This is a genomic window from Dietzia psychralcaliphila (assembly GCF_003096095.1).
GTDB lineage: Bacteria > Actinomycetota > Actinomycetes > Mycobacteriales > Mycobacteriaceae > Dietzia > Dietzia psychralcaliphila.
Genome location: NZ_CP015453.1, coordinates 1 through 57,671 on the forward strand (window position 1 = coordinate 1; position 57,671 = coordinate 57,671).

Annotated in this window: 45 protein-coding genes and 3 tRNA genes; 23 read left to right on the forward strand and 25 right to left on the reverse strand. The window is 67.4% G+C overall.

The features are described 5' to 3' along the window. Positions 1-10 precede the first annotated feature (10 nt). From dnaA to gyrB, 5 genes are all read left to right on the forward strand, one after another. The gene (dnaA, locus tag A6048_RS00005) at positions 11-1,513 is read left to right on the forward strand and encodes a chromosomal replication initiator protein DnaA (protein WP_107747173.1); all 1,503 of its coding nucleotides are present in this window, start codon (positions 11-13) and stop codon (positions 1,511-1,513) included. A gap of 635 nt (positions 1,514-2,148) precedes the next feature. Further along, positions 2,149-3,324, forward strand: a complete 1,176-nt coding sequence (gene dnaN, locus A6048_RS00010) for a DNA polymerase III subunit beta (protein ID WP_107747174.1) — start codon at positions 2,149-2,151, stop codon at positions 3,322-3,324. Positions 3,325-3,349: 25 nt separating this feature from the next. Next, complete coding sequence (gene recF / locus A6048_RS00015; protein WP_235027424.1) at positions 3,350-4,639, forward strand: DNA replication/repair protein RecF; 1,290 nt, start codon at positions 3,350-3,352, stop codon at positions 4,637-4,639. After that, positions 4,636-5,190, forward strand: coding sequence for a DciA family protein (locus tag A6048_RS00020; RefSeq protein WP_200837338.1), 555 nt, complete (start codon positions 4,636-4,638; stop codon positions 5,188-5,190). The genes recF and A6048_RS00020 overlap by 4 nt, the downstream gene beginning before the upstream one ends. Positions 5,191-5,306: 116 nt before the next feature. Further along, complete coding sequence (gene gyrB / locus A6048_RS00025; RefSeq protein WP_107747175.1) at positions 5,307-7,424, forward strand: DNA topoisomerase (ATP-hydrolyzing) subunit B; 2,118 nt, start codon at positions 5,307-5,309, stop codon at positions 7,422-7,424. Between the two features lie 84 nt (positions 7,425-7,508). On the opposite strand, the gene A6048_RS00030 is transcribed toward gyrB, so the two are convergent. Further along, complete coding sequence (locus A6048_RS00030) at positions 7,509-8,861, reverse strand: lipase family protein (protein WP_107747176.1); 1,353 nt, start codon at positions 8,859-8,861, stop codon at positions 7,509-7,511. A 348-nt stretch (positions 8,862-9,209) separates the two neighbouring features. Here A6048_RS00030 and gyrA point away from each other — a divergent pair, with 348 nt between their 5' ends. From gyrA to A6048_RS00055, 5 genes are all read left to right on the forward strand, one after another. Continuing rightward, complete coding sequence (gene gyrA / locus A6048_RS00035) at positions 9,210-11,732, forward strand: DNA gyrase subunit A (protein ID WP_107747177.1); 2,523 nt, start codon at positions 9,210-9,212, stop codon at positions 11,730-11,732. Between the two features lie 6 nt (positions 11,733-11,738). Further along, positions 11,739-12,362 carry a DUF3566 domain-containing protein gene (locus A6048_RS00040; RefSeq protein ID WP_107747178.1) on the forward strand — a complete coding sequence of 208 codons (624 nt, stop codon included), beginning with the start codon at positions 11,739-11,741 and terminating at the stop codon, positions 12,360-12,362. Positions 12,363-12,453: 91 nt separating this feature from the next. Beyond that, positions 12,454-12,527, forward strand: a tRNA-Ile gene (locus tag A6048_RS00045). A 59-nt stretch (positions 12,528-12,586) separates the two neighbouring features. Beyond that, positions 12,587-12,659 (forward strand) — tRNA-Ala (locus A6048_RS00050). Between the two features lie 83 nt (positions 12,660-12,742). After that, the gene (locus tag A6048_RS00055) at positions 12,743-13,948 is read left to right on the forward strand and encodes an MFS transporter (protein WP_107747179.1); all 1,206 of its coding nucleotides are present in this window, start codon (positions 12,743-12,745) and stop codon (positions 13,946-13,948) included. Positions 13,949-13,995: 47 nt separating this feature from the next. Here the strand turns inward: A6048_RS00055 and A6048_RS00060 are convergent, their stop codons facing one another. Then, positions 13,996-14,475, reverse strand: a complete 480-nt coding sequence (locus A6048_RS00060) for a hypothetical protein (protein WP_107747283.1) — start codon at positions 14,473-14,475, stop codon at positions 13,996-13,998. 10 nt (positions 14,476-14,485) lie between these two features. Continuing rightward, positions 14,486-15,040: a nuclear transport factor 2 family protein gene (locus A6048_RS00065; RefSeq protein WP_107747180.1), complete on the reverse strand. Its 555-nt coding sequence runs from the start codon at positions 15,038-15,040 to the stop codon at positions 14,486-14,488. A gap of 53 nt (positions 15,041-15,093) precedes the next feature. On the opposite strand from A6048_RS00065, the gene A6048_RS00070 reads away from it, so the two are divergent. The 3 genes from A6048_RS00070 (at position 15,094) to A6048_RS00080 (ending at position 18,015) form a co-directional block, all read left to right on the forward strand. Further along, positions 15,094-16,545 carry an FAD-dependent oxidoreductase gene (locus tag A6048_RS00070; protein ID WP_107747181.1) on the forward strand — a complete coding sequence of 484 codons (1,452 nt, stop codon included), beginning with the start codon at positions 15,094-15,096 and terminating at the stop codon, positions 16,543-16,545. Between the two features lie 80 nt (positions 16,546-16,625). Beyond that, positions 16,626-17,276 carry a PaaI family thioesterase gene (locus A6048_RS00075; RefSeq protein WP_235027423.1) on the forward strand — a complete coding sequence of 217 codons (651 nt, stop codon included), beginning with the start codon at positions 16,626-16,628 and terminating at the stop codon, positions 17,274-17,276. 40 nt (positions 17,277-17,316) lie between these two features. Further along, the gene (locus tag A6048_RS00080) at positions 17,317-18,015 is read left to right on the forward strand and encodes a PaaI family thioesterase (protein ID WP_107747183.1); all 699 of its coding nucleotides are present in this window, start codon (positions 17,317-17,319) and stop codon (positions 18,013-18,015) included. 69 nt (positions 18,016-18,084) lie between these two features. Here the strand turns inward: A6048_RS00080 and A6048_RS00085 are convergent, their stop codons facing one another. Then, on the reverse strand, positions 18,085-18,906 hold the full coding sequence (locus tag A6048_RS00085) for an SDR family NAD(P)-dependent oxidoreductase (protein ID WP_107747184.1): 822 nt from the start codon (positions 18,904-18,906) through the stop codon (positions 18,085-18,087). A gap of 12 nt (positions 18,907-18,918) precedes the next feature. Here A6048_RS00085 and A6048_RS00090 point away from each other — a divergent pair, with 12 nt between their 5' ends. After that, a complete protein-coding gene (locus tag A6048_RS00090) occupies positions 18,919-19,677 on the forward strand; it encodes a PaaI family thioesterase (RefSeq protein WP_107747185.1) in 759 nt (252 codons plus the stop codon). A gap of 30 nt (positions 19,678-19,707) precedes the next feature. Here A6048_RS00090 and A6048_RS00095 read toward each other — a convergent pair whose 3' ends face one another. Beyond that, positions 19,708-20,343, reverse strand: coding sequence for a TetR/AcrR family transcriptional regulator (locus A6048_RS00095; RefSeq protein ID WP_235027422.1), 636 nt, complete (start codon positions 20,341-20,343; stop codon positions 19,708-19,710). Positions 20,344-20,385: 42 nt separating this feature from the next. Next, positions 20,386-21,936, reverse strand: coding sequence for a fatty acid desaturase (locus tag A6048_RS00100; RefSeq protein WP_235027421.1), 1,551 nt, complete (start codon positions 21,934-21,936; stop codon positions 20,386-20,388). A 242-nt stretch (positions 21,937-22,178) separates the two neighbouring features. On the opposite strand from A6048_RS00100, the gene A6048_RS00105 reads away from it, so the two are divergent. Continuing rightward, positions 22,179-24,044 (forward strand): ABC transporter ATP-binding protein, encoded by a 1,866-nt coding sequence (locus A6048_RS00105; RefSeq protein WP_107747285.1) that lies wholly within the window; start codon positions 22,179-22,181, stop codon positions 24,042-24,044. 40 nt (positions 24,045-24,084) lie between these two features. Here A6048_RS00105 and A6048_RS00110 read toward each other — a convergent pair whose 3' ends face one another. From A6048_RS00110 to A6048_RS18140, 5 genes are all read right to left on the reverse strand, one after another. Beyond that, positions 24,085-25,680, reverse strand: coding sequence for an alpha/beta hydrolase (locus tag A6048_RS00110; RefSeq protein WP_200837339.1), 1,596 nt, complete (start codon positions 25,678-25,680; stop codon positions 24,085-24,087). Between the two features lie 167 nt (positions 25,681-25,847). Beyond that, positions 25,848-26,786: an SDR family NAD(P)-dependent oxidoreductase gene (locus A6048_RS00115; protein ID WP_107747187.1), complete on the reverse strand. Its 939-nt coding sequence runs from the start codon at positions 26,784-26,786 to the stop codon at positions 25,848-25,850. A 173-nt stretch (positions 26,787-26,959) separates the two neighbouring features. Beyond that, positions 26,960-28,297, reverse strand: coding sequence for a TrpB-like pyridoxal phosphate-dependent enzyme (locus A6048_RS00120; protein ID WP_107747188.1), 1,338 nt, complete (start codon positions 28,295-28,297; stop codon positions 26,960-26,962). A gap of 40 nt (positions 28,298-28,337) precedes the next feature. Beyond that, entirely contained in the window at positions 28,338-28,820 is a 483-nt protein-coding gene (locus A6048_RS00125; protein ID WP_107747189.1) for a GNAT family N-acetyltransferase, read from the reverse strand. 10 nt (positions 28,821-28,830) lie between these two features. Continuing rightward, a complete protein-coding gene (locus tag A6048_RS18140) occupies positions 28,831-29,508 on the reverse strand; it encodes a hypothetical protein (protein ID WP_162533915.1) in 678 nt (225 codons plus the stop codon). Between the two features lie 71 nt (positions 29,509-29,579). Here A6048_RS18140 and A6048_RS00140 point away from each other — a divergent pair, with 71 nt between their 5' ends. Both A6048_RS00140 and A6048_RS00145 read left to right on the forward strand, forming a co-directional pair. Beyond that, positions 29,580-30,110 carry a peptidylprolyl isomerase gene (locus tag A6048_RS00140; protein ID WP_162845680.1) on the forward strand — a complete coding sequence of 177 codons (531 nt, stop codon included), beginning with the start codon at positions 29,580-29,582 and terminating at the stop codon, positions 30,108-30,110. A 151-nt stretch (positions 30,111-30,261) separates the two neighbouring features. Next, on the forward strand, positions 30,262-30,996 hold the full coding sequence (locus A6048_RS00145) for a rhomboid family intramembrane serine protease (RefSeq protein WP_107747191.1): 735 nt from the start codon (positions 30,262-30,264) through the stop codon (positions 30,994-30,996). 64 nt (positions 30,997-31,060) lie between these two features. Here the strand turns inward: A6048_RS00145 and A6048_RS00150 are convergent, their stop codons facing one another. Together A6048_RS00150 and crgA are read right to left on the reverse strand one after the other, a co-directional pair. Further along, positions 31,061-31,567 (reverse strand): hypothetical protein, encoded by a 507-nt coding sequence (locus A6048_RS00150; protein WP_107747192.1) that lies wholly within the window; start codon positions 31,565-31,567, stop codon positions 31,061-31,063. A gap of 336 nt (positions 31,568-31,903) precedes the next feature. After that, positions 31,904-32,170, reverse strand: coding sequence for a cell division protein CrgA (crgA, locus tag A6048_RS00155; RefSeq protein ID WP_107747193.1), 267 nt, complete (start codon positions 32,168-32,170; stop codon positions 31,904-31,906). Between the two features lie 89 nt (positions 32,171-32,259). On the opposite strand from crgA, the gene A6048_RS00160 reads away from it, so the two are divergent. Continuing rightward, positions 32,260-32,940, forward strand: a complete 681-nt coding sequence (locus A6048_RS00160) for an aminodeoxychorismate/anthranilate synthase component II (RefSeq protein WP_107747194.1) — start codon at positions 32,260-32,262, stop codon at positions 32,938-32,940. Positions 32,941-33,076: 136 nt separating this feature from the next. On the opposite strand, the gene pknB is transcribed toward A6048_RS00160, so the two are convergent. The 7 genes from pknB to A6048_RS00195 form a co-directional block, all read right to left on the reverse strand. Continuing rightward, positions 33,077-35,128, reverse strand: a complete 2,052-nt coding sequence (gene pknB / locus A6048_RS00165) for a Stk1 family PASTA domain-containing Ser/Thr kinase (RefSeq protein ID WP_107747195.1) — start codon at positions 35,126-35,128, stop codon at positions 33,077-33,079. Further along, complete coding sequence (locus tag A6048_RS00170; protein WP_107747196.1) at positions 35,125-36,666, reverse strand: serine/threonine-protein kinase; 1,542 nt, start codon at positions 36,664-36,666, stop codon at positions 35,125-35,127. Before A6048_RS00170 ends, pknB begins: the two co-directional genes overlap by 4 nt. Next, positions 36,663-38,135 (reverse strand): penicillin-binding transpeptidase domain-containing protein, encoded by a 1,473-nt coding sequence (locus tag A6048_RS00175; RefSeq protein WP_107747197.1) that lies wholly within the window; start codon positions 38,133-38,135, stop codon positions 36,663-36,665. The genes A6048_RS00170 and A6048_RS00175 overlap by 4 nt, the downstream gene beginning before the upstream one ends. A gap of 7 nt (positions 38,136-38,142) precedes the next feature. After that, positions 38,143-39,591, reverse strand: coding sequence for an FtsW/RodA/SpoVE family cell cycle protein (locus A6048_RS00180; protein WP_107747198.1), 1,449 nt, complete (start codon positions 39,589-39,591; stop codon positions 38,143-38,145). 3 nt (positions 39,592-39,594) lie between these two features. Then, positions 39,595-41,112, reverse strand: coding sequence for a PP2C family protein-serine/threonine phosphatase (locus tag A6048_RS00185; protein ID WP_107747199.1), 1,518 nt, complete (start codon positions 41,110-41,112; stop codon positions 39,595-39,597). Then, positions 41,109-41,567, reverse strand: coding sequence for an FHA domain-containing protein FhaB/FipA (locus A6048_RS00190; protein ID WP_107747200.1), 459 nt, complete (start codon positions 41,565-41,567; stop codon positions 41,109-41,111). Before A6048_RS00190 ends, A6048_RS00185 begins: the two co-directional genes overlap by 4 nt. Before the next feature lie 87 nt (positions 41,568-41,654). Beyond that, positions 41,655-42,533, reverse strand: coding sequence for an FHA domain-containing protein (locus A6048_RS00195; RefSeq protein WP_107747288.1), 879 nt, complete (start codon positions 42,531-42,533; stop codon positions 41,655-41,657). A gap of 188 nt (positions 42,534-42,721) precedes the next feature. Here A6048_RS00195 and A6048_RS00200 point away from each other — a divergent pair. The 5 genes from A6048_RS00200 to A6048_RS00220 all read left to right on the forward strand — a co-directional run bounded on the left by A6048_RS00200 (position 42,722) and on the right by A6048_RS00220 (position 51,010). Further along, positions 42,722-42,807 (forward strand) — tRNA-Leu (locus tag A6048_RS00200). A 199-nt stretch (positions 42,808-43,006) separates the two neighbouring features. Continuing rightward, positions 43,007-44,557, forward strand: a complete 1,551-nt coding sequence (locus A6048_RS00205) for a type I restriction-modification system subunit M (protein ID WP_107747201.1) — start codon at positions 43,007-43,009, stop codon at positions 44,555-44,557. After that, on the forward strand, positions 44,554-45,744 hold the full coding sequence (locus tag A6048_RS00210; protein WP_107747202.1) for a restriction endonuclease subunit S: 1,191 nt from the start codon (positions 44,554-44,556) through the stop codon (positions 45,742-45,744). Before A6048_RS00205 ends, A6048_RS00210 begins: the two co-directional genes overlap by 4 nt. Next, positions 45,744-49,058 (forward strand): type I restriction endonuclease subunit R, encoded by a 3,315-nt coding sequence (locus A6048_RS00215; protein WP_107747289.1) that lies wholly within the window; start codon positions 45,744-45,746, stop codon positions 49,056-49,058. The genes A6048_RS00210 and A6048_RS00215 overlap by 1 nt, the downstream gene beginning before the upstream one ends. Positions 49,059-49,081: 23 nt before the next feature. Further along, complete coding sequence (locus tag A6048_RS00220; protein WP_235027356.1) at positions 49,082-51,010, forward strand: DUF262 domain-containing protein; 1,929 nt, start codon at positions 49,082-49,084, stop codon at positions 51,008-51,010. A 290-nt stretch (positions 51,011-51,300) separates the two neighbouring features. Here A6048_RS00220 and A6048_RS00225 read toward each other — a convergent pair whose 3' ends face one another. The 5 genes from A6048_RS00225 to A6048_RS00245 all read right to left on the reverse strand — a co-directional run bounded on the left by A6048_RS00225 (position 51,301) and on the right by A6048_RS00245 (position 57,179). After that, the gene (locus A6048_RS00225) at positions 51,301-52,068 is read right to left on the reverse strand and encodes an ATP-binding protein (RefSeq protein ID WP_006898359.1); all 768 of its coding nucleotides are present in this window, start codon (positions 52,066-52,068) and stop codon (positions 51,301-51,303) included. Next, positions 52,068-53,669 carry an IS21 family transposase gene (gene istA / locus A6048_RS00230; RefSeq protein WP_108835156.1) on the reverse strand — a complete coding sequence of 534 codons (1,602 nt, stop codon included), beginning with the start codon at positions 53,667-53,669 and terminating at the stop codon, positions 52,068-52,070. Before istA ends, A6048_RS00225 begins: the two co-directional genes overlap by 1 nt. 43 nt (positions 53,670-53,712) lie before the next feature. Next, on the reverse strand, positions 53,713-54,723 hold the full coding sequence (locus A6048_RS00235; protein ID WP_108835157.1) for an EcsC family protein: 1,011 nt from the start codon (positions 54,721-54,723) through the stop codon (positions 53,713-53,715). Positions 54,724-54,993: 270 nt separating this feature from the next. After that, a complete protein-coding gene (gene istB / locus A6048_RS00240; protein ID WP_107749435.1) occupies positions 54,994-55,776 on the reverse strand; it encodes an IS21-like element helper ATPase IstB in 783 nt (260 codons plus the stop codon). A gap of 149 nt (positions 55,777-55,925) precedes the next feature. Further along, positions 55,926-57,179: an IS256 family transposase gene (locus A6048_RS00245; RefSeq protein ID WP_107749438.1), complete on the reverse strand. Its 1,254-nt coding sequence runs from the start codon at positions 57,177-57,179 to the stop codon at positions 55,926-55,928. Positions 57,180-57,671: the final 492 nt, after the last annotated feature.

The following is a 57,671-nucleotide window of genomic DNA, read 5'->3' on the forward strand; positions in this document are numbered from 1 at the left end:
ACCGCCCACCGTGTCTCCTGACCTCGAACACGTGTGGAGTGCGGTACTCGACAAGCTGACCGACCCGTCGCTGGCCAGCGACGACAACCCGGCCCTGTCCCGGCAGCAGCAGGCCTGGCTCCGCCTCGTGCAGCCCATCGCCGTGGTCAACGGGTTCGCGATGCTCGCCGCACCGTCGGCGTTCGCCCGCGACAACATCGAGTCGGTCCTGCGGGGCCCGATCACCCGGGCGCTCAGTAGCCAGCTCGGCGAGCCGGTCGACTTGGCCGTCAAGGTGGACACCTCCCTCGCGGGTCGCCACCACCACAACGACGACGACGATCCGCGCATCGATGTCGACGAGATCCACCGACCCGAACCGGACGCGGCACACCCGCCGGCAACGTCACGACCGGTCCGGATGACCGAAGAGCAGATCGCCGCGGAACGACTGCTGCACGGCAGTGATCGTGATGAAGCCCTGTCGGCGGCCACGGCTCCGGGACTCAACGAGCGCTACACGTTCAGTGCGTTTGTCCAGGGCAACTCCAACCGGTTCGCCCGCGCCGCGGCACTGGCCGTCGCCGAAGCTCCCGCGCGTGCCTACAACCCCCTGTTCATCTGGGGCGAGTCAGGCCTCGGGAAGACGCACCTGCTCCACGCGATCGGGCACTACTCCCTGCGCATGTACTCCGAACAGAAGGTCAAGTACGTCTCGACCGAGGAGTTCACCAACGACTTCATCAACTCCGTCCGCGACGGCCGCCAGAACATGTTCAAGAAGCGGTACCGCGAGGCGGACATCCTGCTGGTGGATGACATCCAGTTCCTCATCGGCAAGGAGCAGGTGCAGGAGGAGTTCTTCCACACCTTCAACACGATCCACAACGCCCAGAAGCAGATCGTCATCTCGTCCGACCGGCCCCCCAAGCAGCTCCAACCACTCGAGGACAGACTGCGTACCCGCTTCGAGTGGGGTCTGATCACGGACATCCAACCGCCCGAACTCGAGACGCGAATCGCGATCATCGACAAGAAGGCCAAGTCGGAGAACTACGTGGTTCCCCGCGACGTCCTCGAGCTCATCGCCACTCGAGTGCAGCGCAACATCCGGGAGCTCGAGGGTGCGCTGATCAGGGTGGTCGCGTTCGCCTCCCTCAACGGACACGAGATCGACGTGCCGTTGGCGGAGGTCGTACTCCGCGACGTGGTCTCCGACGACGACTCCCTCCAGATCTCGGCGGCCACCATCATGGCGGTCACCGCGGAGTTCTTCTCGACCAGCATCGACGAGCTCTGCGGCACGTCCAAGACCAGGTCGCTCTCCCGCGCCCGTCAGATCGCCATGTACCTGTGCCGTGAGCTCACCGATCTCTCCCTTCCCAAGATCGGGGTCACCTTCGGCGGCAAGGACCACACCACGGTCATGTACGCCCAGCGCAAGATCCTCAAGGAGATCAAGGACGACCGGCGCATGTACGACCAGATCCAGGAGCTCACCGCCCGGATCAAGGAACGCTCGCGTTCACTCTGACGGTCTGCTCCGGCAGTCCTTCCGTGGCAGTCCTTCGGCGACGGCTCCTGTCGCCGTCCTCCGTCACCGCCCTTCCGCGACGGTCTCTGCGTCCGCTCGTCCGCCGGCTGCGTCCGAATCCGGGCGGCATCTTCCCGACACGTATCCAGCGCTTCTCGAACGCGTCCGCGGAAGCCCTCCGCAACGCAAATGTGACCCCCCTCACACCTCGTGCCACACCCTTCACACCTGTGGACAACTCTGTGGGTTTCTGTGGACCGACGGTGGACAGACGGTGGACCGAAATCTGTGATTCCACCGACGCACCGGGCAAATCACAGGATGAGCCGAATCCGTCCACACCGGAATTGTGCTGTGAACTGCAAGAACAGCCCTCGGCTAACAATTTCACAGGACCTACTACTACTGCTTATCTCTCTATAGAGTTCTTGTAAGAAGTAGGTATGTGGAACGGCGAGCCTGCTTGACCGGGTTACAGGAGTCCGTGTGTCCGCTGTCGGTGGGAGCGGTTACTCTCATGGAGATGATCCGGCGGACCCCGTCGGACGCCAGGAAAATCCGCTGCAACCGCTGCGAACAGACCAACCGTCCAGATACCGGCTCCCGGTATCCGCCCCGTTTGAAAGAGGTCACCGATGGAGATCACGGATCCGACGTTCCGCGTCACCCGCGAGGACTTCGCCGATTCGGTGGCCTGGGTGGCGCGCACCCTGCCCTCACGACCGTCGGTTCCGATTCTCGGCGGGGTACTCCTCGAGGCGGATTCTGGTCTGACGATCTCCGGTTTCGACTACGAGACCTCCGCCCAGGTCTCCGTCCCGGCCGAGGTCTCCGAACCCGGGAGCACCCTGGTGTCCGGTCGGTTGTTGGCCGACATCGCTCGCGCTCTCCCGGACCGCCCGGTCGAGGTCACGGTCAGCGCCCAGAAGATGTACATCAACTGCGGCACCGCCAAGTTCACCCTGCCGACCATGCCCGTCGAGGACTATCCGCAACTGCCCGCCATGCCCGGGGTCACCGGATCGGCCGCGGTCGACGCGTTCTCCGAGGCAGTGGCCCAGGTCGCGGTGGCGGCCGGCAAGGACGACACGCTCCCGATGCTCACCGGCATCCGGATGGAGATCGAGGGCCCCCGCGTCACGCTCATCGCCACCGACCGGTTCCGTCTGGCCATCCGGGATCTCGAATGGGAGCCCGCTCGCGAGGACGTGGCGGTCGAGGTTCTCATCCCGGCCAAGACTCTCTCCGAGGTGACCCGGTCGGCGGGCCAGGGCGGGCGCGTCGACCTGAGCCTGGGCGCGGGCGCCGAGGTGGGGGCGGACGGCATCATGGGCGTTCTCGTCTCCGGGCAGCGCACCACGACGCGTCTCCTCGACGCCGAGTTCCCCAAGGTTCGCCAGCTCCTGCCCACCCAGCACACGTCGATGGCCCTCGTACAGGTCGACTCGCTGGTGCAGGCCATCAAGCGTGTCGCGCTGGTCGCAGACCGGGGGGTCCAGGTCCGGATGACCTTCTCCGAGGGCGAGTTGGCGCTCTCCGCGGGCGGCGACGACGCGGCCCAGGCCTCGGAGACCCTCCCGGTGGAGTTCCTCGGAGAACCGTTGACCATCGCGTTCAACCCGGGCTATCTGCTGGACGGCCTGGGAAGCATGCACTCGGCCCGCGTGGCGTTCGGGTTCACGCAGGCCAGCCGACCAGCGGTCCTGCGTCCGGCCCCCGAGACGCTGCCCTCCGCGGACGCCGACGGTGCCATCGCTCCCGTCGACTCGAACCACACCTACCTGCTCATGCCGGTCCGCCTGCCGGGCTGATCCTGATCCCCCGAAGCCGTCCGGCATGCACCTGCGTCACCTGAGGCTCCTGGATTTCCGATCCTGGCCACTGCTCGAGCTGGAGCTGGAGCCCGGGGTCACCACTTTGGTGGGGCGCAACGGACACGGGAAGACCAACGTCCTCGAAGCCGTCGGTGTGCTCTCGACGCTGAGGTCCCACCGGGTCGCCACAGAGGCACCGATGATCCGCTCGGGCACCGAGACGGCGTTGATCGCGGCGCTCGCGCACAACGCGGGTCGCGAACTCACCGTGGAACTGGCTCTCAACTCGGGTAAGGCCAATCGGGCGCGGCTCAACACCTCGCCCTGCCGCCGACTCGGCGACATCCTCGGAGTGGTCCAGTCCGTGCTCTTCGCACCCGAGGACCTCGCACTGGTCCGGGGGGAGCCGGCCGAGCGGCGCAGACTCCTCGATGAACTCCTGGTCCAACGCCGACCCGCACATGGGGGAGACCTCGCCGAGTACTCGTCGGTTCTCCGCCAGCGATCGGCGTTGCTCAAGTCCGCCTCCGGTGCGCTCCGGCGCGGCAGGGGAGGAGACGCGGGGGCGGCCCTGGACACGCTCGATGTGTGGGACGGCCGCCTCGCTCAACTCGGGGCGCGGATCGTGGCGGGACGGATCGGACTGCTGGAAGAGTTGCGACCTCTCGTCGTGGACGCCTATCGGGGTCTGGCACCCGAGTCCCGGCCGGCGGGACTCGCGTATCGGTTCCGGGTCGCCGCTCCGCCGGAGGAGTCCGAACTGACCGACTCGGAACTCGTCGAGGCGGTTCTGCTCGCGGAGCTCGGGAGACGCCGACAGGACGAGATCGACAGGGGGATGTCCCTCGTCGGGCCGCACCGGGACGACGTGTTCCTGACGCTCGGCGACGAACCCGCCAAGGGGTTCGCGAGCCACGGCGAGACATGGTCGTTCGCCTTGGCCCTGCGCCTCGGATCACTCGAGTTGTTCCGTGCCGACGGGATCGAACCGGTCCTGCTGCTGGACGATGTGTTCGCCGAACTCGACCGTCACCGCCGTGCCGCACTGGCCGAGGCGGCGGTGGGTGTCGAACAGGTACTGGTGACCGCCGCGGTGGGTGAGGATGTCCCCGACGGGTTGCGCGGGGTCCGTCATGACGTGGTGATGACCGGGCAGGGTGTGGGTCGTCACTCGGGCATGACGGTGTCGCGCGGTACCTCCGGTCGTGACGACGGTGTTTCCAGCGGCGATGGTCGCGACGGCGACGGGATCGGCGACGATGTTATGGACGACGGCGGGAACGCGGTGCCGGACAGCGAGGTTGAGACGTGACCGACGACCAGAGGCGGGATCCCATAACACCGTCTGACAAGCCGCAACGTGGTTATGACATCGCGAGGCAAGCTCTCGAGGAGGCACGTTCTCGGGCCCGCGCGGACGGCAAACAGGTCGGTCGTGGACGAACGGGACCGGTGGGGAGCGCGAAGCGGCTCCGCAAGCGTGGCTGGACCGGTTCGGGTGCCGACCCCTGGGATCCACAACCCCTCGGCCGACTCGTGGGCCAGGTGGCCAAGAGGCGGGGCTGGGACGACAAGGTCACCACCGGACGGCTGTTCGCGGAATGGGACCGCATCGTCGGCGAGGACATGTCCGCGCACGCCACTCCCGAGAGACTCGAGGAGGGCGTCCTCTACGTCCGGGCCTCCAGCACCGCCTGGGCCACCCAACTTCGGCTCGTGGCGGCCGACATCCTCCGCAAGATCGCCGCGGCGATGGGACCGGGTCACGTCCGGCGCCTGAAGATCGAGGGGCCGGAGAAACCCAGTTGGCGAAAGGGTCCGCTGCACGTGTCCGGGCGGGGACCACGGGACACGTACGGCTGAGGTGTGGGGCCACCGGGCGGCCATCGGACCGGTCCTGGCGAGCCCACGGGCCGCGCGCGGGTTGTCGCAGGTAGACTGGGCCGGTCCCAGACCCCCGAGACGCGAGGAGTTCGCACGTGGCGGACGCCAAGAGCAAGGCCAGCAAGAAGGGCTCGAACGACTACGGTGCGTCGTCGATCACCGTTCTCGAAGGACTCGAGGCCGTACGGCTGCGTCCGGGTATGTACATCGGCTCCACCGGCCCTCGCGGTCTGCACCACCTGATCTGGGAGGTGGTGGACAACTCGATCGACGAGGCCATGGCCGGCCACGCGACCGGTGTCAAGGTCACATTGTTGGAGGACGGCGGCGTCGAGGTGATCGACGACGGTCGCGGTATCCCCGTCGAGATGCATGAGTCGGGCATGCCGACCGTGCAGGTCGTCATGACCCAGCTGCACGCGGGTGGCAAGTTCGACTCCGACTCCTACGCGGTGTCCGGCGGTCTCCACGGCGTGGGCATCTCCGTGGTCAACGCGTTGTCGACGCGGGTCGAGGTTCAGATCAAGCGCGACGGACGTCTGTGGCAGCAGGACTTCGACATGGCCGTTCCCAAGGAGTTGGTGGACGCCGGCCCCGCGGAGGGGACAGGCACCCGCGTCCGGTTCTGGGCGGATCCGTCGATCTTCGAGTCCACCGAGTACGAGTTCGACGTGGTGGCGCGTCGTCTCCAGGAGATGGCGTTCCTCAACAAGGGTCTGACCATCACGCTGACCGATCGGCGCTCCCGCGCGGAGCAGGCCGCGGAGCTCGACGCGATCGCGGACAGTGAGGGTCGCGGATCCGATTCGGCGCCCGGCTCCGACGAGGGGTCGGACATCGAGCACGCGGTGGATGCGGAGAGGGCCTTCGTCGAGGGCGCTGTCGAGACCACCGAGCCCGCCGCGCCGGTCAAGGTCCGCGAACGCAAGCGCACCTTCCACTACCCGGACGGCCTCAAGGACTACGTCACCGCGATCAACAAGTCCAAGACCGCGATCCACCAGACCATCCTCTACTTCGAGGGCAAGGGCACGGGCCACGAGGTCGAGGTCGCGATGCAGTGGAACTCCGGCTACTCGGAGTCCGTCCACACCTTTGCCAACACCATCAACACCCACGAGGGCGGCACCCACGAGGAGGGCTTCCGTGCGGCGTTGACCCTGTTGGTCAACAAGTACGCCCGCGACAAGAAGCTGCTGAAGGAGAAGGACCCCAACCTCACGGGGGACGACATCCGCGAGGGTCTCGCGGCAGTGATCTCGGCCAAGATCTCGGACCCACAGTTCGAGGGTCAGACCAAGACGAAGCTGGGCAACACCGAGGTCAAGGGCTTCATACAGCGTCAGGTATCCGAGCACGTCGGTCACTGGTTCGAGGCCAACCCTGCCGAGGCCAGGGTGATCATCAACAAGGGCATCGCCTCGAGCCAGGCCCGTGTCGCCGCGCGCAAGGCCCGCGAGATGGTCCGCCGTAAGTCGGCGACCGATATCGGCGGGCTCCCCGGAAAGCTGGCCGACTGCCGCTCCAAGGACCCGGCCAAGTCCGAGCTGTACATCGTCGAGGGCGACTCCGCCGGCGGCTCGGCCAAGTCCGGCCGTGACTCGATGTTCCAGGCGATCCTGCCGCTGCGCGGAAAGATCATCAACGTCGAGAAGTCCCGTATCGACAAGGTCCTCAAGAACACCGAGGTCCAGGCGATCATCACCGCTTTGGGTACGGGAATCCACGAAGAGTTCGACATAGAGAAGCTGCGGTATCACAAGATCGTGTTGATGGCCGACGCCGACGTCGACGGTCAGCACATCTCCACGCTGCTGCTCACCCTGATCTTCCGCTTTATGAAGCCGCTGGTGGAGAACGGAAACGTCTACCTGGCGCAGCCGCCCCTGTACAAGCTCAAGTGGAGCAAGGGCGAGCCTGACTTCGCCTACTCGGACCGGGAGCGGGACGAGCTGCTCAAGATCGGGCTGGAGAAGAAGCGCAAGATCAACGTGGAGGACGGGATCCAGCGCTACAAGGGTCTCGGTGAGATGAACCCCAAGGAGCTGTGGGAGACCACCATGGATCCGACGGTGCGCACCCTCCGCCTGGTCACGCTCGACGATGCCGCGGCCGCCGACGAGCTGTTCTCGATCCTCATGGGCGAGGACGTCGACGCGCGCCGCAACTTCATCACCCGAAACGCCCGGGACGTCCGCTTCCTCGACGTCTGACCGGTCCCGATCGGTGGACCCCTCGTAGACCAGCCCGGACATCGGCCCGGTCGACGAGGGGTCCGCCGATTCCGTCGCTGCGGCTCAGAAGTGCCCGCAATCGTTCGGTGCCGGGATCCCGGCCAGTCGATCGTTGACGAACTGCAGGGCGGGCCCGAAGTTGGTCACCGCCGCCGCGGCGTGGGTGACCCCCGGGATCAGTGGTGTGGTCTCGTACCGGAAGTGCACGGACGTGCCCTGCAGGCACCACTCTCGACCCAGTTGCTCGACCTGTCCCAGTGGGACGATGTCGTCGTTGATCCCGCCGGCCAGCATCACGGGGACGGCCGGCGCGCGGTTGCCGATCCGCTGGTGCTCGAGCACCTTGAGTGCCTCGGGTTCAGTGCGGATCAGCTCACCCAGACCCAGCCCCGAGTTGGTCCACTCGGTGGTGGTGCGCCCACCGTAGGCGCCGCGGGTGTCGGCCAGGCAGAGGCCGGCGAGGTCGTCGAGGGCGCGTCGGCCGGTGTCGTTGACGTGCCGGTCCACGACCCGCTGGATGGCGGGGTACCGCTCGACCATCCCGTTGATCGCGAAGCCGATCGCACCCGTCAGGCTGGAGCCGTCGATGTGGTCGAGGACCGCGAGCAGGTCTGCCGGGGGAGCCGAGGCGTAGGCGGCGCGGACGTCCAGTTCCGGGGCGTATTCCGGGGCCAGCTCGGCTGCGGCCGCTGATGCCCCGCCGCCCTGGGAGTGGCCCCAGAAGACCAGGGGCGACTCATGTCCTGTGAGGGTCCGCGCAGCCCGGGCGCCGTCGAGCATGGCGTGCGCCTGTTCCACGCGGTCCGAGTAGGTGTGGATGCCGGGCGTCCCGAGGCCGATGTAGTCCACGACCATCACCCGGAAGCCCTGGCCGGCCAGGACGAGCGCGAACCCCTCCTCGTAGGACACGACCGGCCCGCCTGATCGGGGATTGGTCCCCACTGCGGTCTCGACAGTGCGTGAGGGGGCGCACGGGTCGCCCTGACCCTGGGTTCCCGGCCCCAGCACGATGGTGGGTCTCGGGCCGGGCCCGTTCCACGGTGCGGTCGAGTCGTAGAACGCACCGGACGAGGCCACGGGACGACCGTCGACGTCGAGGGTCTGGTAGATCACGCGCTGAGCCGCGGCCGGCAGCGGGGAGGGGAGCGGCGGCAGACCGGGGACGGACACCGCGAGCGGCAGGTCGGCCGGTTCCGCGCGGAGGACCGCACCCGGGGAGTCGGGCGCGAGGTCCCGCGTGTCGTAGAAGCCCCCCGGCTGGTCGAACTGGACGTCGTCACCGTTCGGGGGCGGCTGGGTCGACGGTTGGGCGCCGACGGTACCGGGAAGGACGCTGAGGAGCGCGAACACCGATGTCGCCGCCACCGCCGCACGACGACGACCCCGGCGGACGGGCTGACTGCGGAAGCGCGACATGGAGGAAATGTTACGTGCGTCACCCCGCCCTGACACGGACTTGCGCCAACCTGACACGGTTCCGCCGGGTCACGACCGCAGCGACATGGGTGGGCCGGCCGAGGAGAGAAGTCAGGAGCGGTAGCGCCAGGACGTCGTGGCGGAACATCCGGTCCAGGACCTGCTCTGTCACGAGATAGCCAGGACCCGCTCCGTGACGAGATAATGGGGTGCCCGAGGCGTGCCCTCGAGACCGTTTCCCCAGGACCTATAGACTGGGCGGGTCGTACGGCCGCCGTCAGAGCACGCGCGTGCCCGCGACATCGTCTGCGAGAGAAGCCAGCGCGACGAGGAACCGAAGAGGAGCCCATGACGGACACGACGTTGCCGCCCGACGCCGGGGGACACGACCGCATCGAGCCGGTCGATATCCAGGCGGAGATGCAGAGAAGCTACATCGACTACTCGATGAGCGTCATCGTCGGGCGTGCGCTCCCGGACGTCCGGGACGGGCTCAAACCCGTACACCGCCGGATTCTCTACGCCATGTGGGACAACGGCTACCGGCCCGACCGCAGTTACGTGAAGTCCGCGAAGCCCGTCGCCGACACCATGGGCAACTACCACCCGCACGGCGACTCGGCGATCTACGACACCCTGGTCCGACTGGCCCAGCCGTGGGCGATGCGCTATCCGATGGTCGACGGCCAGGGCAACTTCGGTTCGCGCGGCAACGACGGCGCGGCCGCGATGCGTTACACCGAGTGCAAGATGACCCCGCTCGCCATGGAGATGGTGCGGGACATCGACAAGAACACGGTCGACTTCCAGCCCAACTACGACGGTAAGACCTCGGAGCCGGTGGTCCTGCCGTCCCGGGTGCCCAACCTGCTGATCAACGGCTCCAGTGGCATCGCGGTGGGTATGGCCACCAAGATGCCGCCGCACAACCTCCGCGAGGTCGCCGGAGCCGTCTACTGGGTTCTGGAGAACCCGGACGCCAGCGACGACGAGGCGCTCGATGCGTGCATGGGTTTCATCAAGGGACCGGACTTCCCGACCTACGGGTTCATCGTGGGGGACCAGGGGATCAAGGACGCCTACACCACCGGGCGCGGTTCGATCCGGATGCGCGGGAAGACCTCCATCGAGGAGGACGGCAACCGCACCGTCATCGTGATCACCGAGCTGCCCTACGAGGTCAACCCGGACAACATGATCCTGTCGATCGCCGAGCAGCTGCGCGACGGCAAGATCGCCGGCATCTCCAAGATCGACGACGAGTCGTCCGACCGCGTGGGCCTGCGGATCGTCATCACGCTCAAGCGTGACGCCGTGGCCAAGGTGGTGCTCAACAACCTCTACAAGCACTCACAGCTGCAGACGTCGTTCGGCGCCAACATGCTGTCGATCGTCGACGGTGTGCCGCGTACCCTGCCGATCCACCAGCTGGTGCGTCTGTACGTCACGCACCAGATCGAGGTCATCGTCCGGCGCACCCAGTACCTGCTGGACGAGGCCGAGAGGCGGGCCCACATCCTGCGCGGCCTGGTCAAGGCGCTCGACGCGCTCGACGAGGTCATCGCGCTCATCCGTCGGTCGCAGACCGTCGACATCGCCCGAGAGGGTCTCAAGGACCTCCTCGACATCGACGACGACCAGGCCCAGGCCATCCTCGACATGCAGCTCCGCCGCCTCGCGGCCCTGGAGCGGCAGAAGATCGTCGACCAGCTCGCCGCCATCGAGCTCGAGATCGCCGACTACAAAGACATCCTCGCCCGGCCCGAGCGGCAGCGGGCGATCGTCGGCGACGAACTCCGCGAGATCGTCGAGAAGTACGGCGACGACCGACGCACCGTGATCATCCCGGCCGACGGTGACGTCACCGACGAGGACCTGATCGCCCGCGAGGACGTCGTCGTCACCATCACGGAGACCGGATACGCCAAGCGGACCCGCACGGATCTCTATCGCGCCCAGAAGCGCGGCGGCAAGGGTGTGCGTGGGGCGGAGCTCAAGCAGGACGACATCGTCCGACACTTCTTCGTCTCCTCCACGCACGACTGGCTGCTGTTCTTCACCACCAAGGGCCGGGTCTACCGGGTCAAGGCCTACGAGCTGCCCGAGGCCAGCCGCACCGCCCGCGGCCAGCACGTGGCCAATCTCCTGGCATTCCAACCGGAGGAGCGCATCGCCGGGGTCATCCGGATCAAGGGCTACCAGGACGCGCCGTACCTGGTCCTGGCCACCCGGAACGGTCTGGTCAAGAAGTCCAAGCTCGAGGACTACGACTCCCCGCGCTCCGGCGGCCTCATCGCCGTCAACCTCCGCGACGGCGACGAGCTCGTCGGCGCCGCACTCGCCGGCCCCGAGGACGATCTGCTGTTGGTCTCCGAGAAGGGCCAGTCGATCCGCTTCCACGCCAACGACGACACGCTCCGCCCGATGGGCCGCGCGACGTCCGGCGTGATGGGGATGCGGTTCAACGACGGCGACGCGTTGCTGAGCATGTCGGTGGTCCGCTCCGAGATGGACGAGAACCAACTCTTCCTGCTGGTGGCCACCGAGCGCGGGTACTCCAAGCGCACCGCGCTGGCCGAGTACACGGCCCAGGGCCGCGGCGGCAAGGGCGTGCTCACGCTCATGTTCGATCCCAAGCGCGGCAAGCTGGTCGGTGCGACGATCATCGAGTTGCAGGACGAGCTCTACGCGATCACCTCCAGTGGCGGTGTGATCCGTACGTTCGCCAAGCAGGTGCGCAAGGCGGGCCGGCAGACCAAGGGCGTGCGCCTGATGAACCTGGCCGAGGGTGACTCGCTGTTGGCGATCGCCCGCAACGCCGACGAGCCCGACGACGACGACCGGCTCGACGCCGGGTCCGATAAGGAGTAGTGGGCGATGACCGAGCCGACCGACGGACCCGACAGCGGCCCGGCACCGAAGGGTTCCACCCCTGCGCCGGGATTCGGCGGGTCGGGCAGCACCCCGGCCGGGACGGAGTCCCCGATCGGGGACACCACCCCGGCTGACGGGAACGCGACCGCGTCGTTCCCCGCCGCCACCCAGCACCGCGCCGAGGGGCTACCCGGTGGCGTCGCGACCGCCCACTCGGGCGGGGCGGCCGGTCGCGCGGCACCCATGGTGCCGCCGACGGAGCGACGCGGACCGATGGAGTCGGTCCTCGTGTTGCGCCGCATCGATCCCTGGTCGGCGTTCACCACCGTGCTCGGGTTGATGTTCGCGCTGTACCTGGTGTGGATGGTCGCGATCGGCGTCACCTACCTCCTGCTCTCCGGCATGGGGGTCTGGGACCGGCTCGGGGGGCTGCTCTCCGGGGTCGCGGGTGACGAGTCGGCGGCCGCGATCGGGCCGTCGACGATCTTCCTCTACAGCGGTGGCGTGGGACTGCTCAACGTCCTGCTGCTGGCGATCCTGACCACCCTCGGCGTGTTCATCTACAACCTCGCCGCCGGGCTGACCGGCGGCGGGGTGCAGGTGACCCTGAGTGATCGCCGGGGCTGACGTGCCCGGAAACGGGACCCGCCCCGAGCCCGCGGAGGTCCCCGATTTGGGCCGCGGCGAGGGCGTCGGGTAGATTAACGCTTCGGTACGAGGGCCTATAGCTCAGGTGGTTAGAGCGCCAAACTGATAATTTGGAGGTCGGAGGTTCAAGTCCTCCTAGGCCCACCCCCGCATGGCAGACGCCGGATCGCTAGCCGCGGTCCGGCGTTCACGCTTTGTGGAACGGGGCCTTAGCTCAGTTGGTAGAGCGCTGCCTTTGCAAGGCAGATGTCAGGGGTTCGAATCCCCTAGGCTCCACTCTTCTCCCTCCCCTCACTCTGTTCTGATGCGTTCCCCGGTGGGTATCGGGCGCAGGCGGAACCGACCTCAGGAAACCTCTCGTGGACAGCACACCCCGCTCGTGGACACCGTTCGTCCTGATGGCGCTCGTGGTGATGTCGGCACTGATGTCGAGCGCGACGCCGTCGCCCCTGTACGTCGACTACCAGGAGGCGTGGGCGACCAGCGGCACCATGATCACGGTCGTCTACGCGGTCTACGCGCTGGCGGTCCTGGTCCCACTGCTGCTGTTGGGTCGGCTCTCCGACGCCATCGGCCGCCGGCCGGTGGTGATCACCGGACTGGTGCTGCTGGTGTTGAGCATGATCTCGCTGGCCGCGGCGCCCTCGGTGGCCTGGCTGATCGCCGCGCGGGTGGTGCAGGGGCTGGGCGTCGGCCTGGTCACCGGCTCGGCGGCCGCGGCGATCATCGAGTTGCATCCCACCCGGAACGCGCGGGTCGGCGCCCTCACCAGTAGCTCCACCACCAACTTCGGAATCGCAGCCGGAGTGCTCCTGGCGGGCGTGGTGGCCACCGTGTCGTCGTCACCCCTCGTCCACCCGTACGTGGTGATGGGCGTCGCCCTGGCCGCCCTGCTCGTCGGGGTGGTCTTCCTCGTGCCCGAGACGTCGGGCACCGGTCCGGAGACGCTCCGGGACGCCGTGCGGGTCCAACGGATCGCGGTGCCCGCCGGCGCCGGGCCCGCCTTCGCCCTGGCCGCGGTGTGCGTGATCGCCTCGTGGTCCGTGGGCGGGGTCTTCCTCGGTCTGGGCGGGGCGATCGCCAAGGACCTCGTGGGCCGGTCGGACTACCTGGTGACGGGCCTGGTGGTCGCCTCCCTTCAGGCCGCCGCCGCGCTGGCCCAGTTGGCGTGGAACCTGCGCGCGGGTCAGGAACAGTGGCGCAGGGGCGTCGCGATCGGCGGCGCGACGCTCGTGGTGGGGTTGGCCTCGGCCTCACTGGCGCTCGAGGCCGCGTCGGTTCCCGGCTTCGTGGTGGCCTCGGCGGTCACGGGCGTGGGAATGGGCCTGCTGTTCCTCATGGGCACGTCGCTGGTGGCGCAGAACGCCCCAGACAGTGCCCGGGGAGAAGTCTTCTCGGCCCTGTTCGTGGTGGCCTACCTGTCGCTGGGGGTCCCCGCGGTGGTGGCGGCGCTCCTGTCCGAGGTCATCGGCCTGACCACGGCCTTCCACCTGATGTCTCTGGTGGTCTCGGTGATCGCGGTGGGCGCTCTCGTCGTGGTGGCCCGTCAGGCCCGGCGCGGCTAGTGACTGTTCGTGTTCACTGACTGGTCGTGCTTACTGACTGGTCGAACTCAGTGACTGATCGTGCTCAAGGACTGGGCGGCGGCCGCCACGCCGACCGCGGCCAGGCCGGTGCGGATCCGGTCCGAGGCCAGCAGCGCCTGGATGCGGGGCCGTGTGACCTTCTCCTGGGCGATCCCCATGTGGAGCGGTACCACCCCGGCGGTGAGGGCGGGGACCGCGACGGTGGTGAGGCACGCGACGACGGTGGCGGTCAGGCCGCCCCGATCGGTCGACCGCACCGACCCGTAGGCGGCCCAGGCGGCCGCACCCAGCCCCGAGGCGTACAGGGTCAGGGCCACCGGGGCGATCCGGCGGGCGTGTTCGGCCTGGCGTTCGCCGATCCCTAGCGTTGGCCCCTCGAACAGAGTCGGATAGACGACCGAGGTGACCATTGACTGGAAACCGAGCTGGGCTGCGCACGTGGTGAGCAGGGCGAGCCGTCCCGCGCGAATGGTCGGGTCGGGGCCCGCGGGGTGTCGGCGGATCATGTGCGTCACGCTACCCCTCGCGGGACCTGCCGAGCAGGCCTCGGCCCTCACCGTCGTCGGTGACCGCCCGGGCGGTCCGCAGGACCACCCGCCAGCCGCGGTCGGGCGCGTCCACCGGACCGAGGCGCTGGAGTTCCCATCGGTTCGCCGTCACGCGCATCACGGTGTAGCGCCCGGGGCGTGAGGAACGGACCACCAGTTGGGTGTAGCCCGTGGCCACTGCCCTGTCGCCGTCGAGCAGGACCACCGGCAGGCCGGGGACGTGACCGCACCCGTGGGCGATGAGTCCCTGGTGGGCGTGACCGCGCACCATCCCCGCCAGGCCCTCGTGGCCCTCGAGCACCCCGGTGTCCACGTCGTAGACCCCGTCAGCGGTCCAGAGCTCGGCGACCCCCTCGGCGTCACCGGAGTCGACTCTGGGGGAGTAGGCGGCCACGATCCTCAGGACGGCCAGCTCGTCCTGGGCGGCGTCGAGGCGGGCGTGGGTGTCGGTGATCCGGGTCTCGGCCGACGCGAGGCGGGCTTCGAGGGCGTCAAGGCGGGGGACGGCGGGAGGGGAAGTCATGAGCCTTACACTAATGCGCCTTCTCATGAGATGAACACGTTATAGTTTTGGCCATGACGGACACCAGGCCAGACACTCGTCCATCGCTACACACCGCAGACGTGGTGGTGATCGGCATGGGCATCGCGGGGGCGTGCGCGGCGATCGAGGCGGCCGAGGCCGGGGCGTCGGTCCTCGTCCTGGAGGGCGCCTCCGGACCGGGGGGCTCGTCGGCGCAGTCGGGGGGCGAGGTCTACCTGGGTGGGGGCACCGCCACGCAGCAGGCGCTCGGGGTGGAGGACACCGAGGAGGACATGCGTGCCTTCCTCACGGCCGCACTGGGCCCGAACGCGGACGAGGCCAAGATCGCCGACTACTGCGCGGGTGCCGTGGATCATCACGACTGGCTGGTGGCCCACGGCGCCGAGTTCCACCACAAGCTGTGGGACACCCCCACGTGGATGCCGGGTGACGACTCGGGACTGATGTGGATGGGTGAGCGGGCCCAGCCCTACGCCTCGATCGCACGACCGGCCGCCCGCGGCCATCGCCCGCCCGCCCCGAACTTCGCCGGCAATCTGCTGATGGACGCCCTGGTGGCCACCGCGCAGAAGGCCGGAGTGACGCTGCACTGCGACGTCAAGGCTCGATCGCTGATCGTCTCCGAGGGCCGGGTGGCGGGCGTGCGGGCCACTGAGTTCGGCGAGGAGCGCGAGTACCTGGCGACCGGCGGGGTCGTCCTGGCGACCGGCGGGTTCGTGGACAACGACCGCATGCTCGAGCAGTGGGCCCCGCAGCAGGTGGGTAAGGACAAGGTCTCCGACGGTCGCGACGACGGTTCCGGGATCGAGATGGGCATGGACATCGGCGCCGCCGTGCGCCGCATGCACCAGACCGAGACGGCGATGCTCATCATCCCGCGCCTGGCAGTGGGCGCGATGTTGGTGGACGGCGACGGCCAGCGCTTCATCAACGAGGAGGTCTATCCGGGCCTGTACTGCCATGCCGCGGTGCACCACCGCCGGCCGCCGGTGTGGGTCATCATCGACGAGAAGGGCATCGAGGACGTCCCGGAGAGCGAGCTGTGGGGGATGCAGCCCATGCACGCCGCGGAGACCATCGAGGAGCTCGCCGCGGACTGCGGGCTGCCGGGCGACGCCCTCGCCGACACTCTCCGCCGCTACAACGCCGGTGCCCGGAACGGCGAGGACCCGCAGTTCGGCAAGAGCGCACGCTGGGTCCGTCCGCTCGAGCCGCCGTTCGGCGCGTACCCCACCGGGGCGGGCGGTCCGGACACCTTCAACGGGCTCCCCCTCAAGGCGCAGGGCTTCACCCTCGGTGGGCTGCACACGGACCTGCAGTCGAGGGTGCTCGACCGCGCGGGTGAGGCGATCCCCGGCCTGTTCGCCGCCGGCCGCTGCACCCACGGTCTGCACGGCGAGGGCTACATCTCCGGTACGTCCCTGGGCGACGGGTCGTTCTTCGGCCGCCGCGCCGGGCGCGGGGCGGCGCAGGGGACCGGGTAGTGACCGATCATCCGACCGGCGGGGCTGCAGGGCAGGTGGCTGTCCCGCGGCGGGCACGACCCGTGGTGGAGACGGGTCCATTGGACCCGTCACGAGGTGGCGGGGGCCGGATCGACAGGGTCGACGACGACGAGGCCGGCCTCTTCGCCCTGGTGGATCAGGTGCGTCGTATCCGCGCACTGACCACCGGAGGGTTGTTCGACACGGACCTCGACCCGCTGACCGCACAGTTGCGCGAGGTGGCCGACCGGCTGGAGGCCGCGTCGGCGAGCACGGAACGCAGGCAGGCGGTCACGTGGTCGACGGGTGACTACGTCACCAACTGCCCGGTGGTCGGTCGCTCCAACGTCCTCGCCCCGCCGATCGCGTTCGACATCCTGGACGACGGGACGCTCCGGGGCGAGGTGACCCTGGGTCTGGAGTATCAGGGCCCGCCCGCGTGCGTGCACGGCGGGATGGTCGCCCTGCTGTTCGACGTGGTGCTGGGCCGGGCGAACTTCCACGCCGGTGCCACCGGGATGACCGTCTACCTGGACGTCGACTATCGCAGCCCCACCCCGGTCCTCGAGCCGATCGTGGTGACCGGCCGCCAGGTGAGGGTGGAGGGGCGCAAGATCTGGGCGCAGGGGGCCATCCATGCCGGAGATCGGCTGTGCGCGACGGCGGAGGGCATGTTCGTCGAGCCCGGCGGACTGCTCCTCGAGAACCGGCGCCGCCTGGCGGGAGGGTGATCGGCGGTATCCGGGTGAACGCGGAGTAGATTCGGTTTTCGTGACCACCGATGCCTCCGCCACCGACGACCGCCCCTTCGGAACGACCGACCCCGCCTCGGCCGCCGAGGAGGGGACCCCGTTCCTGCGCCAGGACGACGACGCCTCCGGCTCCACCGAGCTGGCCCGTGAACTGCGCCGGGTGCGGGGCCTCGTGGCCGGTTCGCGCTTCGACGACGTCCATGACGCCGTCACCACCGTCTGTGAGCTCGCCGACCACCTCGAGGCCGTGGGCACCATGGTGCGACCGTCGGACTACGCGACCTGGGGCGTTCCGGAGCATCTCGCCTCCAACCCCGCGATCGGCAGCCGCAACCCGGTCTCCCCGCCGCTCGAGCCGGTGGTGTTGCCCGACGCCACCGTGCGGGCGGATCTGCGGCTGGGCATCGAGTACCAGGGCCCTCCCGGGTGCGTGCACGGTGGGATCGTGGCGCTGGTCTTCGACGAGATGCTGGGCCTGGCCAACGCCGCCGCCAAGAGCGTGGGGATGACCGCGGACCTGCGGGTGATCTACAGGTCGCCGACGCCGTTGTACGCCCCGCTGCGATTCGAGGCGCGGCAGGACCGGGTCGAGGGCCGCAAGATCTGGGCCAGCGCCACCGTGTACAGCGGCGAGACGCTGTGTGCGCGCGCCGAGGCCCTGTTCATCGAACCCAGGGGGATCTCCGAGGCGCAGCGGGACCGGCCCATCGAGGGCTGACGTCTCCCGAATCCGCTTCTCAGACCGCCCCCCGGGACGGGGGGCGGGTGGCGAGGCGGTGGAGGGCGCTCAGGCGTCGCCGCGGAGGGCCTTCATCCGCTTGGCCGCGCCGGCCACGATCCGGCCGCGGTCGACTCCCGACGACCACTCCACCTGCTTGGCGTTCTGCTCCCCGCCGACCACGTGCACCGGTCCCCGGTGGAGGGAGTCGAGTACCTCGGTCGCGACGTCCGCGGGTTCGCTCACGGTCATGCCCGGGATGTCCATGTCCAGTCCTGCGCGGATCATGGCGGGGGTGCGGGTGACGCCGAGGATCACCTCGACCACATCCACGCCGTGTTCGCGCATCTCCAGCCAGAGGCCCTCCACGAAGACGCGGCTGAAGGCCTTGGCCGCCGAGTAGATGCTCATGTCGGCGTGACCGAGGTAGCCGGCCATCGACCCCATGACCACGATGCCGCCCCGACCGCGGGCCTTGAGGGCGGGAGCGAAGTGCCGGATGACCTCCAGTGGCGAGGTGATGTTGAGGTCGATCACCTGCTGGACCCTGTCCATGTCCGACTCGGCGAACTCCGCGCCGTAGGTGTTGGCTCCGGCGTTCAGGATGACCAGCCCCACGTCCAGGCCGTCGCAGGCAGCGGCGATGCCGTCGGCCGCTCCCCGCTCGGTGAGGTCCACGGAGAGCACGCGGCACTCCACGCCCCGGGCGCGGACCGCGTCGGCCGTCTCCTCGAGTGGGCCGCTCCTGCGGGCGACCAGGACGGATGAGATGCCGGCGTCGGCCAGGCGGAGGGCGATCTCGGAGCCCACCCCCTCGCTTCCTCCCACGACGAGGGCCCACGGGCCATAGGTGGCGGCATCGAACTGCTTCGGATTGACGGGTGTCGACATAGTCTTCAGAGTATGGCTAACGACAGTGATAGACCCGAAATCGGCCGAGGTCCGCTCCCGAAGATCGAGGGCGTCGACGATTTCCAACTGAGCAGCATGAGGGAACGCGTCGGGGACACCTTCGATCCCGTTCCGGTCCCGGACCTGCCCACGCCGGATCCCGCCCTGGACCGCTCGGTGGCGGAGTTGCGCAGGTTGCGCGAGGCGATCGCCGGGCTCGCACACTCGGACGTCGAGCTGGGGGACATCGCGGACCGGTTGGCCGAGGTCGCGGACCTCCTCGAGCCGCGCGTGCCCGAACCGGCCAGGCGGCTGGAGGCAATGTGGACGGGCGCCGGGTCCCGCCGGGCCAACCCGGTGGGTGGGCCGGAGAACCCGATCGCCCCGCCGGTCCGGTTCCACGGCTGCGACGACGGGTCGGTGACGGCGGAGGTCACCCTCGGACTGGCCTATCAGGGGCCCCCCGGGTGCGTCCACGGGGGGATCAGCGCGCTGATCATCGACCACATGATGGGTTTCGCGAACCACTGGGGGGGCCGCTACGGCATGACCGCCCACTACGAGATCGACTACCGTTCACCGACCCCGCTGCTCCGGCCGCTGACCTTCCGCTCCTGGGTGGACGAGGTGGACGGGCGCAAGACCTGGACCAACGCGACCATCCACGCGGGGGATCGGCTGTGTGTGGAGGCACGCGGGCTCTTCCTGGAGGCGAGCGTCGCGATCCCGGGTCGCCCGGATCAGCGGTCGACGGTCGGGGACGGGGCCTGACCGGGCGTCGCCGCCTCAGTGCGACCCCCCTCAGTGTTGGAGGTCGATCTGCACGACCTTCTGCAGGTAGGGGGCGATCACCTCGGTCAGGCCCGAGGCCAGTTGCTCCGGGTCCTCGGGCGGCAGCGAGATGAAGCTGATGCCGATCCGGGCGATGATCGAGGCGGCCAACCGGGCCTGGGTCTCCTCGATCCGCATCCAGCTCTCCGAGAGGGCCGGCACGAGAACCTCGGTGGCACGCTCGATGAGCGGTCCCGCCTCGGTGGTGATCAGCCGCAGCAGGTCGGGCTTGATGTCGCCGGTGACCAGCGCGCGGATGAGCGGGTCGCGGCTACTGGACTGCAGGAAACCGTCGATCCCCTCGCTCAGTGCCAGCTCGATCTGCCCGGGATGCCGGATGATGGAGTCCCGGATCTCGCCGGCGAAGGTCTCGGCCAGTTGGAGCGCGTACGCCTGCGCCAGCCCCTGCCGGTTGCCGAACGTGCTGTAGAGCGTCTGCCGACTGAGCCCGGCCGCCTTGGCCACGTCGGACATGGTCACGGCTGACCAGTCCTGCGACTCCAGCAGTTGGTGCATCGCGTCGAAGACGGTGAGGCGAGGCGACCAACGCTCCCCCTGGGAATCCCCGGAGGAGCGTCGGTCACTGGTGGAGGGGCGGCGCGGCATGAGGTCTATTGTTCCTGATCTCCGGAACCGGGCGGTGGAGGGCTACTTCACGGGCAGGAAGTCGACCTTGTCGCGGACGCCGCAGTCCGAGCACCGCCAGGTGGTGGGGATCGCCGACCACGGGGTCCCGGGCGGGAAGCCCTCGCGCGGCTCGCCGGCGGTCTCCGTGTAGTGGTGCCCGCAGTTGGGGCACACGTACTCGCCGGTCGGGGAGGTCTGGTCGGCGGCGATGTCGGTGTCCACGACCACCTTCTCGGCCACCGCGGTGGATCCGGCCGTGGTCGCATCGACCCCGTACCGGGCGAGAACCTTCTCCCGCTTGGACGGCTGGATGTTGGCGCGGGTGATGTCACCGTCGTAGTGGGCCAGGACTCGCTTGTCCATGACCTTGCGCCACAGCGGCGGCACGTACGCCAGGACCATCATCGTGGCGTAACCCGAGGGCAGCTGCGGGGCCTGCTCGAAACTGCGCAGGACCTGGTAGCGGCGCATCGGGTTGGCGTGGTGATCCGAGTGACGCTGCAGGTGGTACAGGAAGATGTTGGTCACCAGGTGGTCGGAGTTCCACGAGTGCTCCGGCCGGCAGCGCTGGTAGCGGCCGGCGGAGGTCTTCTGCCGCTTCAGTCCGTAGTGCTCGAGGTAGTTGACGACCTCCAGCAGCGAGAAGCCGAAGACCGCCTGGACGATCAGCCACGGCGCGATCTCCCAGCCGAACACCGCGATGAGCCCGCCGAACAGCACGACCGTCATGAGCCAGGCGTTGAGGTTGTCGTTGCGGAGGCTCCACGGACTCTTGCCCAGACGCCCGAGCCGCTCGGACTCCAGGTGCCAGGCCGACTTCAGCGAACCGAACACACTGCGCGGGAGGAAGGCCCAGAACGATTCGCCGAACCGCGAGCTGGCCGGGTCCTCCGGGGTCGCCACGCGGGCGTGGTGACCGCGGTTGTGCTCGATGAAGAAGTGTCCGTAGCCGGTGGTGGCCAGGGCGACCTTGGACAGCCACTTCTCGCTGCCGGCGATCTTGTGCCCGAGCTCGTGGGCGGTGTTGATCCCGATCCCGCCGGTGATCGCGACGGTCCAGGCGACGCCGATCGAGGCGGCGATCCCGAGACCCCCGTCGTAGCCCAGCCACGACAGGTCGTCGGCCGACCACAGGTAGGCGGCCGCGATGAGGGACGCGTACTGGAAGGGGATGTACAGGTAGGTGCACCACCGGTAGAACGGGTCGGCCTCGAGCCGGTCCATCACCTCGTCCGGCGGGTTCTGACCGTCGGCGCCCACTGCGAGGTCGCCGAGCGGGATCGCGACGTAGACCAGGACGGGGAGGAGGAACCACGCGGCGGTGGCGGCGGGGCCCCAGCCGAGCGCGTTGAAGCCGGCGACGAACGGCATCGACAGGAACAGACCCATCGCGGGGATGAGTCCGAGCAGCCACAGGTACCGCTTGGCGTCGGTCCAGGCGAACGGCTCGACCACCTCGTCGGTGGTGTCGCCCACCGCGGGGGTGGCGCCCTGTCCGACTGGATCCTTCGTGAGGTCCCCGGAGGGCCCCTCGACCCCGCCCGCGGGGCGGATGTACTCGGTGCTGGACATCGTCAACGACCTCCGAAAATCAACGTAGATGTGGCATACGCCACTGCCTGGTGTCAAGATTAGACAAATTCCGGGCTCATGTCTAGACATGGGGCCGTTCTTTGTCCAGGGATGACGACGACGAGGTCTTCCGGTCCTGAGGCCGGCGAGGAACAAGCGCGGAATAAGGGGGCCGTTCGCGCAGTTGTACCGACAGGTCGTCGGATCCTCTCTCCGACGCGGGAGGAGCGGCGGACGTGACGATGCAGCAGGCCGCCATGCGCACCTTGATGCGGGCCGAGAACAACAACATCACGCTCGACCGCAGCGTCTTCACCCGTGAGAACTTCCGCCGGATCGGTCAGTTCGCGCGTCCGCACACCCGGTTGATCGTCTTCTTCCTGATCCTCTCCGTGTTCGGCGCCTCCCTCGCCGTGGTGACCCCGCTGCTCGCCGGCCGGGTGGTCACGGCGATCGTGGACGGTGCCGCGGTGCGTGTGGTGTTCCTGCTCGCCGCAGCCATCGCGGTGATCGGTGTGGTCGAGGCGATCAACAACGTCGTCACCAGGTTCTGGTCGGCCCGTATCGGTGAGGGTCTGATCCTGGACCTGCGCCGGTCGGTGTTCGACCACGTCCAGACCATGCCGGTCGCGTTCTTCATGCGTACCCGGACCGGTGCGCTGGTGAGTCGGCTCAACAACGACGTGATGGGCGCCCAGCGGGCGTTCTCGGACACGCTCTCCGGGGTCGTGTCCAACCTCGTCCAGCTCGTCCTGACCCTCATCGTGATGGCCGGGATCAACTGGCAGCTGACCCTCATGTCGGTGCTGCTGTTGCCGGTGTTCCTCTTTCCCGCCCGCTACGTGGGCAGGCGACTCGCCAGGCTCCGTCGCGAGGCCTCCGACCTCAACGCCTCGATGAACGACCAGATGACCGAGCGCTTCAACGCCGGTGGCGCGACGCTGGTCAAGCTCTTCGGCCGCCCCGACGCGGAATCCGCCGAGTTCGCCTCCCGTGCGGGACGGGTGCGGGGCATCGGGGTCCGCACCGCGCTGCTCATGAGCGTGTTCATGAACTCGCTGACCCTGGTCTCCACCCTGGCGCTGGCGCTGGTCTACGGCGTCGGTGGCTGGTTCGCCCTCACCGGTGGGATGGACGCCGGCTCGGTCGTCGCCCTCGCACTGCTGCTCACCCGCCTCTACGGGCCGCTGACCTCGCTGGCCAACGCGCCGATGGACGTGGTGACCGCCATCGTCAGCTTCGAGCGGGTCTTCGAGGTGCTGGACCTGGATCCGCTGCTCAAGGACGCCCCCGACGCGGTCGACGTCCCGGAGGGTCCCGCCTCCATCGAGTTCGACGACGTCCGGTTCTCCTACCCCTCGGCGGACAAGGTCTCCCTGGCCTCGCTGGAGGAGGTCGCCGTACTCGACACCCGTGGCGGACAGGAGGTCCTCCACGGGGTGAGTTTCCGGGCGGACCCCGGACAGATGATCGCGCTGGTCGGGTCGTCCGGCGCCGGCAAGTCGACCATCGCCTCCCTGCTCCCGCGGTTGTACGACGTGGACTCCGGGGCGGTGCGGGTGGCCGGTCTGGACGTGCGTGAGGTCACCTCGTCGTCGTTGCGCCGGACGGTGGGCATGGTCACCCAGGACGGCCACCTGTTCCACGACACGATCCGGGCCAACCTGTCCTTCGCTCGCCCCGAGGTCTCCGACGAGCTCGTGTGGGACGCCCTGCGCCGGGCGCGGCTGGAGGACCTGGTCCGGTCGCTGCCCGACGGGCTGGACACCGTCATCGGCGACCGCGGATACCGGCTCTCCGGTGGCGAGCGTCAGCGCCTGACCATCGCGAGACTCCTGATCGCGGAGCCGTCCGTGGTGGTGCTGGACGAGGCCACCAGCGCACTGGACTCCACCAACGAGTCCGCGGTCCAGGAGGCCCTGACCGAGGCGATGTCCCACCGGACCTCGCTGGTGATCGCCCACCGGCTGTCGACCGTCCGCGCGGCCGACCGCATCCTCGTCCTGGAGGGCGGCAGCGTGGTGGAGTCGGGAACCCACACCGAGCTGCTGGCCGCGGGAGGGCGCTACACCGAGCTCTACGAGACGCAGTTCGCCGACCAGGAGTAGCGACCGGTCCGGCGGTACCTGTCACGAGCGTCCCCACCCGTCAGTAGCGCTCCTCGGCGATCGCGGCGTGGACCCGGTCGGTGTCGGCGTCGGTCCAGCCCGGGGGTTCCAGGATGCGGGCCCACATCTGCGCGGCGTCCGGCCCGAAGGTGTGACCGTGGCCGGCGGGGACGTCCGCCGAGAACACCATGTCCAGAGTGACCTGCCAGAACGTCACGAAGGGTGTCCAGCGCACTCCCGGGTCCAGATCGGGTCCCAGGGGTTCGCGCAGCCAGTCGGGCCGCTGCAGAAGGAGATCGAACGACCACCAGGTGATGGGGTCGGACGCGTGCTGCCAGTAGACGATCCGCGGCGTCGCCCACGGCGCGCCGTCGAGATCGAGGTCCTGCCCGCCCGCGGCGAAGCGCACGTGCTCGCCACCGTCGACCACCGGCAGTCGTTCCGGTGACCCGGCATCGCGGTGGGCGGTGATGTACGACCACTGCGGGGAGAAGTTGGGCGTGCCCACCCAGAGCGCGCCGTCGGTCCGGGCCACCATGTCCTGCGCGCCACCGAAGGCGCTCTGGCCGCCGAAGGAGCCGAGGCTCTCACCGAACGCCACGAGCGCGGGGCGCTCGCCCTCGGGCAACGCCTCGACGGCCCGCTCCACCGCCTCGAACAAGGCGCGTCCGGCCTGCTGGGGGGACTCGCGATCGGCCACGAACGCCAGGGGACTGGGCAGGAACGAGTACTGCATGGCCGCGATCGCGGAATCCCCGCCCGCGGTGTACTCAAGGGCCCCGGCGACCCGGGGGTTGACCCAGCCGCGCCCCGTGGTGGTGGCGACTGCCAGCACGGATCTGTCGAAGGCTCCGGTGCGGTGGAGCTCGTCCACGACGAGCTCGGCGGCGTCCTCGACGGTGTCGGCCGCGTCGTGCCCGGCGTAGACGCGGATCGGGGTGGGTGCCGGTCGCCCCGTCACCTCCTGGATCTGACGCGCCGACGGTCCGCCCGCGACGAAGGTCCGACCTTCCCTGCCGAGACTCTCCCATTCCTGTGCGGACGCCGGGGAGCCCGACCTCTCGGGAGCCACCGGTTGTTCCACGCCCACGGCGGTGCCGTGGTCCGCGGCGGAGGCGGTCCTGTCGGCGAGTCCGATCACCGCGCGATAGGCGATCCCGTTGATCGAGACCACCGCGATCAGGACCACCAGCATCAACGCCACGACCCGGGCGAGCGGGGCCGGGACGTGGGGTGCGGCGATCCGGGTCAGTGCCGCGGTGCCACGCCGGATCCCCCTGGCCGCGGCGAGGATGACCACCGCCACCAGGAGCGCCAGCACCAGCACCAGCAGGTAGTTGGCGCGGTCGATGCGGTCGACGCCGGCCAGGTCGCGGGTGATCTGCTGCCACCACGAACCCAGGACCAGGAACGTCGGGACGATCACGGCGGCCGCACCGGCCAGGGTCCACCATCCGATCCTGCGCAGGCGCGCGGAATGGTCCGGGGAGATCCCGCAGGACCGGACGGCCCACGCGATCAGGCAGCCCAGGCCGTACCCGGTCGCGATACTGATCCCGGTCGCCACCGCCTGCAGGAGCCAGACGCGCGGCAGCAACGAGGGCGTCATGGACCAGACGAAGAACAGGAGCGCCATGGCCAGGCCGACCGGGTGCAGTGAGCCGACCGGGTGCAGTGAACGGGCGAAGGTGCGGATCTTCTCCGCCGACGGTGTCGTGGTCAAAGCCGGTCCAGGTGTGAGAAGACCCTGGCGGACTGCCAGGCGCGTACGCGGAGTGTATCCCCGCGCACGCGCCCCGCGGCTCAGCTCTCCAGGTGGAGACCCAGTTCGCGGGCCGCGAGCGCGGCGTACTTGGAGGTCTGCTCGAAGGCCGACTCCAGCGGGTTGGCGTCGGTGACGTCGGCGATCTCGTTCCACCGCTCGGCCACGACCTCGGGGGTGCGGGCGTTGTCGGGGAGGTAGACCCCGCGGCTCTCCACCATCTGGGAGACGGCGAAGACGCCGGCGCCGGCACCGAGAATGGTCTTGGTGGGGGCGTCCTCGCTGACCATGAACAGCGCACCGGGGGCGATGGTCTCCGGCCCCATGATGTCCAGGACCCGCTGCGGCAGCAGGTCCTCGGTCATGCGGGTGGCGGCGGTGGGGGCGATGGAGTTGACCTTGATGTTCTTCTTGGCGCCCTCGATCGCCAGCACGTTCATCAGGCCGACCAGCCCGGACTTGGCGGCGGCGTAGTTGGCCTGGCCGAAGTTGCCGTAGATGCCCGAGGACGAGGTGGTCATGAGGATGCGGCCGTACCCGGCCTCGGCCATGTGGGGCCAGACCGCCTTGGTGCAGTTGACCGAGCCCATGAGGTGGACCTCGAGCACCCTGCGGAAGTCGTCGTTGTCCATCTTGGCGAACGACTTGTCGCGCAGGATGCCGGCGTTGTTCATGAGGATGTCGATGCGTCCCCACTTGTCGATGACCGAGGAGACCAGGGCGTCGACGGCGGCCTCGTCGGTGATGTCGTTGCCGTCGACCATGGCCTCGCCGCCGGTGGCGACGATCTCGTCGACGACACGCTGGGCGGGTGATGACGGTCCCGTCGTGCCGTCGTTACCTCGGACGTCGCCGCCGAGGTCGTTGACGACCACCTTGGCGCCGCGCTCGGCCAGGGCGAGGGCGTAGGCGCGGCCGAGGCCGCCGCCGGCGCCGGTGATGATCGCGACGCGGTCCGTGAAATCAATGGGGTTGGCCATGGGTGACTCCTGAGGTTGAGAGGGGGCTCGGTTCAGATGGTAGGTGGCTCTGCTCTTAGGTGACTCTGCTCGTAGCGGGCTCTGCTCGTAGCGGGCTCTGCTCGGAGCGGGCTCTGTTCGGAGAATGCTCTGCTCGGAGCGGGCTCTGCTGGCGAAAGGCTCTGCGGCTCCGGTCAGCCCAGCTCGCCACGGACGTACGACTCGTAGGCCGGGAGATCGAGGAACCCGTGACCGGACAGGCCGATCACGATGGACGGACCGGTGCCCGCCTCGCCGGTGTGCTTGCGTGCCTCGTCGAACGCTCCCGCGAGTGCGTGGGTGGACTCGGGCGCGGGCACGATGCCCTCGGCCTTGGCGAACTCCACGCCCGCGGCAAAGGCGACGTTCTGCTCGACGGCGATCGAGTCGAGAAGCCCGAGGTGTTTGACGTGACTGACCAGGGGCGCCATCCCGTGGTACCGCAGACCACCCGAGTGGATGGGATCCGGAACGAAGTCCTGGCCCAGCGTGTACATCTTCATGAGCGGGGTGAGCCCGGCCACGTCACCGTGGTCGTAGCGGAATTCGCCCTCGGTCATGGACGGGCAGGCGGTCGGTTCGACGGCGACGATCTTCGTCTGCGCACCGGTCAGGTTCTCGCGGATGAACGGGAACGCCAGACCGGCGAGGTTGGAGCCGCCCCCGGCGCAGCCGAAGACGAAGTCGGGAGCGGTCTCACCGAACATCTCGAGCTGCTTGAGGGCCTCTTCGCCGATGATCGTCTGGTGCAGGCACACGTGGTTGAGGACGGAACCGAGGGAGTAGCGGGCCTCGGGATCGCCCGCCGCCACCTCGACGGCCTCCGACACGGCCATGCCCAGCGAACCGGGGGTGTCGGGGTCCTTGGCCAGGAATGAGCGCCCCGCCTCGGTCAGGTCGGACGGACTCGGGTGCACGGACGCGCCGAAGGTCTCCATGAGCATGCGGCGGTACGGCTTGGACTCGAAGGATGCCTTGACCTGCCACACCTCGACCTCGATGCCGAAGGCCTGACCGGCAAACGCCAGCGAGGCGCCCCACTGCCCGGCGCCGGTCTCGGTGGTGAGCTTGGTGATTCCCTCCGCGGCGTTGTAGTACGCCTGTGCGACGGCGGTGTTGGGCTTGTGCGAGCCGACCGGGCTGGTGCCCTCGTACTTGTAGAAGATCCTGGCCGAGGTGCCGAGGGCCTTCTCCAGCCGGCGGGCCCGGATGAGGGGTGAGGGCCGCCAGAGGCGGTAGATCTCCCGGACCTCCTCCGGGATCTCCACGTACCGCTCGGGAGTGACCTCCTGCTCGATGAGTGCCATCGGGAACAGCGGCGCCAGGTCCTCCGGGCCGAGCGGCTCCTTGGTGCCGGGGTGCAGGTGCGGCGCCATCGGCTCGGGCAGGTCGGCCTGGATGTTGTACCAGTGGGTCGGCATCTCGCTCTCGGGCAGCAGTGCTTTGACCAGAGGGGCCGTGACCAGCGAGCCGGATGCAGCGTCAGACGTCATGTGGAGTCCTCGAGAAATGTGGGGAGGGGTGAGCCACACCTCATCCTAGGAGGTCGCGCCGCATGGGTAGGTGCGGGATCCGTTCATCCAGGTAGTCCTGGCCGCACCGGACGAACCCGAACTGCTCGTACCACGCCTCGAGATGGGTCTGCGCACCGATCTCGACGGGTGTGTCGCCGCAGATCTCGAGGCCGTGACGGATCAGTCGGCCGGCGATCCCCCGCCCCCGCGATCCGGAGGCCGTGCACACCCGGCCGAGGTGCATGACGCCCCCGTGGACCTCCGAACCGAACACGCGCAGGGTGGCCACCAGCTCGTCCGGACCGGTATCGGTGGACGGAGCCCAGGCCAACAGATGCGTGGTCCCGGGGTCGGCGTCAACCTCGTCGATCTCCGCGTACGGGCAGTCCTGCTCCGCGACGAAGACGTCCACGCGCAATTTGTACAGCGCGTGGACGTCCAGCGGACCCAACCCGGCCAGGGGAGAGGCGACGACTCTCACCGGAGAGTCGCGCTCACTCATCGTGTGCAGATCAGAGCTTGTCGGCCGGATCGTCGTCCGACGGCTGCGGCGCGGAACCGGCGGCCGCGCCCGGCGCAGCGCTGCCGGCGGCGGGAGTGGTGCCGTCCGACTGGTCGGCGGGGCCATCGGGATCGGGCGAGTCGATGGTGAGGTCCTCACCGGTCTCGGATTCACCGGCGGTGGTCGAACCGGCGGCCGGGGCGGACGAAGTGGCGGGGGCGGACGTGGTGGCGGAGGCCGGGGTCGTCGACGGGGTCGACGCGGCGGGCGCGGAGGAGCCCTGGTCGCGGAGGAAGTACGCGGCGGCACCCGCGACGGCCGCGCCGCCGGCGAGTCCGACGATCCACAGGGGGGCGAGGCGGCGCCGCGCCTTGGGCTTCTCCTGGGGCGCGGTGAGGACGGAGGACTGCTCCCGTAGGGCCTCGGCGTGCTGCTTGGCGTCCGCGGCCAGATTGCCCAGGATCTCCGCCTGCTCCGCGCGGCGGTCGCGCAGCACCTGGATACCGCGGCTCGCGCCGAAGAGGGCCAGGCCCGCGGGCCCACGGGTGGCGGCCACGGCGGCCTCGCCCAGGAAGCGGGGGTCCTTGAGGTCGAATGCCTTGCGGGCGGCGGTGCCGGCCTTCTTCAGGTCCTTCTCCGCCGACTTGATGGCCTTGCGCTCGGCGGCGCGATCGCTTCGTGTGCTCATGGGTAGATGGTGGCACAGCCCTCGGACACCGACCACCACCTCGCCGACATCCACCGGGACCGCGTGGCAGGATGGTCGTCGTGAGCATCGCAACGCAGAAGGCAACCATCCACACGAACAAGGGCGACATCGTCGTCGAGTTGTTCGGCAACCACGCCCCGGAGACGGTCGCGAACTTCGTCGGCCTGGCCGACGGTTCGAAGGACTACTCCCAGGCCAACGCCAAGGGCGAGAAGACCGGCCCGTTCTACGACGGCTCGATCTTCCACCGCGTCATCTCCGGGTTCATGATCCAGGGCGGCGACCCCACGGGAACCGGCCGCGGCGGCCCGGGGTACCAGTTCAAGGACGAGTTCCACCCCGAGCTCCAGTTCAACGAGCCCTACCTGCTGGCCATGGCCAACGCCGGCCCGGGGACCAATGGTTCGCAGTTCTTCGTCACAGTGGGCCCGACGCCGCACCTGAACAACCGGCACACCATCTTCGGGAAGGTCGCCGACGCGGACTCGCAGAAGATCATCGACACCATCGCCACCACCAAGACCGGCGCCATGGACCGCCCGGTCGAGGACATCGTGATCGAGTCCATCGAGATCTCCTGACACTCGATCCCCGGGGTCGTGGCGACACGGCCTGACCAACGGCGCGGGCACCGGACCACCGGTCCCGCGCCGTCGGTCTATCCATGACGATCGAAGAGCAGTGGCATTCGAGCAAAAGTGACATTCGAGCAGCAGTGACACCCCGGAAACCATGACCACCCAGACACACAGCGGCGGCGCCGTCTCCCGCTTCTTCCGACTCCAGCCGGTGACCGCGTGGATCATCACCGCCAACCTCGCGGTCTACGCCGCCACGGTCGCCCAGTCGCGGAGCATGCTCGGCAACCACGCCTCGTCGCTGTTCGAGGCCACGGCTCTCTACCCGCCGCTCGTGGCGGCGCGGGACGAGTGGTGGCGTCTGATGACCTCGGCCTTCCAGCACTTCGGGCCGATGCACCTGCTGCTCAACATGTACATGCTGTGGATCCTCGGCCTGGGTATAGAGCGCAGCATCGGGCACGCGCGCTTCTTCGCGCTGTACCTGGTCTCGGCGCTCGGTGGTTCCGTGGCCGTGATGTTCTACGGCCAGAACGCGCTCACGGCCGGGGCGTCCGGCGCCATCTTCGGCCTCATGGGCGCCTACGCGATCGTCGCCATGTCGATGCGCCTGGACGTCAAGGGCATCGGGATCCTGCTGGTGTTGAACATCGGCGTGAGTTTCCTGGTCCCCGGCATCTCCCTGGCCGCTCACCTGGGTGGCCTCGTGGTGGGCGCACTCGGTGCGCTCGTCCTCGTGGTGCTGCCCCGTCGACTGCCGAGGCGAGTGGGCCGCGGCGGACGGGTGACCGTGTCGTGGCTCGCCTATCTGCTGGTGGTGGCGCTCGTCGCCGTGGCCGCCTGGTATGCGGCCGACACCATGTCGCTGGGCTTCCTCTTCAGCCGGTAGGGCCCGGGCCGCCGGCATCCGGACCGCTGAACCCCTGCCCGCAGAACCCCGGCCCGCTGAAGCGCTACCCGCGGGACCCGTTCCCTCGAGACCCTGATCCGTCCGGGCCCGGGCCGCGAGACCCCCCGAACCCCAGCCCGACCAGCGTCTCCATCACCTCACGCGGATCGGCCCCCAGGTCGCCCCGGGTGAACACGTCGAGCTGCTCCCGCCCGCGGTCGTCCACGTACTCCAGTCGCATGAGGTGCTGGCGCACGCCCCATCTCGCGACCCCGAGCGCCCGAATCTCCACTACCTCCGCCGGCGGTACGAACACCACCCCGCCGAGCTTCTTGATCGCCAGTTGCCCGTCCACCACCTCGATCCGGGGACGCCGCACCAACTGCATCACCCCCGCGGGGATGAGGAGCAGCGCCAGCAGTCCGGTGAGGATGAGACCGAGCGGGTCGCCGTTGGTGAGTCCCACCACCACGGCACCGGCGCCCAGGGCGATCTGCGCCGCCGGCCACAGGGTCCCCGGGCTCCACGATGCCGCGTCGTGTCCGCTGGCAGATGCTGCTCCCTCTCTCATTCCGTCATCCTCCCTTATCCACAGGCGTTATCCACACTGTGGATGAATAACACCGTTGGAGTTCGATCCGCGTTCGAAAGGACAGGACCCCGACCTGCGGCGTAGTCCTCGTCGTCGTCGTGGAGGGTTTATCCCCAGTGTGGAGGGAGTTGTCCACAGCCTGTGTGGGCAGGTGCCACCGCAGGTAACAGTGGTCACTTCGCCAGATACACCACGTTGACCTGCAACGATGTCAATTCGATGAGTAAATGCAGGTCACCCCCCGCGTGTTGCGGGGGGTGACCTGTGGACAAAGCTGTGGATTGCGCGGAACCGGGTTCCGGCAGAGGCGGTGTGCTACCGCCAGTTCATGGTCATGAGCAGTCCGACCACGGCCAGACCGAAGCCGATGGCGAAGTTCTGCCAGGTCTCGAGAGACTGCATGACCGGGATCCGCTCACCGGCGATGTAGTACGTGACCAACCACGCCAGACCCAGGATCATGAGACCGAACATCACGATCAGATACCACTGGGCCGTGGGCGTCCCCTTGACCTTGACGGGGGTGCGGCTGACGGCCGCGTCTGTGTACTCGGTCTTCGACCGGACCTTTGACTTGGGCATGACGTCCTCGCACTGGTGGGGCTGATCCAGTCCACTCTACCAAGCCCTGCCCTGGACGTTCATCCCACCGACGGCAGTACGCTGCATCTATGCGCATCCTCGTCGTCGACAACTACGACAGCTTTGTCTACAACCTGGTCCAGTACCTGGGGCAGTTGGGCGCGGCGTGTGAGGTCTGGCGGAACGACGACGAGAGGCTCGCCGGCCCGGACGGTGGCTATGACCCGGCGGCGCTGGCCCGCGTGGTCGCGGAGTTCGACGGCGTCCTCCTCAGCCCGGGCCCGGGCACGCCAGATCGCGCAGGGGCCACGATCCCACTCATCGGGGTCTGCGGGCGCTCCGGCGTCCCCGTCCTGGGCGTGTGCCTCGGGCACCAGGCGATCGGTGAGGCCTTCGGGGCCACGGTCGACAGGGCTGCTGAACTCATGCACGGCAAGACCAGCCGGGTCAGCCACGACGACTCGGGTGTTCTCGCGGGGATCCCCAGCCCGTTCACGGCGACCCGCTACCACTCGCTGACGGTGCTGCCGGAGACCGTCCCGGACGAACTGGTGCCCACCGCGTGGACCGAATCCGGGCTGATCATGGCGATGCGGCACCGCGAACTGCCCGTCCACGGGGTGCAGTTCCACCCCGAATCGGTGATGAGCGACGGTGGGCACCGCATGCTCGCCAACTGGCTGGGTATGTGCGGCGAGCAGCCGTCGGAGACGCTGGTGACGGGCCTGGAGCAGGAGCTCGACCGGGCCCGCGGCGCCGCGCTCGCCTGACCCGGCCGCCCGGCGCCTGAGCCGGCCGCCCGGCGCGTGACCCGGCCGCCCGGCGCCCGCGTCGAGAAGAGCGTTACGCACAGTTCTACTCGGCCGATGCGTTCGGAACGCTCTTCTCGACGAAGGGGCGGTCCGCTCAGCCGGGGCCGGGTACGAGGCCGAAGCGGATCACACGCACCACGACCTGGTCGTTGACCCCGGCCTCGCCCACCGGCGGCTGCTGCGAGAAGATCTGGCCCACCCGGGTGAGGTCGGGGTCGTTCTGCGGCAGCTCGACCAGCTGTCCGCGGCCTCCCCGCCACCCGGCCCGCTCGAGCTCGCCCAGCGCCTCGGGCACCGTGTCACCCACGAGGTTGGGCATGAGGAACCGGTTGCCCGCGGAGACCTGCAGCGTGATGGTGGCGCCCTTGAGCTGGGTCTGCCCGGCAGGGGTCGACTGGTCCACCACCTCGCCCTCCGGTGCGGTGCCGTCGACCCTGCGGGTGTCCACCCGGAATCCGGCGCCCTCGAGGGTCGCCCGGGCCGCGTCCACGGACTGGCCCACCACCCCCGGCACCTGCAGCTGCTCGGGGCCCGAACCCACCGTCAGCCTGACGGGACGGTCGGACGGCACCTGCGAGCCCGGGGAGGGATCGGTGTCCACGACCTTGTCCTGGTCCTCGGCGGTGGAGGGTCGGACCTCGTTCTCCGGGACCACCTGGAACCCGGCCTCTTCCAGGGCCACGCGCGCGTCCGCCGGGGACATCCCCATGACGTTGGGCACGGAGAGGATGGGCTTCCCGGTGGACACCACCAGGCTGATCTCGGATCCCACGGGGAGGCGCTTTCCGGCGATCGGATCGGAGGCGACCACCAGGCCCTGGGGGACCCGCAGATCGGGCTGCGGGTTCTGGACCGGCTCGAGTCCCAGCGCGGTGAGCTCGTCGATCACCTCCTGGACGGGCCGCTGAGCGACCTCGGGGATGGTCACCTCCTGGACCTCGACGACGCCGCGGTCCCGGTCGGACGCCGCCCAGATCGACACTGCCGCGACGACACCGAGGACCAGCAGGACCGCGAGCGCGATCGTCACCGCGCGGGGCCGAGACCGGTCCTCTGCGCGGTGGCTGCTCCGGCGGGGCCCGTCGTCCGAGGCGCCACCGGAACCGGCGGCCGACCCCACGGCCGTCCCTGTGGCCGCCGCGGCGGCGAGTCCGGGCAGCGCGTGCGCCTCGGTCGGCGCCTCGGACGGCGGGATCCGGACCGCGCGGCCGGAACCGTAGCCCGCCCCGGCGAACCCGTGGGGGGCGTCGGGTCGTTGTCCGTCGTCGAGCTCGTCGTCGGAGAGCACGAGCGGCGCGGCCGGCCGGCCGCCGGTGAGGACGGCGAGCAGATCGGTGCGCATGTCCCCGGCGGTGTCGTACCGGTTCTCGGGGTTCTTGGCCATCGCCTGCATCACCACGGCGTCGACGTACCGGCCGACCTCCGGGTTGACCGTCGACGGGGGCTGCGGGGACTCGCGGACGTGCTGATACGCCACGGCCACGGGAGACTCCCCGGTGAACGGTGGGGCTCCGGCGACCATCTCGTACAACACGCAGCCGGCCGAGTACAGGTCCGACCGGGCGTCCACCGTCTCACCGCGGGCCTGCTCGGGACTGAGGTACTGGGCGGTGCCGAGCACCGAGGAGGTGTTGGTGAGGGTGGAGCTCGCGTCGCTGACCGCGCGCGCGATACCGAAGTCCATGACCTTGACGGCCCCGTCGCGCGAGATCATGATGTTCGCCGGCTTGACGTCGCGGTGGATGATCCCCTTCTTGTGGGAGAAGTCGAGGGCGCCGCAGACGTCGGCCATCACGCCGAGCGCGCGTTCCACCTCCATCGGACCGTCCATCTTGACGATGTCCCGGAGCGTGTCGCCCTCGACCACCTCCATGACGATGTACGGCAGCGCACCGTCCTCGGTGCGCTCCTCACCCGTGTCGTAGATCGCCACGATGGAGGGGTGGTTGAGCGACGCCGAGTTCTGGGCCTCTCGGCGGAATCGCTGGTAGAAGGTCTCGTCGCGGGCCAACTCCGGCCGCATGATCTTGACCGCCACGTCACGTCCGAGGACGGTGTCCCGGCCACGGTGGACCTCGGACATCCCTCCGAATCCGAGGACCTCGCCGATCTCGTACCGACCTGCCAGCAGTTGAGGTGTGGTCATCCGCCGTCACCTCCTCTGCCGTTGTTCGCGACTCCCCCCGCGTTCGGATTCGCGTTGCCACCCGAGTTGTCCCCGTCGCCGGCCTGACCCGGCGGTACGAAGGAGCTGAATTCGGAGGTCAACGAATCGAGCATGTCCTGCAGGTCGGGTGCGGGTGGCACGACGGTGGGGGACGGCGCCGGCTGTGGTGTCGGCGTGGGTTCAGGCGCGGGCGCGGGCGCGGGGGCCGGCGCCTGCGTCGTGGGAGTGGGCGGCTCGGAGGTCGTGGCCGAGGTCGACGGGGTGGTCCCGCCGAACAGGCCACCGGGGCCGAACACACCGGCGTTGGACAGCGCGATCGCGGCCGCGACGGCGAGTGCCGCCAACAGCACCACCACGATGAGGAACCAGCCGGCGCACCCCGCCCCGCCGCGCCGCCGGGGTGGCCGGGACGTGACCGGCGGTGCCGGGTGGCGACGCGCGGGTGTCTGGACGGGTGCCCGAGCGGTTCGGTACTGCGGTTGGCCCTGGGTCCGCGTGGTCGGTCCGGGCTGGAGCCGCGTGTACGCCCGGGTGGGGTCCGCACCCGGACGGCTACCGGGGCCCGGGGTCTCGTCGGGCAGAACGGTGGTGGCCGCCGTCGCGGCGCCCGCGCCCGCGGCCCCACCGAGCAGACCTCCGGCGGCGGCCGCGGTGATGAAGGCCCCGGGCGGTCTCGGGTCACGCCCGGCGCGCACGTCGGCCACCGCCTCGGCGAAGGCCTCGCCGTCCGGGTACCGGCGCCCCGGCTCCTTGACCATGGCGTCGGCGAGGAGCCTGCGCACCGGCGGCGGCACCGAGTCGGGCAACGGGGGCGGGGTGTCCCGCACGTGCATCATCGCCACGCTCACGGGCGAATCGGCCACGAACGGCCGACGCCCGGACACGCACTCGTACCCCACCACGCCGAGCGAGTAGACGTCGCCGGCAGGGGTGGTCTCGTGTCCCATGGCCTGCTCGGGAGCGATGTACTGCGCGGTGCCCACGACCATCCCGGCCTGGGTGACCGCCGCGGAGCCCATGGACTTGGCGATGCCGAAGTCGGTGAGCTTGACCTGGCCGGAGGGCGTGATGAGGATGTTGCCCGGCTTGACGTCCCGGTGCACCAGCCCGATCGCGTGGGCGGCGTTGAGTGCCCGTCCGGTCTGCTCCAGCATGTCGAGGGTGTGGCGCAGCGGCAGCGTCCCCTCGCGGGACAGGACGTCCGACAGCGGCTCGCCCACCACCAACTCCATGACCAGGTAGGACAGCGGACTGCCCGAGGCCGGGTCGTCGATCTGCCCGTAGTCGTAGACCGTCGCGATCCCCGGGTGCGAGATCCGCGCCGTCACCTTGGCCTCGGACCGGAACCGCTCCACGAACTCCTGGTCGGAGGAGAACTCGGACTTGAGCACCTTGACCGCCACGTGACGGTCGAGCACCGCGTCGTCGGCCTCCCACACCTGGCCCATCCCGCCTGTGGCGATCAGGCGCAGCAGGCGATACCGACCGGACAGCAGCGCTCCGGAATTGAGACTCATCCGCCGCCCCCGAGGAGGGCACCGAGGACCTCGCGGCCGATGGGCGCGGCGTAGGTGGAGCCCACCGTGTCGCGGGTGATGCCCGGCCCGGACTCGATCGCCACGGCCACGGCCACGTCCTGGCCGGGGACGAACGCGATGTACCAGGTGTAGGGGATGGATTCGTCGGCGTCCACGCCGTGCTCGGCGGTACCGGTCTTGGAGGCGATGGTCACCCCGGGCAGGCCGCCACCGGCGTTGCGCTCCGCGCCTTCCATGAGCTCGGTGAGGGTGCCGGCCTGGTCGTCGGTGAGGGCGCGGCCGGCGTCCTCGGGGGTGAACCCCTGGACCACGGACAGGTCCGGCGCTGTCAGTGACCGGATCAGCTGCGGCTGCATACGTACGCCACCGTTGGAGACGGTGGCGGCCACCATGGCGTTCTGCAGGGTGGTCATCCGGACGTCGCTCTGACCGATCGAGCTCATGGCGAGCTGCGCGGCGTCGTCCATCTGCCCGAGTCCGGACGGAGCCGCGGGGATCCCCAGCTCCTCCGGTTCGCTGCCGTCGACACCGAAGCGCTCCGCCATCTCGGTGAACGACTCGGAACCGATCTCCTGGCTGAGCTCCACGAAGGGCACGTTGCAGGAGAGTTCGAACGCGGTGCGGAGGGTGACAGTGCCGCCGCCGCAGGTCTGGCCGGCGTAGTTCTGCAGGTACGTGGAGGTGCCGGGTAGGAGGGTCCGGTCGGCGCCGGAGACCGGGGTATCGGGTCCCATGCCCGACTCGAGCGCGGCGGCCGTCGTGATGACCTTCATGGTGGAACCGGGCGGCAGGGACTGCTGGGTGGCGTGGTTGAGCAGCGGCCGGTCGGGGCTCTGCTCGATCCGTCCCATCTCCTGCGTCCGGACGGTCTGTTCCTGGCTGGACAGGGCGTTCGGATCGAAGGACGGGCTGGAGGCCAGTGCCAACACCTCACCGGTCGAGGGACGGACCGCGGCCACCGAACCCACGAAGGGGCCCTGACCCGCGCCCCGCTGCAGGGCTCCGTAGGCGACGTCCTGGGCCACCGGGTCGAGGGTGAGTTCCACCGAACCGCCCTGGGGGGTGCGTCCCGAGATCAGCCCGGAGATGCGTTGGGAGAGCAGGCGCGGGTCGGAACCGTTGAGGAAGGCGTCCTGGGACTGCTCGATGCCCGAGGTGGCGAACTGCAGGGAGTAGTACCCGATCGTCGGACCGAACGCGGTCGGGCTCGTGGGGTAGGTGCGCTCGAACTCGTACCTGCCCCCGGCGTGCACCGACATGGCCAGGACCCGGCCGCCGGCGGTGATCTGCCCGCGCTGGCGGGAGTACTCGTCGAGCAGCATGCGGGTGTTGCGGGGGTCGGCGCGCAGCTCGTCGGCGCGGAAGACCTGGACCCAGGTGAGCTGGAGCAGCAGCGCCACCACCATGACCATGGCGGCGATCGCGACCCTGCGGATGGCGGCGTTCATGCGGCGCTCACCCGGACTTCCGGACGCGGGACAGCAGAGGGGTCCGCATCATGCCCGTGGCGGCCTCGGCGAGCGCGGGCGCCTGACGCGGGGTGGGCAACGGCCGGCGCGCGTCGTTGGACAGCCGGAGCAGGATGGCCAGCAGGGCGTAGTTGGCGAGGAGGCTCGACCCGCCGTAGGCCATGAACGGCAGGGTGAGCCCGGTGAGCGGGATGAGGGTGGAGACCCCGCCGACCACCACGAACATCTGGATGGCCATGGTGAACGCCAGACCCACGGCGACGAGTTTGCCGAAGCTGTCCCGGATGGTCAGACCGACCCGGATCCCGCGCAGGACGATGATCGCGTAGATCATCAGCACGGCGGCCAGGCCGATCAGTCCCAGTTCCTCGCCGATGGTGGAGGTGATGAAGTCGGTGCCGGCGAACGGCACCTGATCGGGCCGCCCGTTGCCGAGCCCGGTGCCGCCCATGCCGCCGGAGGCGAGCCCGAACAGGGCCTGCGAACTCTGGTAGCCGCCGGTGTCGAAGTAGGCGAAGGGGTCCTGCCAGATCTGGAACCGCACCCGCACGTGCCCGAAGAGGGCGTAGGCCAGGACGCCACCGATGCCCACCAACACCACGCCGATGAGCAACCAGCTGACCCGCTCGGTGGCCACGTAGAGCATGGTCAGGACGGTGGCGAAGAGCAGGAGGGCCATGCCGAGGTCCGTGTTGAACACCAGCACGCCCAGGGACAGGAACCAGGCCACGATGATCGGCCCGAGGTCACGTCCGCGGGGCAGGTCCACCCCGAGGATCCGCCGACCGGCGCTGGTGAACAGCTCCCGCTTCTCGACCAGGATCGAGGCGAAGAAGACGATGAGCAGGATCTTGGCGAACTCACCCGGCTGGATGGTGAAGCCGGGCAGGATGATCCAGTTCTTGGCGCCGTTGATCTCGGAGAATCGGGCGGGCAGCACGGCCGGGATCGCCAACAACACCAGACCGGCGAAACCCATGGTGTAGCCGTACCGGGACAGCACCCGGTGGTCCCGGAGGAAGTACAACACCACCGCCATGAAAGCCAGACCGATCAGGGTCCACAGCAGCTGGCGGGTGACGTCCATGCCGGGCGGGTCGTTGCCGTTGGCGACGGCGCGCGCCGCGTACGCCAGGTCCAGGCGGTAGATCAGCACCAGGCCCAGGCCGTTGAGCAGGGCGACAGCCGGGAGCAGCACGGGGTCCGAGAAGGGGGCCAGCCACCGGATCAGCAGATGGGCCCCGCCGCAGAGGCCGAGGTAGGCGAGCGTGAGCCACAGCAGTGTGAGGCTGAGTTCCTGCTCCTGGGCCAACTGGACCAACAGCAGCGCGAACCCGACGATCACCGAGGCGGCGACCAACAGGACGAGCTCCTTGCCGCGGCGGGGCGGGGCCGGAGCCGCCGGCGTTCCGGTAGCGGATGCGGGGGCGGTCACCGGTCAGCTCACCGCCCGGCAGTCCACTCCCGGCACCGGGGCCGGGGTGGGACGTGGGGAAGGCTGAGGAGAGGGCTGCTCGGAGGAGGGCTGGGGGGAGGGCTGCTGGTTGGAGGGCTGGGGGGACGCGGTGGGTGACGACGGCGAGGTGATGGCCTCCGCCGGTTCCTCGCCGGCCTCCTCGGGTTCGCACGCCGGCAGCAGGTTGTCCTGCGCGAGGCGGGAGACCTGGGCGTTGGCGTCGGAGAGGCTGCCCGACGGCATCCCCGCGCGCACCGACTCGCGGGCCGGCTCGCGCAGGTCGCCGAGGGTGAAGACGTCGCAACCGGACGGGATCGCCTCCGGGTCGTGCAGCGTGAGCGTGCCGTCCGCCGTCAGACACGCCACCTGGCTGACCGAGGCGAGGGAGATGCCGAAGACCTCGCCGGAGATGCCCCGCTTGACCACCACCTGGCTGTCCTCTTCGGTGACGAAGTAGTTGCTCCGCACGAGGAGCGCGGACACGCCGACGATCCCCGCGATCAGCGCGAGCACCCCGACCACGCTCAGCGCGAAACGCCAGCGGGTGCCGCGCGGGGCGGCGGGGTCCACCTCGTCGTCGTGGGATTCGTCTCCGGTCCCGTTTGCGGTCCCGCCTCCGGCGCCGCCGGAGCCCGCCGCACCGGCGGCGGCCCCCTGCGAGGCGACCTGGGCGCGCGAGAACGCGGCGGCCCGGCCGGCGGCGGTGTCGGCGTGCACCGCGATCTCACCCGGCTCGTCGGTGGAGGCCGCGCCCACGACCACCGGCACGACCGTGCCCCCGCGGGGCGAGTCCACGACGTCGGCCACCACGACCGTGACGTTGTCGGGGCCACCGGAGCGCAGTGCCAGCTGCACCAGGCGTTCGGCGGCGGCGTCGGCGGACCCGGTACCGAGGGTCTCGGCGATGGTTTCGGTGCTCACCGGGTCGGACAGACCGTCCGAGCAGAGGAGGTAGCGGTCGCCCACCCGCGCCTGGCGGACGTTGGTGGTGGGCTCGACGGGCTCACCGGTGAGCGCCTTGAGGATGAGCGAGCGACGCGGGTGCACGTGCGCTTCCTCAGCGGTGAGCTCGCCACGGTCGACGAGCGACTGGACGAAGGTGTCGTCCTTGGTGATCTGCGTGAGGACGTCGTCGCGGAGCAGGTACGCGCGCGAATCACCCACGTGGAGCAGGCCCATGCGGCGGCCGTCGAACAGGAGGGCGGTGAGCGTGCAACCCATGCCGTCGGCCTCCGGATGCGCCTCGACGTGCGCGGCGATCGCCTGGTTGCCCTCGTGCATGGCCCGGCTGAGCGCACCGGCCAGGTCCGACCCCGGTTGGTCCTCGTCGAGCTTGGCCAGGGTCGCGACCATGATCTGGCTGGCCAACTCGCCCGCGGCGTGGCCCCCCATGCCGTCGGCCAGCACGAGGACCCGGGGCGCGGCGTACGCGGAGTCCTCGTTGTTGTCCCGCACCATCCCCGTGTGGGAGCGGGCGGCGTAACTGAGCGCGGGGGTCACGCGCGCAGCTCGATCACGGTCTTGCCGATCCGGATCGGCGTGCCGGCGGCCACCTTGACCGGGGTCGTCACCCGCGTCCTGTCCAGATAGGTGCCGTTGGTCGAACCGAGGTCCTCCAGGAACCAGTCCGGCCCGTGGGGCGACAGCCTGGCGTGTTGGTTGGATGCGTAGTCGTCGTCGATCACCAGGGTGCACGAGTCGGCCCGGCCGAGCAGGACCGGTTGTTCGGACAGCGTGATGCGGGTCCCGGCGAGGGCGCCCTGGGTGACGACGAGGTGGCGGATCGCCTTGGTTCCCCGGCCGAGGAATCCGCCACGGCGCTCACCCTGGCCGCCCGACCGCATCCCGACGTTGCCGAACACATCGGTCTTCAACGCCCGCAGGACGAGGTAGATGAACAGCCACAACAGCACCAGGAGGAGGCCACGCGAGAGTTGTAGGACGAGTCCCTGCACGAGTTCGGTCCTCCCCTCTCCGGTCAGGTCACCTCGGGCGACGTGTGATCGCCCCCGGAGGTTCCCGGGGGTCCATGCCTGTCGAGGCTAGTCGAACCGGACGGTTATCTCCGAGTGTCCGACGCGGATCACGTCGCCGTCCGCCAGCTGCCAGTCCTGAACGGGGCCCTCGTTGACCGTGGTCCCGTTGGTGGAGCCCAGGTCGGTCAGGACCGCCTCGCGGCCGTCGAACCGGATGTCCGCGTGCTGCCGGGACACCCCGGTGTCAGGGAGGCGGAAGGCCGCGTCCTGGCCGCGGCCGAGCAGGTTGGAGCCGCGCTGGAGGCGGAAGGTGCGCCCGGATCCGTCCTCGAGGTGCAGTGTCACGGTGAGCGAGGCCCGACCCTGGGTGATCTGCGTCGGGGCGTCGGACGGGCCACCCCAGCCGGTGTTCTGGCCTGCGGACCCGGACCGGGTGGCGACGGGGTAGTTGGAGGCGGGTGCCTGCATGGGGTTCTTCTCCTGACTGGCGCTCGGCGACGCGGGGGACGGCGAGGACGGAGCCGGATGGCCCGGTGCCGGTGCCGGCGCGGCGGCCGAGATGTGGAACGGGACGGCGTCGGGGTCCACGACCCCGTTGATCCGCATCTGCCCGGTGTGCAGGTCGTCGCGTTCGACGAAGGTGATGGTGACCGGGCCGTAGGTCTCCCAGCCCTGCTCCGCGATGTGGTCCGAGAGATGGCGGGAGAAGGTCTTGACGGCCAGGGCCTCGTCCTCCGTGAAGGACGCGTAGTCCGACCGGGCGAGGGTGATGGTGTAGCTGTTGGAGACCAGCAGGTGACCGTCGACCACCTTGAGGGAGGCCTCGGACTGCTTCCGCAGCTGCGCCTCCACCTCGGCCGCCACCACCTTGCCGCCGAAGAGACGGGCGAAGGCGTCCCCGACCGCGCCCTGGAGTGTGCGTTCGAACTTGCCGACGATTCCCACGAGCGCCTCCTCTTCCTGGTACGTGTCCGGACGTCCGGTCGCCGCGCGTGTCGGCGGCATCCGGTCGATCATAGAGGCGGGGGCGGCCCGAAGCACGCGTCCAGCGTCCCCGGAGCCCGGGTGGTCGGGCTCCACCAGCGGATTGGTACGGCTGGTGTGGCGCGTGTTAACGTATTCGGGCGTTACTCGGGCGAGTGGCGGAATGGCAGACGCGCTGGCTTCAGGTGCCAGTGTCCTTCGGGACGTGGGGGTTCAAGTCCCCCTTCGCCCACCACGAGCAGTTGGAGTCGAGAACTGCAGCGGCCGAAGCCGGGATTGTTCCTGGCTGAGGCCGCTTTTTTGTGTGCCGAAGGCTTGGCCGGGAGGTCGCGGGATCTCGGGGTCGATGTCCCCTGACGGGGCCGGAGGTATCGACTTCGTGGTAATCGCGGTTCGGGTCGGTGGGTTCCGCTGGGCGGCGTTAGTCTCGACTCATGAAGACTCCTGACCTCGCCAAGGTGCGGGCTATGTTGTGGTCCGCTGCCGACGAACTGCGAGCCAACTCAAAGCTGACGCCGGGCCAATACCGCGATCCAGTGCTAGGACTGGTGTTCCTTGCATACGCAGAGAACCGCTTCGAGGCGGTACGTGGCGAGGTCGAGGCGAAGGCCACCAAGCGCAACCCTGCAACAGCTGCGGACTTTAAGGCGAAGTCCGTGCTCTATGTGCCCGATGAGTCGCGCTTGTCTTACCTCGTCGAGTTGCCGGAGGGCGACGATATTGGCAAGGCCACCGATGAGGCAATCAAGGCTATTGAGGAAGCCAACCCAGAGCTCAAGGACATCTTGCCGCGTGGCTACCAGAAACTGGAACCCTCAACCCTGACCGAGTTGCTTCGGCTCTTCGCACCGCTACCTACACAGCTCGAAGGAGATGCCTTCGGCTTCGTCTACGAAGACTTCCTCTCCAACTTCGCAGCGCAGGAAGGCAAGGGCGGCGGCGAGTACTTCACTCCATACTCCATCGTCCGCCTTATTGTCGAGATCCTGGAACCGTTCCAAGGCCGCGTCTTTGACCCGGCGTGCGGGTCGGGCGGCATGTTCGTGCAGTGCGCAAAGTTCGTCGAACGCCACCATGAGTCGGCCAGCCGCAAGCTCTCAGTTTTCGGTGCGGAAAAGACTGAGGACACAATCCCGTTGGCGAAGATGAACCTGGCGCTTCACGGACTCTCAGGCGATATTCGCCAAGCCAACAGCTACTACGAAGATCCGCACAGCGCGGTCGGTGCCTTCGACTATGTGATGGCCAATCCGCCGTTCAACGTGGACAAGATCAAGAAGGATCAGCTGGCCGGCGATAAAAGGTTCCCATTTGGCCTGCCTAAAGCCGATAACGGCAACTTCCTGTGGATCCAACAATTTTACGCGGCACTCTCCCCACAAGGGAGGGCAGGCTTCGTCATGGCGAACTCGGCCGCAGACGCGGGCCACTCCGAGAAGGAGATCCGCAAGCAGTTGATCGAGTCCGGGACCGTAGATGTGATGATCTCCATCAGCCCCAATTTCTTCTACACCGTCACACTGCCAGTGACCCTGTGGTTCCTCGACAAGTCCAAGGCTGGGACTACGCGCGAGGACACCGTGCTGTTCCTCGACGCTCGGCACATCTACAACCAGATTGACCGCGCCCACCGCGACTTCACGCCAGACCAGATCGAGTTCTTGGCCAACATTGTGCGGCTCTACCGCGGCGAGGATATCGAGACCACTGACAGCAGCGAAACTCTGCTCAAGGAAAACTACCCTGACGGGAAATACGTTGACGTACCAGGTCTGTGCAGGGTCGCAACTCGTACCGAGATCGAGGCACAGGGCTGGAGCCTGAACCCTGGCCGTTACACCGGCACGGCAGCAGTCGACGAGAGCGACGTCGATTTTATCGGCGACCTTTCGGCGCTGTACGAGGAGTTCACGATGTTAAGTGACGAGGCAGACACTCTGCGTACGAAGGTCGATGCTGCTGTTCAAGGGATTCTTGAGGTATGAGCGAATGGCGTGACAAGGCAATCGGAGATCTCGGCACAGTGGTAACTGGCAGTACACCACCGTCTCGGCATCCGGACTGGTTTGGGAACGAAGTGCCGTTCGTGACCCCGAGCGACATGAACGAGGGTGACCGACGCCCGAGTCCGGGGAGGTGTCTTTCTCGCCTAGGACGAGTGGGGCTCAGGACTCGAATTGTTCCGGCGAATGCTGTCGCGTTCGTTTGCATTGGGGCCACCATCGGCAAGGTTTGTTTGCTTCCGACTGAGTCGGTAACGAACCAGCAGATCAACACAATCGTCCCGAACTCCGATACCGACAGCAGGTTTCTCTACTACCTACTTCGATACGCGGCCCAGGGGATTGCGCAGGGCGCCAGTGGGGCCGCAACACCGATTATCAATAAGTCGGTGTTCGCATCGGTTGTTGTGCGAGTGCCTGACCTGGCGACACAAATCGGGATCGGCCAAGTTCTAGGGTCGTTCGACGATTTGATCGAGAATAATCGGCGGCGGGTGGAGGTGTTGGAGGAGATGGCGCGGGCCATCTACCACGAGTGGTTCGTGAAGTTCCGCTATCCTGGCCACAGTGACGTACCCCTGATCGACTCCTCCCTCGGCCCAATACCCGAGGGATGGATGACCTCCCGACTTGGTGAAGTTGCCACATTCAAAGGTGGCAGCACGACCACGAAATCCGCTTATGTCGACGATGGATACCGTGCCTTCAGTGCAGCTGGCCAAGACGGCTATCTACCTACGTTCGAGGTGGAAGGTGATGGCGTGGTGTTGTCGGCTGTAGGTGCTCGTTGTGGACGAACATTCTGGGCATCTGGCAGGTGGTCGTCGATTGCTAATACAATCAAGATTCTGCCGAAAGATGCTTCGGGAATGGCAATCTGGCTTTATTTTGCGACCGCAAATCCAGCGATCTGGCCAAAACGTGGATCGGCTCAGCCATTCGTCTCCATCAATGATGCCCGCAACGTACCAGTTGTCGTTGCAAAAAAATCTAGTCACGAACTATTTGAATCGGTTGTGCGCCCGATATTTGATCAAGCACATGCGCTTCGAACGATGACCGTCGGTCTTATCGACATGCGAGATGTTCTCCTGCCCAGGCTCGTCACTGGGCAGATTGATGTGTCGACACTCAATCTTGACGCACTACTTGAGGGGGCGACGGCGTGATGATGGCCAAGGGGCCGGAGTACGTCTACGTCGAGAAGCCAAGCATGGAAGTGCTTGCCAAGCTTGGCTGGACGCCGGTCGACGCCTTCGCCGAAGTCCTTGGCGCGCAGGGCACTCTAGGTCGCGACTCTCAGCGCGACGTCGTACTCACTCACCGGCTGCGGTCAGCGATGCGCACTCTCAACCCCGAGCACGTGCCCCACGCTTCGATCGACGAAGCGATCGAGGTACTCACCAAGGACCGTTCGGTCATGAACCGAGTGCGCGCAAACCGTGAGGTCCACGACCTGCTGCGTGATGGATACCAGGCCGAATGGGTCGACGAGGCCGGCAACAAGCAGATCGAAAGACTCCAATACTTCGACCTGGATAACGCTTTAAGCAATGATCTGCTGGCTGTCCAGCAGATGTGGGTCAAGGGCAACCTCCACAGTCGCCGCCTGGATGTTGCGCTGTTTGTCAACGGAGTGCCGTTGGTGTTGATGGAGTTCAAGGAACCCAACGAGCCCGTCAAGTCGGCGTACGACAATAACCTGACCGACAACCGCGACACCATCCCTCAGCTGTTTATCCCGAACTGCTTTGTGCTGCTGTCCAACGGTGGAGAAGCCAAAATCGGGTCAACGTTCTCGCCGTGGGAGTTCTTCAATGACTGGAAGGTCGTCGACTCCCATGGCACACGCGGCGCTATCGCCTTGGAGACCGCTTTGCGCGGCACCTGTGATCCGGCGGTCCTGCTCGACCTGTTCGAAAACTTTGTCGCATACATGGAGCGTCCCGGCGGACTAATCAAGGTTTTGGCGCGCTCGCATCAGTACCTGGGGGTGAACGCCGCGATCGAAAATCTCCACCGTGCGCGGACAGAACACGACAAGCGGCTCGGGGTGTTCTGGCACACCCAGGGCTCGGGTAAGTCGCTGTCGATGCTGTGGTTCACGCAGAAGGTGCTGCGCCAGGTGCCGGGCAAGTGGACGTTTGTGATGGTCACCGACCGTAAGGAACTCGACACGCAGCTGCATGGAGAGTTCGCCGCGGCGGGCGCGATTTCGCCGGAGGCTCGAGTGCATGCGGATTCTGTCGCGCACTTGCGTGAGCTGCTAGCCGCTGATCACCGGTACGTGTTCACCCTGATTCAGAAATTCCAGCCGTCCAAGAGCCGAGGTGAGCGGCAGATGCCAATGCTCTCGGACCGTTCCGACGTCATCGTCATCACCGATGAGGCGCACCGCAGCCAGTACGACACGCTCGCCCTCAACATGCGCACTGCGCTGCCGAACGCCTCGATGATGGGTTTCACCGGTACCCCGTTGATCGCCGGTCAGGAACAGGCCACTCGTGAGCAGTTCGGCGATTACGTCAGCGTCTACAACTTCCGCGACGCCATCGAGGACGGCGCAACGGTTCCGCTGTACTACGAGAACCGGATCCCTGAGCTGCAGCTAATTAACGAGAGCTTCTCCGAAGAACTCGACGCGCTCCTGGAAGAGGCCGAGCTCGACGAGGACGCCGAGGGGCAACTGGCACGCGCCTTCGGCACCCAGTACACGCTCCTCACGCGCCCGGAGCGGTTAAAGACCCTCGCCAAGGATCTCGTCACGCATTTCGTGGGACGGGGATTTAGTGGCAAGGCGATGTACGTCGGACTCGACAAGGCCGCCGCCGTGCGCATGTATGACCTAGTCCAAAACGCCTGGGCGGAGCATTTGCACGAGTTGCAGGCCGAGCATGACGCGCTGCCGGAGTTGGAGCGGCCCTGGCTGGCGTCGCGGATCGAGTTGATGCGCACCACCGATATGGCGGTAGTGGTCTCGCAGAGCCAGAACGAACTCAAAATGCTCGACGACCAGGGCCTCGATATTCGGCCGCACCGTGAGCGGATGAATCGTGAAGATCTCGCCGAGAAGTTCAAGGACCCTGCCGATCCGCTGCGGCTGGTGTTCGTTTGTGCGATGTGGATGACCGGTTTCGATGCTCCGAGCGTGTCCACGATCTACCTGGATCGGCCGATGAAGAACCACACGCTGATGCAGACCATCGCCCGCGCTAACCGCGTATTCCCTGACAAGGACAACGGTCTGATTGTCGATTACGTCGGCGTCTTCCGGAACTTGGAAAACGCTCTCGCGATCTACGGTGCCGCGGAGGCCGGCGACTCTCCCATCGAGATCATCGATGCGCTCTCCGCCGAGTTGGATGCTGCCGTCACCGGGGTCTTCACCTTCTGCGGTTCTGTTGGTGCCGATCTTGCGGCTATGCGGGATGCGGAAGGCTTCGCCCACATCGCCAAAAGGGACGCCGTGGTGGAAGCGCTGCTCGTCGACGAGGATGTCCGGATCGATTTTCAGCAGAAGGCTGGACGGGTCCGCAAGCTCTTCAAGGCATTGCTGCCGAACCCGGACGCCGCCGCCCACCAACGCAATGTCGCCGCCATCCGAGTCGTCGCCGAACGCATCGCGGACGTCACCCGGCCAGCCGAAGCAGATATTGGCACAGTCGCTAATGCGGTCGACGCGCTGCTCGACCGATCCGTCGGTGCCGAGGAATACGTCATCCGAGCAGCCGCCGAGGGAACGAAACCTGATCCGCTGATCGACTTGTCGCAGATTGATTTCGAGGGTTTGGCCGCCAGACTCGCAGGTCGTAAGCGAGCGGAGACAGACCGGCTGGCGCAGCTCCTGCGCCAGAAGGCCATCGGGGCGGCTACCCGCAACCCGACCCGGTACGAGCTTGTGGAGCGTATTGAACAGCTCATCTCTGATTACAACGCCGGAAGCGTGAACATCGACGAGTACCTCAAACGCCTGATCCGCCTGTCGGAGACGTTGACTGAAGAAGAAGAGCGTTCGGTGCGAGAGGGCATGAGCGAAGCGGAGCTGGCGATCTTCGATCTGCTGACCCAGCCCGAACCCGAGCTGACCGACGAGGAGCGCGAGAAGGTCAAGGCAAGTGCTAAGAACCTCCTCAAGCACCTGCATGACCTGCTGGTGCAGGATTGGCGCCGCAAGGTCGACGTCAAGAACGACGTTGACAGCACAATTCGGAGAATTCTCGACGAGGGGTTGCCTGAGGAGCCGTACACAGTAGATGTCTTCTCCTCGAAAGTTCAGATGGTCTTCGATCACGTCCTAACGGCCTATGGCAACGACGGGGAGAGCGCTTACGACGCCTACCGCGAGCAAGCGCACCGTATAAAGGCGGATATTGCGTGGCCACTGGACGTGGACAAGCTCACTGACGACGTCGTTTCCCGTATCCACGACGACCCCGATTTTGCTGCGCATGTGGCAAGCGAACTCAGGGCCACTAACTCGTAGCCACCAGCTCATTCGATCCACACATGGCGACCCCGACACTCACCCGCGAACGCCGGAAAAAAGGGAGGCACGAGCAACCGATGGGCAGCATCACTCCGCACTACCGCACGGTCACACAGCTTCTGCAGAGCCGCACGTTCTCCATCGATGAATATCAGCGCGAATACAAGTGGGACCGTGAGAACATCGCTGAGCTCGTCCAAGACCTGACGAGCACGTTTCAGCGGTCCTACACAGCAGGCGACTCGACTCAAGAGGTCTCCGGGTATGACGAGTACTTCCTCGGCTCGATCATCGTCACCCAACGCGGCAATAGAAACTACCTCGTCGACGGACAGCAGCGCGTCACCTCACTGACCTTGCTGCTGATTCACCTATACCGGCAGGCCAGCGACGCGGGCCTCAAGGCTGCCCGGACCATTGAACCGTTGATCTACTCCGATTCTCTGGGTGAGGAGGTGTTCAACCTAGATATCGCTGAACGGACTCCGGTTATCCGTGCATTATTCAACGGCGAGACCTTCTCCACCGATGGTCGTGAAGAGTCAGTGCAGACCATGGTGCGCCGCTACTACGATATTGAAGATCTCGACATCTCCGGCGAGCTCGGCGAAGGCTTCCAATCGTTCATATACTGGCTCCTGACCAAGGTCGGGCTCATCGAAATCGCTACCAATTCCGACCAGCATGCGTACGCGATCTTCGAGACAATGAACGATCGTGGCAAGCCGCTCAGCCCTGTTGACATGGTCAAGGCGTACCTTCTTGCCCCGATCACGGGATCCGACGACCGGATCAAGGCCAATGACGCCTGGAAGCGAACGGTGCTCGACCTGATCTCCTGGGGCGAGGATACCGACACCGAGCGGGACGCCGAGTTCATTAAAGCCTGGCTACGCGCCCAATACGCTGAGACTATCCGCGACCGCCGAAAGGGCGCCACTGATCGCGATTGGGAACTGATCGGCAGCACCTTCCATCGATGGTTGCGCGACCACTCCGGCCGGGTCGGCGTAGGAACTCGTGAGCAGAACCTGCGATTGATGACTGAAGAATTCCGGTTCTTCGCCCGCTACTACCTTCAAATTCTCGACGCCAGCACTCGGCTTATGCCAGGGCTGGAGGCGGTGTACTACAACGCGCACAATAACTTCACCTGGCAATACACGGTGCTATTGGCACCCCTTGAGGTCACCGACAGCGAGGACACGGCGCGCCGCAAGATCCAGGCCGTCGCCACCTACCTCGACATCTGGTTGATGCGCCGAGCAGTGAATTACCAACGATCGGGATACAACGCGGTGTCCTACACAATGTGGCTGCTGGCCAAGGACGTGCGGCGCAAACCGCTCAATGGGCTGATTACCGTGTTGTCGGCCAAACTTGAGACAGACGAGGCCAGCTTCGAAGGCAACCGCAGCCGTGGACGCGGCGGCATCGCAGAGCTGAGACTAAACCAGTTCTCGCGACGCTACATATTCCACTTACTCGCTCGCGTCAGCGCATATGTCGAACAGAAGTCTGGGCGAGGTCTTGATTTCGCCACGCTGATCGACCGCACTGCGAAGAATCCGTACGACATCGAACACATTTGGGCGGACAGGTACGAGCGCCACCTCGATCAGTTCGACAGTCGCCAAGACTTTGAGGCTTGGCGCGATGACATCGGCGCACTGCTCCTCCTGCCAGCTGACGTGAACCGCAGCCTGCAGGACAAGACCTATGAGGAGAAAGTCGCACACTACGGTCGACAGAACTTCTATGCGGCGAGTCTCCACTCGGGTACTTATCAGCATCAACCGCAGTTCCAGCGCCTGCGTCGGGACGAAGGCCTCGAGTTTCAGAGTTACGACCGGTTCGATAAACAGGCCCAGCGCGAGCGTAGTGCTTTGTTGCTTCAACTGGCCAATATTGTTTGGTCCCCAGGCCGGCTGGAGGATCTTAGACCGTAGACCGGGCTGACCGCTGTAGTTACACCTGGACCAGATCGGTGGGCCCTACTTCAGCCCGTATGGGTGCTCATAAGAGTTCCGCTTCGACGATCTCGTCGATCATCGGAAGGTCCCTCGTCCGCTTGTCGACATCCTCGGGGGTAACGTCAGGACGCCAGGCTTCTGGATCCAGCCCGTACTTCTCAGTTGGCAGATAGGGCTTGTCGGTACCGCGGGTCCGGCGAGTTGGTACCGCCATTCCGGCGACCCGGAACCGGCCCGTGTGTGAAGCGGGCCGGCACCGTCGGGGGTTACTCCCAGTAGCCGGTAGTGGCTCGGGCTTGGTCGTCGCGCTGTCGGCGCATGTCGACTTCGCCGAGGTTGATCTCGCGGGCGTTGTTGGCCAGGCGGTTGACGATGGAGTCCGCGGCGACCCGGTCAGGCAGCGCCTCGAGCCAGTACGCCGGCCGGGATTGGGAAGCGATCATCGTCGGCAGCCGGTGCTCCCGGTTGGCCAACACGGCGAACAAGTCGTTCGCGGCCTCAGGATCGATGCCCACGGTCAGGAAATCGTCGATGATCAGCAGCTCCACGTCCGAGAGGTCGTTGAGCATCTTCTGGTGGCGGATGCCGTCGCCGCGGGCGATGACCAGCCGCCGGGCGAGTTCGTCCATGCGGGCGTAGGTGACGGTGTGCCCGTTCTGGCAGGCGGCGATGCCGATCGCGCAGGCCAGGTAGGTTTTCCCGCCGCCGGTCGGTGAGAGGACCAGCAGGTTGGTGGGGTCTTGGCGCCAGTGGTGCCCGGCGTAGCGTTTCATCCGCACCGGGGTGATCCCGCGTCCTTCCTGGTAGTTGATCTCCGCGATCGAGGCCTGCGGGATCGGGAACTTCGCCGCTCGGATCAGCTTGTCGATCCGGTGGGCCTGGCGCTGGTCCAAGGCGTCGTCGACGGCGGTGAGAAAGATCTGCTCCGGGGTGAGCTCGTCATTGGCCTCATCGCTGATGAGCTCCTCGAACCGGGTCGCCACGTGCGTGATGCGCAGATTGCGGAACTTCTGGTGATCGATCTCGGTGAACATCACACGCCCTCCCCGCTGCGGCCGCGCGCATAGTGATCGGCCGAGCGAACTTGAACGGCGCTGTCGTCTCGGGCTCCGGCCGGTGGCGGGGGCTTTCGTGTGGCCGCCGCCGGGACCACGGGTCGGGGCGCTTTGCCGTCGGAGTCGATGGTGGCCATGACGCGTTTGAGCACGCTGTAGCTGCCGACGCTGTTCTGGTTGAGCAGCACTTGGCAGGCCGCCTCGAGCCGCTGTCGACTTCTCTTGCCGAGAGTTTCGAGAATGTTCTGGCAGTCCAGATAGCCCTGCGCCTCGATCACGTGACGATCCAGGATCTGGGCGATCACCTGCTCGGTGGCGGGGCCGAACCCGCGGGCGCGGTCGGTGAACCACTGCCGCGACCACAGGCCGTCGATACCCTGGTGCTCTTTCGGGGCGTGAGCCAGCACCGTCGAGTACTGGCCCTTGCGGCCGTGGCGCCGCGAATGCTCGCAGACGACCTGGTCACCGTCGAAGAGCGTCACCGACTGCGCGGTCAGGCGCACCCGCAGCAGCTGACCGGCGAAGGTGTACGGCACCGAGTAGTACTGCGACTCGCAGGAGACGTGATAGTTCCGGCCGACCTTGAGTTGCTTCCATTCCACCGTGGCGAACCCGTCGTCGGGCAGGGCCGCCAGCAGCGGCGCTTCGTCGGACTCGAACCTCTCCCACCGGGTCGTACCGTCAGCCCGGCGAATCTGGGTGTTGATCTCGGCGACGCGGTCGGCGATCGCCGCGTTCAGGGCCTCGACGGTGGTCCACACCTCCTCGGCGAGGTAGCCGATGACGCGTTTGTTGACCACTTCCACTGCTGACTCTACGGCTGCCTTGTCGCGGGGTTTTCGGACCCGGGCCGGCACGATCGCGGTGCCGTAGTGGTCGGCCAGCTGCTGGTAGCGGACGTTGACAGCCCTGGCCGCCTCGCCCTGCTTCTGCCGATGAGTGGCGGTGGTCGGGTTGTCGGGCACCACCATCTGCGGTGTCCCACCGAAGAACGCGAATGCGGCGACGTGAGCGTCAATCCAGGACGGCGATTTCATATCCGTGAAGCCGCGGCAGAACACCGCACCGGAGTACGGCAGGACGGCCACGAACAAGTACAGCTTGGTGACCTCTCCGGTGACGGCGTCGAGGACCTCGAGGGTGTCGCCGGCCCAGTCGACCAGCATCGTCCGACCCGGTTCGTGATGCAGCGTGGCCACCACGTCCTTGATGCGGGCGTGCTCGGCGAACAGGGCGCAGTACTGCGAGTACCCGTACTTCTTCCCGCTTCCGGCCGGAGCGGCGAGATACTTGCCCCAGGCCTGCTGGATGGTGAAGTGCCGGTTGAACTTCATCGACGCCAGCACCCGATCAAAATCGGGCTTGGCGTAGTCCTCCGAGACGCGTTTGCGCCCGTCGGGGAACATCCCGGCGATCTCGGCCGGGTTCATCGACGACGCTTGGCCGGCGGTGATGCCGTACGCGGTGATCGTCTTCTTCACCGCCGCGATCTCCCGACGCGAACACCCGACGGCGGCGACGATCTCGCTGTAGCTATGCCCGGCCAGCGCCAACGTCATGATGGCCTTGTACTCGGCCACATCAGCCTCCTCAAATAGGAAGAAGCGGCGCAGTCGCGCCGCCTCACCCCGAGCAGACCACCCCGCCCGCCCCAAGGAGTACCGAGTCGCCGGAATCGAAGTACCGGATCGCCGGACTAGGCGTACCCACTGGCCCTATCTGCCACTCAGTCAGGAAACGCAATCGGTAGACTGTGTGAGCCCGCGTGACGGTATCGCTGGCCATTGTTGCGTTAAGGCCACCGTTGATAGCGACACCAACTACGGGAATGACCTGGGCGAGTTTCTTGTGTGTCAGTTTCTGTCCTAGAGCTTTGAATACGATGTCTACCACTCTGACGAGATGGTTCGAAGACAGTTGCGTCCAAGTGGCCCTTCGCATCATTTGCTGGGTCAATCGGGAAAGCGCGGCCATCGTAACTGCTTTCTCGGACGCGTTTCCGGCAGTGGAATACGCGAGAACACCCGAGGCGAATACCGCTTCCTCTGGAAGCCGAACGTCATAACCGTAGTTCGCCGCGACCGACGCGATGATGCGTCCCATTCCAGTGAGGACAGTGAGGGAGTCGACCGCGATCGCTCCGGCCGCCACACCCACTCCCACGCCTCCGGACACTGTCGAACTGACGGTTAAACCGGTGACTACGAGAGATGAAGCGGTGCCTTCGATCGCGCCAGCGGCGACATATTTCTGCTTCTTTGTCGATCCCACTGTGTCGCAGATTTTCAGATCGAGCGTGCGGATGTCGTCTAGGGACTCGACGCTATGGCCAGCCTTGTTGAATCGGTTGATGACCGTTGTCGCATTCACGGAATTCAATCCGAAGTCGACCGTCATTAGATGAAGACCTGTCATCGCCTTGTCGAGGGCGAATTTCATAGCATCTGCGGTCTCAATCGCCCCGGGAAGCTTCTTCCCAGCTTCAATCGCAGTAGCGGACGTTTCCGTGACGCGTGCCCGAACCTGCGACAAGCGCTTAGCGACAGCAGTCGGTTCCCGTCTGCTGTTCACGCGGTTGGTCAGGCTTTCCCACGCCCGTAGATCGTAGGGAGACATGTGGAGTTCGGTGGTCACAATTCTGAAGGGTAGCGGTAGCGGAGACGCGACTACCGGTATTCACTCAGTCCCGCGCAGTTCAGTGTTGTACTGTCCTGCCCTTCGGCAACTCTCGAGGGGGACCATGGTTACTGGGAGTGATGACGAGGAACGGCTGCACCTGGGCACTGCCAGTCCTTGGCGTGTGGTGCTGGCCGAGATGGCGGGCAGAGTGTCAAGGGACAGCGGGATCTCCCTGTGGGCGGACAGTTCATCTCCCTGTCCGCGGTCAGTTGATCTCCCTGCCTGTTAGGTCAGTGGGATGACGCCGTGTCCGGCGGTGGCTTCGGTCAGTCGCATCGAGGTGCCTTCGGTGGTGATGACGTGGGCGGGGTGCAGGAGCCGGTCCACTGTGGCGGTGGCCAGGGTTTTGGGCATGAAGGTGTCGAATCCGGCGGGGTGGAGGTTGCTGGTCACGGCCAGGCTTCGGCGTTCGTAGGTGGCGTCGACGAGTCGGTAGAACGCCTCGGCGGCGGCTTGTCCCGACGGCAGCATGCCGATGTCGTCGACGACGATCAGTTCGGCGCGGGTGATGCGGGCGATAGTCTTGCTGATCGAGCCGTCCACGCTGGCCCGTCCGATGGCGGTGGTCAGCGATTCTAGGGTGAACCACGCCACTCGCATTCCGGCGTCGATCGCCTGGTGGGCCAGGGCCTCGACGAAGTGTGTCTTGCCGGTCCCGGAGGGCCCGCTGATGGCGAGGTTCTCGGCGCGGTGGACCCACTCCAGGGTGGCCAGTGCGGACTGGGTCGGGGCGGGGATCGAGGAGTCGCTCTCGCGCCACGAGGAGAAGGTCTTGCCGGCTGGCAGTCCTGCGCTTTTGCGGCGAGCGGCTTTGGTGGCTTCGTCGCGGCCACGGGCTTCTTCAGCGATCAGGACTCGCAGCACTTCGGTGGGATCCCAGCGTTGGGCTTTGGCGGTGGCCAGCACGTCGGGGGCGATGGCGCGTAGGTAGGGCATGCGCATGCGCTTGAGGACTGCGGTGAGGTCCTCGGGCAGGGGCGGCGCAGTCGCCGTCGTGGTCACGGTCATGAGTGAGTAGTTGGAGGTTTGGGGGCCACCGGATATTGCGTCCGGGCGCCAGCAGTATTGCCGTTGGGGGCCGGTGATCGCGCCTGTCGGGGCCATCGAGGTCAAGCCCCTAGTAGTGGTGTAACTGGTTTTTGATCCTTCGTTGGTGATCAGGCGGGTAGTTGCATCAGTGGATCGGTGGTCACCTCCGTCGTCGAGCTGGTGCCGGTGGTCAGTGTGAGTCGGCAGCGGGCCAGGACTTCGAGTCCGAGGTAGCGGCGTCCTTCGGCCCATTCGTCGGTCTGCTCCGCCAGGACTGCGCCGATGAGGCGGACGATGGCCTCGCGGTTGGGGAAGATGCCCACGACGTCGGTGCGGCGGCGGATCTCGCGGTTGAGTCGCTCGGTGGGGTTGTTGGACCAGATCTGTCGCCAGACGTCGTCGGGGAACGTGGTGAACGCGAGGAGGTCCTCGCGGGCATCGCCGAGGTGGTCAGCCATGTCGGGCAGCCTGCCGTCGGCGTATTCCAGGAGCCGGTCGAACTGCTCGTGTACCGCGGTGGCGGTGGGCTGGTCATACACGCTGTGCAGCATCGCCTTCACGGCCGGCCACATCGACTTGGGGCACACGGCCATGAGGTTGGCCGCGTAGTGGGTGCGGCAGCGCTGCCATGCGGCTCCCGGCAAATTCGCCGCGATCGCCTCGACGAGCCCGGCGTGGGCATCGGAGGTCACCAGTCGTACCCCGCCCAGGCCGCGGGCGACCAGGTCGGCGAAGAAGGTGTTCCACGAGGCCTTGGTCTCGCTGGTGGCGACCTGCATGCCCAGGACCTCGCGGTGGCCGTCGCCGTTGACGCCGGTGGCCAGCAGGACGGCGGCCTTGACGACCTGGTTGCTCTCGCGGACTTTGATCGTCAGCGCGTCGGCGGTGACGAAAGTGAATGGCCCGGCCTCGTCCAGGCGGCGGTGCCGGAACGCGGCGACCTGCTCGTCGAGGTGTTCGGCCATGCGGGAGACCTGCGACTTGGAGAGCGAGTCGATGCCCAGGGTCTTGACGAGTTTGTCCATCCGGCGGGTGGAGACCCCGGCCAGGTAGCAGTCCGCCACGACGGTGATCAGCGCGGACTCGGCCCGCTTGCGGCGTTCGAGTAACCACTCGGGGAAGTAGCTGCCCGAGCGCAGCTTCGGCACGGCGACGTCGACGGTGCCGACGCGGGTGTCCAGGGGCCGGTGGCGGTAGCCGTTGCGCCGGTTGGTGCGCTCGGCGGTGCGAGCGTTCCATTCGGCGCCGCACACGGCGTCGGCGTCGGCGGACAGCAATGCGTTGATCATGGTCTGCAGCAGCTCACGCATCAGATCCGGTGATGCATCGGATAGGGCTTGGCCAAGCAGGCCTGCAGGGTCGACAATATGGGGTGCGGTCATCGCGATGACTCCTCGAGGATTCTTTAGACGGTTGACTCGAAGGATCACGCGGTGGCCGCTCTACATCCGTCAACGACACGGATGTCGGAGACGATCTCGGCCACCGAGTTACACCACACTATGGGGCACTACTGCCATCGATGACCTTGACTTCCGGTAGCTCGCCTTGCTTCCCATCCGGTGGGCGGCTCCGGTGACCGTCACGCAGCGCCGGCGGGTGTTGTGGGAACGACTCGTGGACATTCCCCCACAAGGACACGGCGGCGCACTGGGTGGCGTGCTCGGCATACCGAGGATTGCGCGCGGCCCCAACCCTGGCAAGCTATCGGCGCAGCTGTTGCACGCCCGGTGGGCCGCGCGCTGGTGCACACCCCGGCGTGGAACATGCTGGAAGAACACCTCTGCTCATCACCCAACTCTTCGGTCGCATCGGCGGCTTCCGTCACCGCCGCGTGGCGATGGCGACACTCGCCCCAGCGAGGCAGTGGTGAA

Coding starts and splice junctions, on each gene's coding strand:
- gyrA (WP_107747177.1), top strand. CDS start 9,210: ATGACGGACACGACGTTGCCGCCCGACGCCGGGGGACACGACCGCATC.
- A6048_RS00105 (WP_107747285.1), top strand. CDS start 22,179: ATGCAGCAGGCCGCCATGCGCACCTTGATGCGGGCCGAGAACAACAAC.
- A6048_RS00220 (WP_235027356.1), top strand. CDS start 49,082: ATGGCGACCCCGACACTCACCCGCGAACGCCGGAAAAAAGGGAGGCAC.
- A6048_RS00120 (WP_107747188.1), bottom strand. CDS start 28,297: ATGACGTCTGACGCTGCATCCGGCTCGCTGGTCACGGCCCCTCTGGTC.
- pknB (WP_107747195.1), bottom strand. CDS start 35,128: ATGACCACACCTCAACTGCTGGCAGGTCGGTACGAGATCGGCGAGGTC.
- A6048_RS00145 (WP_107747191.1), top strand. CDS start 30,262: ATGACCACCCAGACACACAGCGGCGGCGCCGTCTCCCGCTTCTTCCGA.
- A6048_RS00205 (WP_107747201.1), top strand. CDS start 43,007: ATGAAGACTCCTGACCTCGCCAAGGTGCGGGCTATGTTGTGGTCCGCT.
- A6048_RS00085 (WP_107747184.1), bottom strand. CDS start 18,906: ATGTCGACACCCGTCAATCCGAAGCAGTTCGATGCCGCCACCTATGGC.
- A6048_RS00150 (WP_107747192.1), bottom strand. CDS start 31,567: ATGAGAGAGGGAGCAGCATCTGCCAGCGGACACGACGCGGCATCGTGG.
- A6048_RS00215 (WP_107747289.1), top strand. CDS start 45,744: ATGATGGCCAAGGGGCCGGAGTACGTCTACGTCGAGAAGCCAAGCATG.
- A6048_RS00110 (WP_200837339.1), bottom strand. CDS start 25,680: ATGGCGCTCCTGTTCTTCGTCTGGTCCATGACGCCCTCGTTGCTGCCG.
- A6048_RS00095 (WP_235027422.1), bottom strand. CDS start 20,343: ATGCCGCGCCGCCCCTCCACCAGTGACCGACGCTCCTCCGGGGATTCC.
- A6048_RS00060 (WP_107747283.1), bottom strand. CDS start 14,475: ATGATCCGCCGACACCCCGCGGGCCCCGACCCGACCATTCGCGCGGGA.
- A6048_RS00100 (WP_235027421.1), bottom strand. CDS start 21,936: ATGTCCAGCACCGAGTACATCCGCCCCGCGGGCGGGGTCGAGGGGCCC.
- A6048_RS00160 (WP_107747194.1), top strand. CDS start 32,260: ATGCGCATCCTCGTCGTCGACAACTACGACAGCTTTGTCTACAACCTG.
- A6048_RS00225 (WP_006898359.1), bottom strand. CDS start 52,068: ATGTTCACCGAGATCGATCACCAGAAGTTCCGCAATCTGCGCATCACG.
- A6048_RS00040 (WP_107747178.1), top strand. CDS start 11,739: ATGACCGAGCCGACCGACGGACCCGACAGCGGCCCGGCACCGAAGGGT.
- A6048_RS00125 (WP_107747189.1), bottom strand. CDS start 28,820: ATGAGTGAGCGCGACTCTCCGGTGAGAGTCGTCGCCTCTCCCCTGGCC.
- A6048_RS00175 (WP_107747197.1), bottom strand. CDS start 38,135: ATGAACGCCGCCATCCGCAGGGTCGCGATCGCCGCCATGGTCATGGTG.
- dnaN (WP_107747174.1), top strand. CDS start 2,149: ATGGAGATCACGGATCCGACGTTCCGCGTCACCCGCGAGGACTTCGCC.
- recF (WP_235027424.1), top strand. CDS start 3,350: ATGCACCTGCGTCACCTGAGGCTCCTGGATTTCCGATCCTGGCCACTG.
- A6048_RS00030 (WP_107747176.1), bottom strand. CDS start 8,861: ATGTCGCGCTTCCGCAGTCAGCCCGTCCGCCGGGGTCGTCGTCGTGCG.
- A6048_RS00090 (WP_107747185.1), top strand. CDS start 18,919: ATGGCTAACGACAGTGATAGACCCGAAATCGGCCGAGGTCCGCTCCCG.
- A6048_RS00210 (WP_107747202.1), top strand. CDS start 44,554: ATGAGCGAATGGCGTGACAAGGCAATCGGAGATCTCGGCACAGTGGTA.
- crgA (WP_107747193.1), bottom strand. CDS start 32,170: ATGCCCAAGTCAAAGGTCCGGTCGAAGACCGAGTACACAGACGCGGCC.
- A6048_RS18140 (WP_162533915.1), bottom strand. CDS start 29,508: ATGAGCACACGAAGCGATCGCGCCGCCGAGCGCAAGGCCATCAAGTCG.
- A6048_RS00065 (WP_107747180.1), bottom strand. CDS start 15,040: ATGACTTCCCCTCCCGCCGTCCCCCGCCTTGACGCCCTCGAAGCCCGC.
- A6048_RS00245 (WP_107749438.1), bottom strand. CDS start 57,179: ATGACCGCACCCCATATTGTCGACCCTGCAGGCCTGCTTGGCCAAGCC.
- A6048_RS00170 (WP_107747196.1), bottom strand. CDS start 36,666: ATGAGTCTCAATTCCGGAGCGCTGCTGTCCGGTCGGTATCGCCTGCTG.
- istB (WP_107749435.1), bottom strand. CDS start 55,776: ATGACCGTGACCACGACGGCGACTGCGCCGCCCCTGCCCGAGGACCTC.
- A6048_RS00140 (WP_162845680.1), top strand. CDS start 29,580: ATGGTCGTCGTGAGCATCGCAACGCAGAAGGCAACCATCCACACGAAC.
- A6048_RS00115 (WP_107747187.1), bottom strand. CDS start 26,786: ATGGCCAACCCCATTGATTTCACGGACCGCGTCGCGATCATCACCGGC.
- A6048_RS00070 (WP_107747181.1), top strand. CDS start 15,094: ATGACGGACACCAGGCCAGACACTCGTCCATCGCTACACACCGCAGAC.